This window comes from Amycolatopsis sp. NPDC051106 (genome assembly GCF_040682775.1).
In the GTDB taxonomy this organism is placed as follows: Bacteria; Actinomycetota; Actinomycetes; order Mycobacteriales; family Pseudonocardiaceae; genus Amycolatopsis.
The window spans coordinates 42,273-94,797 of the sequence record NZ_JBFBBQ010000030.1; the positions used below are offsets into that span (position 1 = coordinate 42,273).

Sequence of the window (52,525 nt, forward strand, 5' to 3'; positions counted from 1 at the left end):
CCTGCGAACCAGCAGGCGGCTGCGCGGCAGGGGCCTGCGAAGCGGCAGGTTGCTGCGGAGCCGGGGGCTGATGCGGGGCCGACGCCTGCGAACCAGCAGGCGGCTGCGCGGCAGGGGCCTGCGAAGCGGCAGGTTGCTGCGGAGCCGGGGGCTGATGCGGGGCCGACGCCTGCGAACCAGCGGGCGGCTGCGCGGCAGGGGCCTGCGAAGCGGCAGGTTGCTGCGGAGCCGGGGGCTGCTGCGCGGCAGGCGGCTGCTGTGAGGCCGGTGCCTGCGAACTGGCAGGCGGCTGCGCGACTGGTGATTCCTGCTGCGCGGCAGGGTCCTGCGAATCGGGAGGTTGCTGCAGGCCCAACGGCTGCGAAGCGGCAGTGGACTGCTGCGGGGCCGGTTGCTGGGAGCTGGAGGGCGGTTGCTGTTGGCCTGCTGACTCGGACTGCCCAGCAGCCGACTGCATCTGAGCCGGTGCCGGCTGCTGCTCAACCGGCGCCTGCTGCGCGGCAGGTTGCGGCTGGGCCGATGCCTGCGAACCACCAGATGGCTGCCCGGCGGGCGACTGCAGCTGGGCCGACGACGGCTGCGCGGCCGGCGGTTCTGGCTGGTCCGGCGCCTGCGAATCAGCAGGTTGCTGCTGGCCCAGTGGCTGCGCACCGGCAGGGGATTGCTGGGCCGACAACGGCGATTCCGCTGGCTGCGGCGGAGCCGTAGCCAGCGGGTGCGGCAAGGTCGGCGGCTGTTGCTGGCTCTGCGGCACCGCAGGCGACTGCCCGGCGGTAGCCGGCGGCTGCGGCTCAGCGGGCGGTTGCGGCTCACCGGCGGCAGTCGGCTCCTGGGCTGAAGGTGACTGCGATGCGGCCGTCGACGAAGACGGGGAGGCCGACTGTTCCGGCTGCGAGACAGCAGACGGTTGCGGCTGCACGCCAGCCGCCTCCGGATCCGGCGGTTCCGTAGTGGGCACCGCTGCAGCTTCCGACTCCGCGCTATCACGCAGCTCAACCTCAGCTGGGGAAGGCGCACCTGCTTCGGGCTCGACTACCTCCTCCGGCGCGGGCTCAGCCGGTGAAGGCACAGCCGCTTCGGGCTGGGCCACTTCCCGGGGCTCGTGGCCGACCACAACAGGTTCAGTCGCTTCCAGCTGCACCGCATCTCGAGGCTCGTGGTCGACCGCCGCAGGTTCAACCGCTTCCGGCTGCACCTCATCTCGAGACTCGTGGTCGACCGCCGCTTCCCGCGACTCGTGGTCGACCACGGTGGGTTCAGCCTCTTCCGTCTCAACGGCATCTCGAGACTCGTGCTCGGCCACCGCAGGTCCAGCCACTTCCGCCTCAACGGCACCCCGAGACTCCTGCTCAGCCACCGCAGGTTCAGCCGCTTCGGGCTGAACCACTTCCCGCGGCTCGGGGTCGGCCACCACCGGCTCAACCGCTTCAGGCCGAACCTCACTCAGGGCCTCGACTTCGGCCGGCGCCGATTCGGCTACCTCCGACTGAACCAGACCTCGCGACTCGGCTTCGGCAGGCGCAGGCGAATTCGCATCCCGGGGTCCGGCGGCCTCCGGCTGGACCGCTTCCCACGACTTCGACTCCACCGCCGCCGCAGGCTGGGCGGTACCATCCGGCACCGTCGCCGAGGCTCCATCCCGCAACTCCGGCGCCTCGGCCCCATCAGTCTCGACCGGTTCCGGCGAAGACCCCGCCGCCTCGACCACGTTCCCACGCTCCGGCTCAGCCGGCCGCGGTGCAGACTCCAAAGCCTCCGCCTCAGGCGCCGGCTGGTGGGCCACCGCAGGTTCCTCAACCGGCCGAGGCGCGGATTCAGCGAACGGCGCCCGCTCAGGCGCCCCTGGGTCCGGACGCAACTCCGACCGGCCCACCTGCGCGGAAATCCCCGGCGAGGCATCAAACGTCGGCGGACCAACCGCCGGCTCAGGTCGTTGCCAACCGGCCTCGACCGCCGCATGCGCGCCCCGGGCCTCGACAGCCGGAGCCTCCGGAGTCTCCGGAGCCGCGTGACGAGCCTTCCCCGATAGGTCAGACCACTCGCGGTCCTCCTGGGGACGTCCCTGACCCCACGCCGAACTCGACCCCGACCGACCGGCCGGCGGCACGTGCTGCTCAGGCGCCCCCGGCGGGGGCGGCTGGGGCACCGTCCGCCACACCGGGGCCGGGCCGATGTTCATCGGGGCCGGCGCCTGGCCGGGCGGGCGCGCTCCCGGAGGCGGGGGCGACGGCCTGGCCGCCGGCTTGGGGATCGGGTCCAGGGACGACACCAGGACCGACGTGTTCTCCGGGTCCTCGACCTTCCGGCCACTGCGCTCGCGGTAGACCATCTCGCCGTCGGCGTCCATCTCGACCAGGTAACCCGCCTCCGCGAGCTGCTCCTCGTCGAGGTCCGCCAGCCTCTCGTAACGCGAAGGCACCACTCGATAAATCGGCCACGCCAGCGAAGCGTGCTCGGCGTGGAACTGGGCCAGCAACGCCGCCATCTGGTGCTGCCACGGCAGCGACATCCCCTCGGCCAGCGACCGGGGCAGCACCACGTACCCCGCGTCGACGCCCGGGTAGCCCTGGCTCAGCTGGTCGGACAGGGGCGTGCTGGACGCGGGGCGAGCCGACTGCCGGGGCGGCTGGGGCGCGCCGAACAGCGCCGCCGGGTCCTGGGGCTCGCCCGGGCCGGGCTTGCCTCGCTTGCCGAATTTGCGTCCCACGTGCTCATCCTCTGCCAGTACGCGGCCACCTGCTCGTGGAAGCGCCGCGACGTCGGGTGAATCGGCCGATTCGTGTCAAGGCCCTCGAGACCCATGCTAAACGCCGGGGCGGACCGCCTGCGGCACCACTTCGGCCTCGTCGAACGAGAACGGCCGCGTGTGCACCGGGACGCCGGTCTGCTGCGCCTCGACGATCTTGCCGTCGCCCAGGTACATCATCACGTGGTGGATCGTGTCCGGGTTCGACGGGTCGTTGGCGAGGAACAGCAGGTCACCGGGCTGTGCGTCGCGCACCGGCAGCAGCGCGCCCGCGTGGTACTGGTCGCGCGAAACGCGCGGCAGGATGATCCCGGCCGACTCGTACGCCCGCAGCATCAGGCCCGAACAGTCGTACGAATTCGGGCCCGTGGCGCCCCACACGTACGGCTTGCCCTGTTCGCCCAGCGCGAAGCTGATCGCCTTCCCGGCGGCCTGGCTCGGCGGCAGCAGCTGGCCCATCCCGGTGCCGCAGGCGACGACGTCGACGACCTGGCCGACGTTCTCCACCAGCGTCGCCGCCATCGGCTCCCACTTGTGGTACCGGTCCGGGAAGCCCGAGCGTTCGACGGCCTGCGCGGCGTCGCCCGGGCGCTTGTTCTCCCAGTCCGGCACCGCCAGCAGCACGTCGTAGAACTTGTTGACCGCGTAGGTCGGGTTGGTGACCTCGGAGATCGAGCCCCAGCCCATCGACGGGCGCATCTGGAAGATGCCCTGCGAGTCGCGGTCACCGTAGGTGAGGTTGTGCAGCCCGGACTCGGTCATCCCGGCCTGGATGGCGACCTGCCACGCGCGCGGCGCCAGCGACCGCTGCTTGCCGATCGTGATGATCAGCGCGACGGTGCCCTTCTGCTCGTCGTCCAGCTTCGACGCGTCGACCGTGCCGCGATCGCCCTCGCCGGGCTGGGTCGGCCCGACCGAGGCGTCGCAGCTCATCAGCGACACGCCCCGGGCCTGCGCTTGCTGGTTGTCGATGACGACCTTGGCGGCGACGGCGGTGACGACCAGGGCGCCGATCGCGACGAACACGACCAGCCCCAGCCACAACCCCAGCCGCCGCACGGTCAGCTCGCCTGGTCGTAGTCGGCGACGCGCCAGCCGGCGTTGGTGCTCACGACCGTGATGGCCAGCTTGGGCCCGTCGGTCGGGATCGTCAGCTGCACCGAACTGGTGTACGACGTGCCGACGACCGGCTCACCGGTGACCTTCGTCGCCGGGATGTTCGCCGGGTCGACCGACGCCATCACCGGCAGGTACTCCTCGGTGGTGAAGGGTTTCAGCTTGGCCAGCCACTGGTCGGAGGTGATCCCGGCCGGGTGGTCGACCCAGGCGGCGGCCCACTCCTTGGCGACGCGGACGGCGTCCCCGTTCGGCGCCGCCGTCGTCGGGGTGGCCAGCGGCGCGGACAGCCGCGTCGGCAGGTTCGACGTCGGCACCGGCGCCGCGACCCCCGGCGCGGTCGCGGTGACGGACGTGGTCGTGCCGGTGGTGGGCGAGGCTTTCGCCTGCGGCTTGCCGACCGCCTTGGGCAGCACGATGCCGAGCGCGGTGACGAGGATCGCCAGGAAGACCAGCGTCCCCATCAGGTGGCGGGGCGAGCGCAGCGGCCAGCCCCACAGGCGGCGGTAGACCGCGGCGCGGCCGCGGTTGGTGCGGATCGGCATCGGTCACCGCCCCATGACTTGGTCGGTGTCACGCGGTTCTTCACGCACTTCGATGCCCCGCGAAGGCCGGTACAGCACGAAGACCGGCTTGCCGGCGACGACTTCGGGGTCGACGCGGCGCGGCTGCGCCCGCACTCCCGGCGTCCGTGGCACGTCCTGCGGCGTGTAGTCGTTGAAGCCGGACTCGGGGGTGCGCAGGTCGGACGGCACGACGACGGGCTCCGGCTCGTCGGTCCAGCGGCGGTCGGCGACCGGGGAGGTGTCGACGCGCCGGCTTTCCTCGCGCCGGAGCGTCGGCCGGCCGCCCGCGCCGACCACGACGTAGTCGCCGGGGTCGCCGTTGGCCGGGTTGTACTGGCCGTACACCGGGGAACCGGGGCGTCCGCCGGCGGGCAACGCCCCTGCCGGGCCGCCGTTGATGGCCCCCGGCCAGGCGCCGGACCAGGCGGCGGCCGGGCGGCCCGCGCCCGAGGTGTTGTCGAGCCGCTGGGCGTTGGCGAAGATCGTGGCCTCCGGCCGGAACCGGCCACCACCGGCGGTGGCGCCGAGCGGGCCGCGCTGCTCGCCGTCGACGACGTCGTCGGTGTCGCGCACGTTCTGCCAGAACTCGTCCTGCGGCGTCGGGCCGTTGCGGTTGCGCTTGAAGCGGGAGAAGATCCCGCCCCCGGGCGACGGCACGGCGGCGCCGACCATGCTGACCGACATCTCGACCATCTGCCACAGGCGCCGGACCGGCCGCCCGACCATGAACAGCAGCACGGTGATGAGCCCGGCGAGGACCATCTGCGTGAGCATGTTCAGCGAGTTGCCGGCGTCGAAGATGGCCTGCAGCAGCAGCGCGTGCACCCCGGCGAGCACCGAGAGCACGACGAGGTTGAAGGCCACCCCGCCGGCCACCTTGAGCACGCGGCGCAGGATCTCCGGGTGCAGCAGGGCGACGAGCCCGATCAGCGGCGCGGTGAGCGCGAAGAGGCGGATCAGGACCTGGGCGAGGAGGACCGACGCCTTGGCCAGGAGCTGGAAGAGGGAGTAGACGAGGGCCTGGCCGAGGGAGAGGAAGCCGGCGCCGGTGCGGCCGCCGGCTTCGCCGGTGAAGTAGCCGGTCGCGGGGCCGAGCTTGGTGGAGATGTCCTTGTAGGCGTTCTTCTTGCCGTCGATGACGCCTTGGTTGCCGTCGTCGCCGTTCACCAGCTGGTTGCGGGTGAACGCCTGGGCGTCGAGCAGCGGCTTGCCGAACTGCTCGGCCTGCGGTGCCGTGGGCGTGCCGAACTCCCCGCGCAGCCAGTTGTTGTAAACGATCTGCGTGTGGAGCTGGGTGGGCAGGATGTCGCGGACGATCCGGTCGCCGCTCTCGTCGACGAAGCCCGCCTGGATGTTCGTGGTGGTCTGGACGATCGCTTTGTCGATCGGGTCGAAGTAGCGCAGCATCGCCAGTGACGACGCGGCCAGCCAGATCCCGGCCAGCGCGTAGAGCGCCCGTTTGCTGACCGCGGCCAGGTCACCCCGCCAGATGTTGCGGAACATCATGATCGACAGGATCAGCGCGACCAAGCCGAACAGCTGGGCGTAGATGTTGTTGTAGACCTTTTCGGCGCCCGACTTCACCGCCGCGTAGATCGGGTTCAGCAGGCCACCTTCGAGCACCGTGTAATGCAGCGAGTTGGTGGCACCGACGATGTTCTTGCCCAGGTTGAACAGCTGGTTGCCGCCCCAGCTGTCCAAAGTGGACCCCGCCGGGGTGAGGTTGATCCCCGAGCAGTCGGTCTCGAACGTGTTCCAGACCATGCCCGCGTAGCCGTAGTCGATGTAGGCGCTGTTCGGTTCGCCGTGGCCCTCCGGCGGATCGATCGCGCCGACCATGCCCGCGCCCGGACGCTCCGGGTTCGGCGCCTCTCCGCAGGCCGCCGCGCTCGCCGCGGGAGCCGTGGCGATCGCCTGCAGGCCGAGCACCAGCATGACGGCGAACATCGTCGCCTTGCGGCTCGGGACGCGGCGCGCCTTCGGGCCTTCCTTGATCCGGCGCTTGAGCGCGTGCCAGGCGGCGGCCAGCGTCAGCAGCACCGCCAACGTCAGCAGGGTGTTCATACGGCACCCTCCGCGGTAGCCCGCGTGAGTGCGACCGTCCGCGGGGAACGGCAGGCCCGCCCCTCGCAGCCGGGGGCGGTGCGGCTACTTCGGGTCCGGGCGGCGCTCATGCGGCGTCCCGGCCGGTGCCGCCCTTTCCACCCGTGCGGGCGTGCTGCTGGCCGCCGTGGCCGTTTTGGCCGTTCGGGGAGACGCCGCCCTCCACTTCGCCCGTTTCGGTCGCCAATGGGTCCGGGGCTCCGAGGAGGTTCTCGTCGGCCAGGCCGACCTCCAGCTCCGCCGCCAGCTCGAAGTCCTGCTCCAGCTCGATGTCGTCCTCCGGTGGGGACGCCACGAACGGCTTCTTCTCCTCCGTGACCGGCAGCGCCAGCTCGTTGCCCGGGCGACGCGAAGGTGCCGCGTCCTTCGAACCCGGCGTCGTGTCCATGACCGCCCTCAGGTGGTCCAGGTGCGGGCCGGAGAAGTCGACGCGGATGCGCTCGACCCCGCCCGCGCCGTCGCCGAAGATGAACTGGCGGGGCTCGACGTCGCGCTCGACGCCTCGCTGCTGGGAACCCGGACGACGCCCCAGGGCCGCCACCACCTGCTCGTACCCGACCCCGACCGGCACCTTCAACAGCCGCAGCGCGTCGGCCTGGGCGTCGTCGTCGTCGAGGCGGCCCACGAACACCGAGTCCAGCAGGGCCACGAAACCCTGGATCTTCAGGAAGTCCGCCGGGATCTGGGACGACAGCAGCACCCGGACGTTCCACTTGCGCGAGTCACGCGCGAAGCGGTTCATCAGCACGCGCCCGGTCGGGACCTCGGACAGGAAGAACGCCTCGTCGATCCAGACGCCCTTGCGCATCTCCTTCGGCTTCTCGTACACCGACCGCTGGGTCAGCCACGCCGCCAGGTTCAGCATCTCGACGCCGAGGGATTCCGCGTCCGTCCAGTACTCGCGGGGGACGCCGTCCTTCGGCAGCGTCAGGCCCGCCATCGTCAGCACCGTCAGGCGGTCGTCGCGCGTCTCCGAGTACGGGTCCGCGTCGGACTCCGGGATGAGCAGCGCCATCCGCTCGCGCATCTCGTCGAGGAAGTCCGCGACGACGCCGGCGTGCTCGTGGTGCTCGCTCGAATCCCGGCGCAGGGCATCGATCACCTGGCCCGGGTCGGCGTCGAACCGGCCACCGACGGTGCGGACCGCGCGCAGCAGCACGATCCGGGTCTGCGCCATGCGCGAGACCTCGTACGGCAGGACACCGGTGAGGACGTCCAGGACGAGACGACGCCGGGTCGCGCCGGCCAGGGCCTTCTCGCGGCGCCAGGACCGCTCCGGGTCGTCCTCGTCCATGAAGTGCTCGATCAGCGGCTCGGCGACCACCCGGTACGGGTTGAGGATCCCCGGCTGGGCGTTGAGCAGGTTGATCGGCCGCGCGTACGGGCGCAGCTCCGGCAGGTCGCACAGCCGCGACAGCGGGCCGGACGGGTCGAGGATCGTCCAGTTCGCGCCCGCGCGCAGCGTCTTGTAGACGATGCCGCCGCCCAGGAACGACTTACCACCACCCAGGCCGGCGACCATGGCGGTCAGGCCGGAGCCGTCGCGGATCTCCTGGGCCATCCACGGGTCCCAGGCCACCGGGCGCCGCGTGGCCGTGCACGTCTCGCCGAGCAGGATGCCGCGGCGGTCGCCGACCTCCGCCGTCGCCGTCGGCACCGACGAAGCCGCCCAGACCACCGACCCGCGGCGCATGTACGCCGCCGAGGCCAGCGGCTCGCCCGGGATGAACTCCCGGGCCAGCGCGTACTGGGCCTCGGGGTGCTCGATGGCGATCTTCGGCTTGTAGAGGTCGAGCAGCTGCTGGGCCAGGCGCAGCGCGTCGCGCTCGGTCGGGCCGGACACCGCCAGCCGCCACCACGAGCGCACGCGGGTGGCGAGCGCGGTGAAGCCCGACGTCATCTCGTCGTCGATCTCCAGCACGCGCCCGGCCTGGCGCGACAGCGACTGCGGCGGCTCCAGCTCGTGCTCGTCGGTGTAGTGCTTGACCTGCGAGCGCACCTTGTTCATCTGGCGCTGCAGCTCGCTGGCGACCTCCTCGGGCCGCCGGACGTAGATCCGCGCGGACACCTCGACCGCCGCCGGCAGCCGGTCGGCGTGCTGGATCCACGGGTCGTCGACCTCGGGGATCTGCAGGCCGTGCATCTGGCCCACCGTCAGGATCGCCAGGTGCCGCGAGACGCCGGCGTTGGAGCCGGTGCGGCCGCGGACGGTCACGGTCGGCGCGTACGGGTCGGCGTAGTAGTCGGCGGCGTCGGTGAAGCTGGCCAGGTCCTCGGGTTCCCAGGCCGCGCCCGGCACCGCGGGCATGTTCCGCGGCGCGGGCAGGCCGAGCGAGCAGGACCGGTGCATCAGCCAGGACATCTCCTCGGCGTGCACCGGACGGCCCTCCAGCCCCGCACTGCCGATGACCTGGTCGAGGTGCTCGACCTCGGAGTCGAGCGCGCTCAGCTCGGCGTCGACGGCCTCGGGCAGGATCTTGCGCAGCACCGGCGCGGCCCGTTCGACGGCGCGGTCGACCATCCGCCGGGTCTGCACCTGAACGCCGATGTAGACCTCTTTTTCGGCCATCGAGCGGCCCATGAGCTGCTGCTGCTCGCCGATCAGGTAGTCGTCGAACGACAGGGCGCCCGGGACGTCGCCGGGCCGGCCGTGGGCGTTGTAGACGTGCGCCTCGGCCCACATCCGAATCGGGTACGGCCGGTTCGTCACGCGCAGGTGCAGCCAGCGGCCCTGCAGCTCGGCGTACTGCCCGGCGATGGCCGCGACGAGGTCGCGGCGCTGCGAGTCCGAGCGGAACGACCAGCGCTGCGGCGCCAGCCGGTACCAGGCGTAGACCTCGACGCCCGTGCGAACCAGGTGCCCGTCGATGCTGCGCACCGCGATCGACGGGGTATAGGCGGGGATCGCCTGCTCACCGGTCAGGCGGCGGCCGTTGCCGCCCCCTGAGCCGTTTCGCGCCGCGCGGACCTGCTCGGGCGGCTGCCATGCGCCCGAGTGTGCGTCCCGACCCCGTTTTCCTCGGCTACCGCCGCGACCGAACAACGACTACCTCCCGGCCCGAGCCGCGTTGCCGCGGCTCCGGCGCGCTCGTGGTGTTCCCTGGATCGCACCCGGCGGCCCGCCGTGGTGCTGGTACTGCCGTTTTCGGCGGTGCTTCGGCAGCGGGCGCTCGGCCCGTACCCGGACCCGGCTGGCGCTGACCGCGCCGCCGGTGCCCGTGGTCCGTTCGCGGGGGGTGTTGAGCTCGCGCCCGGCCATCGAAACCACGGTGCCCAGCGGGCGCTCGTGGCTGATCTTGGCCGTGAGCAGCCGGGTGATCACGATGGTGGCGACGAACGCCCACGCCGTCGAGAAGAACCCGAAGCTCCACCCCGCCCAGCGTTCGACGCCGAGGACGACGAAGAACGCCGGGATACCGATGAGCCACGCGACGTAGCGGGCTCTCCAGGGAAAAGTCGCTTTCGGCGGGCCGAGCCACACGGCGTCGACCCGGTAGACCTCGTCATCGGTCCTGATGCGCACGCCGCCGCCTCAGCCGGTGAACAGGCCGGCGATCCACTGGCCCACGTTCACGCCCGCGCCGCTGACCGCGAGACCGATGATGGCGAGCGCGATGACCACGCCGGCGAGCCGCCGCATGACACCGGCGTTGTCGCCCTTGCCGCCGCCCAGCCAGAGAAGCAGGAGGGCAACGGCCAGCAGCACCAGGGGGATGACGTTGTCGAGCAGCCACTGGCGCACGTTTCCCGTGCCCAGCTCGCCGGCGGCCAGCGTGTCGAGGGTGGTCAAGGTCATCATCGCGTTACTCCCGGTGCGCGGTGGGCCCGCGCGGCTCTGGCTCAGGCGGTGCTTCGAACAACATCATGACGGCTACGAGGGGTAGTGGTCAAAGCGCGCTGCGTAGATGACGGCTGGCTTGTCAACCGGTGTGGCGGCCACGGTAAACGAAAACTCCACGCCCACCATCATCGCGGCAAGGGCCCTCGGGTTAAAGCCCGGGCACCCATACTTCTCAGTGTGCTGACGAACTCACCCCATTGCCCGGGATTTGCTCACTGTGGGTACTTGCGCCGTGGCCGTTGTGCGGCCTGAGAAAGTGTGACATGACCCGAACGGCCCCGTCGCCCGAGTCCACTCTGTGACGGTGCTTCGGCCGGTCGGCACACATGTCGATCTTGACCGGTCCGGCCGTCCGTCACACGGCGCTCAAAACCTCACACGAGTTTCACTACATAGCGTGATCTTGGACCTCAAGCGCGACGCTGAGCGAAAATACCCGCCGGGAACGCGCCGGCGGCGACCACGCGACGGGTGAGGTCCCGGCCGAGCTCTTCCAGCCGGGTCAGCTTCGCCGGCCCGAGGTGGTCCCACGGCGCCTTCGCGGCGGCCTCGGTCGCGACTTCGACGCGGTCACGCAGCGCGACACCTTCGGCGGTGAGCGCCCCGTCGCCGTCGAGGATCCCGCGGTCGCGCAGGCCCTGCTCGGCGGCTGCCCACTGCTCGTCGCTCCAGCCGCGCGTCAGCTTGGCCGCGTCGAGGGTGAACCCGGCGCCGGTGGCCACGTGGGTCACGAGGGCTTCGACGCCGCTCAGGCCGTTCAGGACGAGGGCGGCGATGTGGCCGTCGCCGCGGTGCTCGCGCAGCAGCGTGATGGCGTGCCAGAGCGCGAGGTGCGGCGGCTCGGGCCAGTCCAGCCCGGCGTGCGCGGCGTAGAGAGGACGTCCTTCGGCGGTGCACCCGGCGGTGGCCTCGCGGGCGAGCTCGGCGGCCTCGACGACCTGGTCGCTCTTGAGCTCGCCTTCGCCGAGGAGCCGGGTCAGGGCCGCGTCGACGCCCTCGAGCCGGGCCTTGAGGACCTGCTCCGGCGTCGCGAGGGTCCAGGCGCGCGGAATCACGCGGGCGACGACTTCGGGGTTGAAGTTGTAGAAGGTGGCGGCGACGACCTCGGGCCCGACCGGGCCCATCGCGGCCGAGCGGCCGGCGAAGTAGGGCATCCGCCCCGGCCGCAGCCCGATGCCGGTGAGCGCCTGGTCCACTTCGGGCGCGAAGTACGCCAGAGCGTGCAAGGAATCGAAGGCCGACTTGAACCGCTTCTCGTCACCCGCCATAGCGGCACCCTACTACCGGGTAACCACCGGCGGAACCGCCCGCCGCGCGTGATCAGGCCCGTAACTCGCGTGATCGGAGCCGTGATCCGCGTGATCGGAGCCGGAACTCGCGAGTTACGGCCTCAATCACGCGAGTTCCGGCTCCGATCACGCGAGTCCCGTGGCCGATCACGCGGCTTTCGGGCACGTGGGGCGGACGAGCCGGCATGTAAGCCGGATCCTGTTCCCGGGTCGCCTCGCGGCTCGCCGGGCGGCGGCCATCCATCTCGGCCTGCCGTCGCCGGCAGGCTCCAGCGGCCTACCCGCAGGCTCGGACGGGCCGTCCTCGAACGCCTGCGCAGAAGCCCGGGGGCTTCCTCTTGGCCTTGCTCCGGGTGGGGTTTACCCAGCCGCCCCGGTCACCCGGGACGCTGGTGGTCTCTTACACCACCGTTTCACCCTTACCCCGGCCCTCGCGAGCCGTGGCGGTCTGTTTTCTGTGGCACTTTCCCGCGGGTCACCCCGGGTTGCCGTTAGCAACCACCCTGCCCTGTGGAGTCCGGACTTTCCTCGAGCCGGGTCTCCCCGGCCCGCGACCGCCCTGCCTGCTCGTCCGCGGGAGAGATGGTAGCCGAGCGCCGGACGGCAGCGGGCTCGGCCGTCTTGACCGCGACCTCAGTACCCGGCCGCCGCCCGGCTGTGGTGGCGGGGGCGCTCCGGTTCCGGCGGCCGCTGGGGCGGCACGATCGACGGCGCCGGGCGCTGGCGGGCCAGTTCGGCCGTCCAGTGCAGCACCGCGGCCGGGCTGTCGAGGCCGATGAGCCCGACGAGCCGGCCGTCGCGCACGGAGCCCGTGATCGGCCGGGTGCCGGCCACCGGCGACTCCAGCAGCACCGTGTCCGTCCCGAGCATCGGCCGGCCGGCCACCTGGATCCGGACGCCGTGCTGCTCGGACCAGTACCGCGGCACCGGCGTGTACGCCGGGGAGCCGGCCGGCCCGGCCAGCAGGTTCTCGGCCGCCGCCCGGCTCATCTCCACCGCGTTGAGCCAGTGTTCGTCACGCCGGGGCGTCGCGTCGTAGCGGAGGTTGGGCCAGCGGGCGACGTCGCCGGCCGCGACGATCGTGTCCGAGCCCACGACGTGGCAGGTCGGCCCGCAGACGACGCCGTCGTCCAGCGGCAGCTTCGCCCCGCGCAGCCAGGACACGGCCGGGACGCTGCCGACGGCGACCACGACGCAGGCGACGTCGAGGGCGCGTCCGTCGGCGAACTCCAGCCCGACCGACGTCGTCCCCGGGTGCCACCGGCGGATGGTGGTGCCGAGCTCCAGCCGGACGCCGTGGGCGGTGTGCAGCGCCGTGAGCCAGTCGCCGATGTCGGGGCCGAGGACGTCGGCCAGCAGCGCCCGCGACCGGCCGATCAGGACGACGTCGCGGTCCATTTCGCGCAGGCTCGAAGCGACTTCGCAGCCTATGAAGCCGTCGCCGATGACGGCGACCGGACCGGAGCCGGTGGCGAGCGCGCGCTGGAGCGCCGTGGTGTCGGACAGGGTCCGGACGACGACGACCCGCGGGTGGCCGTGCGGCGCACCGGGCAGCCGGCGGGGTTCGACGCCGGTGGCGATGATCAGGCCGTCGTACCGGACCTCCTCGTCGCGGAGGTGGACGACCTGCCGGTTCGGCGACAGCGCCGTGACCGGGGTGTCGAAGTACCACTCGGCGTCGACCTCGAGGGGATCGGCGAGCAGCGTCTGGGCCCGGCTGACCGCGCCGGTCAGCAGGCTCTTGGACAGCGCCGGGCGGTGGTAGGCGATGTCGGGCTCGGCACCGAGGACGACGACTTCGCCGTCGAACCCGAGCTCGCGCAGCCGTTCGGCGGCCCGCAGGCCGGCGAGGCCGGCTCCGGCGATGACGATGCGTTCGCTCACGAAGTGGCTCCCAACAGGTGGATGGCTCGCATGGGACAGGCGCGCGCGGCCGCGCGGACGTTCGGTGCTTCCCCGGCTCCGGGCCGTTTCTCGTACTCCAGCTGCCCGTCGTGGCCGAGCTGGAAGACCCCGGGCGCCTCGGACTGGCAGACGCCGTAGGAGTGGCAGCGGTGGCTGTCGACGTCGACGCGCAGCGCGCTGACCTCGAGATCTTCGGGCTCGGGCGCGATCAGCCCGGCCCGGGCGAGCGCGGCGGCGGGCAGCACCCGCAGGGCGGAGAGGAGCACCGGCGGCACGAGCAGCGTGATCCCGGCGAGCCAGACGACCGATAGGTGCCCGCTCGAGACGGCGCCGAGCCAGGCGTGCACGGCGAGCAGCCCGATGGCGAGGTAGCCGAACTGGTGGAAGCGCAGCCACCGGCCTTCGCGCGCACCGCGGCGCAGGCCCGCCGTGATCGACACGGCGATGACGAGTTCGAGGCCCGCGATGCCGAGCGCGTGGCGCGGGGTGCCGTCGTAGAACGGGAGCAGCAGGTCGGCGGCGCCGAACGGGTCGTCCTCGAGGAAGAGGAACGTCAGGCCGTGCACGGTGCCGGTGGCGAGGGTGAACGCGGCGAGCAGGACGTGGCCGGCGCGCAGCGCGTCCTGGCCGCTGAACCGGCGGACCCAGCCGGTGGCGGCCAGGACGCCCCAGCACAGCGTCAGGCACATGCAGAGGTAGGTGAGGCGGCCGGACAGCGCGGCGGCCTCGGCGATCCCGGTGTCGTGCGGGGACACCGGGAGCAGCGCGGCGGACGGGGACATGGGCGGGTTTACCTCCGGGTGCGCGGCGAGGTCCTGCCGGGGGTTCCGAGCAGGCGGAGCAGGCCGAACGTGGCGACGGCGGCGAACGCCACGAAAACGGCGCCGAGGGCGAGGTCCCCGGCACCGAGGGTGTCGTCGGTGCCGTCTTCGGTGGCGGAGACGAGCAGCGACGTGGTTTCGGCGAGCCCGGTGCTCTCGAGGAGCGTCAGGTGGCCGAGCGCGGTGTCGACGGCGGTCTGGGCGAACGCGCGGACGTCGTCGTCGCGGGTGCCGGCGCGGACGTCGGAGGCGAGCCCGAAGAGGGAGCCGTACTCGGCGCGCAGGCGGTTGACGTAGGTGCGGTCGAACGCGTCCCCGGAGTCCTTCGAGAGCTCGGCGGCCCAGCCGCGTTCCTGCTCGGTGGGCCCGGCGGGGAGCGTGATGGCGAGCCGGTCGGCGACCGCGCGCAGGGCGACGTCGAGGCGGGCCTGGTCGTCGGCGATGCGGACGGCGACCGCGCGCACGCGCTGGTTGGTCGCGCGGTCGGCGGCGAGCCGGCCGGCCGGGATGGCCCACAGCGTGTGCTGCTTCAGGCGCGCCAGCAGGGTCCGGTCGGCCTGCTGCAGTTCGCCGGCGGAGGCGGGCAGGGCACAGCCGAGCACGAGCGCGGTCGTGGCGGCGAACAAGGCCACGAATCGGAGCGGCATCCCCGTTTTCCCTTCGCGAAGGAGGTCTTATCCGGAGTTACGGAAGAACGGCGTTCACCGGTTCTCTCCGTCACCTTTTAGAGACTGTGACGTACATCACAAGACACAATTTGAACCCGCCAGTTCGTACCCCGACGCTAATGGGGTACGGAAACTAATGCAGATGGCCTATCAAGTGTTTTTGCGCTACGCTCCGAAGGCCCCACAGTCCGCCAGTCAGGTGAGGTTGCGAGCTTTATGGAAGCACTGGGCAGAGAAAGTCGCGGCCACGTCGGCTCCAGCTCGTCCGCCACGGCGGTGCAACCGCGCCCCGACACGGCGGACGACCTCGTCCCGCTGCTGTACAAAGACTTCCGCGCCACCCTGTTTTCGCAGGTACTGGCCCTGACGAACCACGACCGGCAGTGGACCGAAGACGTCGTGCAGGAGACCATGATCCGCGCGTGGCAGCACTCCGGCACGCTCGAACGCGAGCCCGGAATGCTGCGCGGATGGCTGCTCACCGTGGCGCGCCGGATCGTCATCGACGGCTGGCGGAATCGCCGGGTCCGCCCGCAGGAGGTCGCTCTGGAGATCCCGGAAAACGCCGAGTCCACCGAGCGCGCGGACAGTTCGTTAGCCGCACTAACGATCAGCCGGGCATTGTCGGAACTGGATGAGAAATATCAGGCCGTCATCACCGTCACTTACCTCGCCGGAAACACCGTCCGGCAGGCCGCGACAATTCTGGGAATTCCCGAGGGAACCGTCAAATCGCGGTTGTACACGGCGATGCGGCAATTGCGGAAGGCACTCGGCGAAATGGCGGTGCGATGAGGCGGGAGCACCGCGATGCCGCGGCCTACGAGCTCGGCGTCCTCGACGACGCGGAAGAGTTCGAAACGCACCTGGCCGGCTGTCCCCGGTGTCAGGAGCTGCTCACGGACTTCCGGCCGGTGTCGGCGGCCCTGGCGGAGGCGGCCCGGCTGGGCTACCTACCGGGCGGCGGTGATCCGCCGGCCTCCGGCGACCCGGCGGCCCCCGGATCCTTCCCGCGGTCGGGCGCGGCCGGCCCGGGTTACCCGCCGCCCAGCGGCGGCGCGGCCCGGCGCCGGAAGCCGTGCGTGTTCACCGGCCGGGGAGGTCCGGCCGCCGGGGCGCTCCTGCTGCTCGTGGTGGGCATGGCCGTGACGATCGGCTGCGCGGCCCGGCCGGCCACCGCGAGGACCTGGTTCGCATCCGCTGCGTCCATCGTCTCCCCTGCTCAGGTGGTGACCGGTACCGGCCATGACCTGCGGGATCTCCCGTGATCAGCCGGTTTCCAGTAGTCTGCCCCAACCCAACATGAAAGTCTTTACGGTGGATACCGAAGTAAATCCCGAGCAGCCCGTCAGCGGGCCTTCGGTACCGAAGCGCCCCGCCCCGCGGCTCCCCGGCCGCGAGCCCGAGCTCAGCCGCCTGACCAGCCTGTTCCCCCTCGCGCTGGGCGGCACGGCCGCGAGCGCGGTGCTGGTCGGCGAGTTCGGCATGGGCAAGAGCTCCACGCTCCACACCGCCGCCGCGCTCGCCGCGGACGCCGGCTTCACCGTCGCGATCGCCACCGGGTCGCGGCTGGAGAGCCACCTGCCCGGCGGGCTCGCCCGCCAGCTGGCCGACGCGCTCTACGAGCCGGGTGTCCCGCGCCCGGGCTTCGCCGAGCAGTGCGGCCCGGCCGGCGAGAGCGAAGCGCTCGAGCACTTCTTCGGCCTCGTCCGCGACGCGACCGAGCGCGGCCCGCTGTTCCTCGGCATCGACAACGTGCACCTCGCCGACGCCTGGTCGATGCGGTGCCTCGCCTACATCCGGCACCGCGTGCTCGACCTGCCGGTGTTGATCATACTCACCTCCCTGATCGGCCACCCGCCGCACCGCGAGGTGGCGCTGCTGGAGATGGCCGGCTGCACGCCGGCGACGATCACCCTCAACGGCCTCGGCGACGCGGCCGCGGCGGAGATCCTCGGGCTCGCCCCGGGCGAGCTCGCCACCGCCTGCCGCGAAGCGACCGGCGGCAACCCGTACCTGCTGAACGCGCTGCGGCCGCGGCTGCTGCCCGGCGCGGACCCGCACGAGCTGGGGTCGTCGCTGATCGGGCAGGTGCTCCACACGCGGATGCACGAGTTCCCGGACGCGCCGGCGATCCTGCACGCCGCTGCGATCCTCGGCGAGGACGCCGGGTTCGACCTGCTGGCCCAGCTCGCCGGCGTCGACGAGCTCGACGCGCTGCAGGCGATCGACACGATGGTCCGGCTGCACGTGCTGAACAACAGCAACGCCCCGACGCTGACCTACCCGTTCGTCCGCAACTCCCTGCTGCGGGACATGCCGAAGACCACGCGGGCGGTCAACCACGCGCGGGCGGCGAAGCTGCTGTCCGAGACCGGCGCGGCGGCCGAGCGCGTCGCCGCGCACCTGCTCGAAGCGACGTCGATCCGGATCCCGTGGGGCGTGGACGTCCTGCGGCTGAGCGCGCGCGACGCGGTGTTCTCCGGGCGTCCCGAACTGGGGGCACGGTACCTGCGACGGGCGCTGGAAGAGCGGCTGACGTCGGGGCGCCGGGTGGCCGTGCTGCTGCAGCTGGCCCACGCGGAGTTCCAGCTCGACCCGCCCGCGGCGGCGCAGCGGGTGCGCGAGGCCGTCGACACCATCGGCAACCGCGACACGGCCGCGTTCATCGCGTCGGCGATGCTGCTGTCGCTGTGCGGCGGCCAGGACGCGCGGCTCGCGATCAGCGCGGCCGGCCAGATCGCCGCGCGGCTCGACGCCGGCGGCCCGGACGCCGTGTGGCCCCTGCTGTGCATGACGTACCTGGCCGAGGCCGGCAGCCGGCTCGGCCCGCCGCCGGAGTTCCGCGACTTCGAGGAGCAGTGGGCGCCGCTGACCGAACCCGCGGCGCAGCGCAGCCGGTCGGCGCTGCTGGCCCTGGACGCGGTCCGCAGCGGCGAGTCGGCGCAGGAGGCCGTCGGGCACTTCGCGGCCGCCATGACGGGCGACGACGGCGACCTCTTCGAGCAGCACTACTTCTTCACGCTGGCCACGGCGGTGCTCGCGGACGAGCCGGCGCACGTCGACCGGCTGTGCCGCGTCCTCGACGTCGAGCGCGAGCCGTGGGACGTGCACGTGCCGCACGGCGCGCTGCCGACGCTGGTCCGCGGGATCGCGCTGCAGGCCAGCGGCGACCTGCAGCGGGCGAGCGTCCACTTCGAGTCGCTGCTGCGCCGCTTCGACGAGCGCGGCGGGACGACGACGTGCCCGGTCGGCGTGCTGTGCACGGCCAAGCTCGTCGAGTGCTGGGTGGACCTGGGCCGGTTCGAGGCGGCGACGTCGCTGCTGGACCGGATGGACTTCGTCGCGAGCCAGGGCCTGTTCACCCACACCTACCTGCTGTACGCGCGCGGCCGCCTGCGCGTCGCGACCGGGTACACGCGCTTCGGGTTCGAGGACCTGCTCAGCTGCGGGCGCCGGCTCGCGCACCACGGCATGCGGTTCCCGGGTTTCGTGCCGTGGCGCGCGCACGCGGCGCGGGCGGCGCTGGCGCTGGGCCAGGCCGAAGACGCGGCCCGCCTGGCCGAAGAGGACATGACCGCCTCGACGCGCTGGGGCGCGGCGCGGCCGCTGGGCACGGCGCTGACGACGCTCGGGCTCGTCCGCGAGGACGACGAAGCCGAGCGGGCGCTGAACAAGGCGATCACGACGCTCAAGTCGTCGCCGGCCCGCTTGCAGCTGGCGACGGCGCTGACCGAGCTCGGCACGCTGCACGCGCGGCACGGCCAGTCCGAAAAAGCCATCGAGACGCTGCGGCAGGCGGTGGAGCTGAGCGAGCACTGCGGTGCGCGTCCGCTGGCCCGGCGCGCGGCGGAGGAACTGCGTTCGGCGCGGCGCGCGCTGACACCGGCCAAGGACAACGAGCACGGCTTGACGCGGCAGGAAAACCGGGTCGCCGTCATGGCCGCGCAGGGGCTGACGAACCGGGAGATCGCGACCGCGCTGCACCTCACGCGGCGGACCGTGGAGCTGCACCTGTCCGGCGCGTACCGCAAGCTCGGCATCCCCGGCCGCGCGGAACTCGGTGGCGCGCTGGCGAAATCCCACCGCGGCGGGTGAGTTCCCACCGCGTGGACGCGCGTTGACCGGCTCCGGCGTCGTTGCTCTACTCGGGCCATGTCCCTCGAAGAGCCGTTGAAATTCGCCTACTGGGTCCCGAACGTGAGTGGTGGCCTCGTCACGTCCGACATCGAACAGCGGACGGACTGGGGCTACGAGTACAACCGGGATCTGGCCGTCCTCGCCGAGAACAGCGGGTTCGAGTACGCGCTTTCGCAAGTGCGGTACACGGCCAGCTACGGCGCCTCGTACCAGCACGAGTCCACCGGGTTCAGCCTGGCGCTGCTGCTCGCGACGCAGCGGCTCAAGGTGATCGCGGCCGTCCACCCCGGACTGTGGCACCCCGGCGTGCTGGCGAAGTTCATCGCCAGCGCCGACGTCATTTCGGGTGGCCGCGCGGCGGTCAACGTGGTGAGCGGGTGGTTCAAGGGCGAGTTCACCGGCCTCGGCGAGCCGTGGCTGGAGCACGACGAGCGCTACCGGCGGTCCGAGGAGTTCATCCGCGTGCTGCGCGAGCTGTGGACGAACGACCACGCCGAGTTCCGCGGCGACTTCTACCGGATCCACGACTTCGACATCAAGCCGAAGCCGGTGGCGGCCCCGCACCCGGAGATCTTCCAGGGCGGCAACTCGACGGCGGCGCGCAAGCTCGCGGGCAGCGTCTCGGACTGGTACTTCAGCAACGGCAAGGACTTCGACGGCTTCAGCGAGCAGGTTTCGGAGGTTCGCGGTTACGCTGCCGAGAATTCGCGCACTGTCCGATTCGGACTGAACGGGTTCGTCATCGCTCGCGAGACCGAGAGCGAGGCGCGCGCGGTCTTGCAGGAGATCGTCGCGAAGGCGAACGTCGAGGCGGTGGAGGGCTTCCGGTCGGCCGTGAAGCAGGCCGGGAAGTCCACTTCGGACTCGAAGGGCATGTGGGCCGACTCGGAGTTCGAGGATCTGGTGCAGTACAACGACGGCTTCCGCACGAAGCTGATCGGCACGCCGGAGCAGATCGCCGACCGGGCGATCGAGTACAAGAAGCGCGGGGCTTCGCTGTTGCTGCTCGGGTTCCTGCACTACCTGGAGGACGTCGAGCACTTCGGCAAGCACGTGCTGCCGGTGATCCGGGCGAAGGAGCAGGACCTGGCGCGGGGCGCGGCCACCCCGGAGCCGCTCGGCGTCTGACCCCGGCCCGCGGGGGCGCCCCCGTTTTCCACGCTACCCGAGGGCACCGACAAAACCGGCCCACGCTCGAGCGGCCCGCCGCCGGGCTCGCGGAATTGTCGGTGCCTTCCGGTAGCGTCGAAAACGGGGGCGCCCCCGGCGGGCCCGCGCCGGGCGTCGATTAGCGTGGGAGCGTGAACTTCTGGGCCGGAGCGGGAAGCCTGGCGCTCCTCGCCGCCGTGCTGGTCTTCGCGATCGTGCGGCCGCGGGGCTGGCCCGAAGCGGTGGCCGCGGTGCCGGCGGCGGGCGTCGCGCTCCTGCTCGGGCTCGTGCGGCCGGAAGCGGCCGGGGCCCGGGCCGTCGAGATCCTGCCGACTTTGGGCTTCCTGGCCGCGATCCTCCTCGTGTCCTTTTTGGCCAGTGTCGACGGTGTGTTCACCTGGCTCGGCAACCGGCTCGCGGAGGCCTGCCACGGCCGGCCGCGGCGGCTGCTGGTGCTCACCTTCGCCGCGGCAGCCGGGGTGACCGCGGTCCTCAGCCTGGACGCCACGGTCGTCCTGCTCACCCCGGTGGTCCTGGCCACGGCGACGAGCCTGCGCCTCCCGGCCCGGCCGCACGTCTACGCGTGCGCGCACCTGGCGAACTCGGCGTCGACGCTGCTGCCGGTGTCGAACCTGACGAACCTCCTGGCGTTCGGCGCGTCGGGGCTGACGTTCGCCGGGTTCACGGCGGCGATGGCGTTGCCGTGGCTGGTCACGGTGGCCATCGAGCTGGTGGTGTTCCTGCGGTTCTTCGCCGCCGACCTGCGGCCGCGCTCGACGGCGGAGCCGGCCCGGCACCTGGAGACGCCGACGTTCTCGCTGGCCGTCTTGGGTCTGACGCTCGCCGGCTTCGCGCTGGGGCCGCTCGGCCACGTCGAGCCGGTGTGGATCGCGGCGCTGGCCGCCCTGGTCCTCGGCACCCGGGCGCTGGCGCAGGGCAAGATCCGGCCGTGGCAGCTGGTGACGGAGGCGGCGCCGCAGCTGTGCCTGTTCGTGCTGGGCCTGGCGGTGGTGGTCGAGGCGGTCTCGGAGCACCTGCTCGGCGGCTTGCTGCGCGACGTCCTGCCGTCCTCGACGAGCTTGGCCGACCTGCTCGTGGCGGCGGGGGTGGCGGCCCTGCTGGCCAACCTGGTGAACAACCTCCCGGCGACGCTGATCCTGCTGTCGGTCCTGGGCCCGCACCCGGCGCCGGGGGTGTTGCTGGCGGTGCTGCTGGGGGTCAACATCGGCCCGAACGCGAGCTACCTGGGATCACTGGCGACGCTGCTGTGGCGCCGCACGCTGCCGGAGCACCCGTCGGCGAAGACGTTCCACGCGCTGGGGGCGATCACGACGCCGCTGTGCCTGGTGGCGGCGACCGGGGCGTTGTGGCTCAGCCTGGGCCTGGTGACGTAACCCGTAACCGGCGTGATCAGAGCCGGAACTCGCGTGATGGGAGCCGGAACTCGCGAGTTCCGGCTCCCATCACGCGGGTTACGGGTCGAATCACGCGAGTTGCGGGACTCAGCCCGGCATCGTGATCGTCTGGCCCGGCTTCATCGTCGCGCCGCAGTCGTCCAGCGGGCCGCCGAAGCGGTCCGCCGCCACCGCCGGGATCGTCTTCGCCGCGTAGTCCTGCGCCGCCTTCAGCTTCGCCGGGTCCGTCACCGCGTCGCGCCGGACCCAGTCGCCGTTGCGCAAGCCCTCGATCGGGGAGCTGTAGATCAGCACGTAGTCGCGGTCCAGCCGCGGGTCCAGCGCGATGCCGTTGCCGGCCGCCCACGGGCCCCACGAGTGGATGAACGTCGGCTTCACCGTGTCGAACACGTAGTCGCGCAGGCCGGCCAGGTCGTTGTCGTGGACCAGGTCGGCGATCGGCTTGTTGACCAGGCCCGCCATGTCGACCAGCTCGAGCCGGCTCGTCATGGACGAACCGCCGAGGTCCGGCAGCAGCAGGGACGCCTTCTGGATGCCCAGGATGTCCGCGTAGGTGTTGAACCCGCGGCCGAAGCGGTCGGCCACCAGGCACGCCGTGATGTTCGGGTTCTTCGCGAACTTGTCCGCGGCCTGCGCGAACCCGATCGCCGACGGGACGAACGCCCCCACCAGCACCACGACGATCCCGATCCGCAGCAGGGCCCGGCGGTGCTTGAGCAGCTCGCCCGCCGACAACGTGCCCGCGATGATCGCCAGCGGCCAGATCGGGCTGGCGAACCGGTGCTGGTACATCCAGTCGGCCACCATCACGCCGTACGCGACGATCCCCAGCGCCAGCGGCACCAGCAGCGCGATCAGCGGACGCCGCCACGGCGCCTTGACCAGCGCGAACGCGATCACCAAGGCCAGCAGGACCACGCCCGCCCAGCCCGCGTAGCCGGCCAGCTCGAACGGCCGCTTCACGGCGTCGAAACCGGGCAGGCCCTGCTGCTTGGCCACCGACGGGTTGGCCAGCAGCCGCCCGAACTCCGAGTACCGCCAGACGACGTACGCGCCGAACGGCACGGCGAACGCCGCCACCGACAGCAGCGCCAGGCGGAAGCTCTTCCAGAACAGGCCGCCGCGCAGCAGGAACAGCGCCGCGAGCGGGTACGCGCCCGCGTAGATGAGCCCTTCCGGCCGGGTCAGCGCGGCGAACGCGACCAGGACGCCCGCCCACAGCGCGACCTTCGGCGTCAGCAGCTTGTCGCGCTTGACCGAGACGAACAGCGTCACCGCCAGCGTGACGACCGCGAACGCGAACAGCGAGTTCTCCAGGCCGGACACGACCCAGATGACGAACGACGGGACCGTGGCCAGGGTCAGGCCCGCGACCAGCGTGACCAGCCAGGCGAAGCGCGTGAAGACCTGCTTCGCGGCGATGTAGCACGCGGTCAGGATGCCGCCGGTGAACAGCAGGCCCAGCAGCTTCGGGAACAGCACGTAGTCGGGCAGGCCGAACAGCAGGCCGTGGTCGAAGAGGCCGACGAGCTTGCCGACGCCGAGCAGCACCATCCACGTCGGGTCGGAGAAGCCCTCGACCGGCGGGGCGCCCGGCTGCAGCACCGGGCCGAGGCCGTCGGCGAAGCTGCGGGCGTAGGAGAAGGTGATGGCGGCGTCGTCGACGATCCAGTGGCCGTACCGCGTGGCGTGGGCGGCCACCGCCGCGACGCCGGCGAGCACGGCCAGCACCGGCGCCAGCCGCGCGCCCCAGCCCCGCGTGGTCGTCGCGGGTGCCGGGTCCTCGGGGACGTCGCTCGGGGAGGTCTCGGTGAGTGCGCTAGCCGTCATGTCCTCGTCACTGTTCCGCCCGCAGGCTTCTGCCGGTGGGATGCGCGCGAGCCGGCGCCCCATGAAGTGGACCCAGCGGATCCGCCACCGCGGCGACGCGGTCGGGACACTGTAGCCAATACCCCATGCGGGGTCCGCCACGCGTCGGCATTGAGCGTGATCCACCCCACATTGCCGCCGGTCAGGCCAGGTGCGAGGTGTCGTTGACCAACCGGACCGAAGCGTTGCCGTCGGGGTAGAACTCGACGATCGACAGCGAAGCCAGGTCCAGGTGCAGCCGGAACAGCAGCTGCGGGCCCGCGTCGAGGCCCATCCGGAGCAGCGTCTTGATCGGCGTCACGTGGCTGACCAGCACCAACGTCCGGCCACCGTGCTCGGCGATGAGCTCGTCGCGAGCCTTGCGGACGCGCCGGTGCACGACGTCGAAGCTCTCCCCGCCGGGCGGCGGGACCGAGCTGTCGCCCAGCCACGAACCGTGCAGTTCGGGGTCGCGCTCGGCCGCTTCGGCGAACGTCAGGCCCTCCCAGTCACCGAAGTCGGTCTCGATGAGGCCGGGGTGGGTCTCGACGCGGCCGCCGAGCGCGTCGGCGACGGCCTGCGCGGTCTGCTTGGTGCGGGTGAGCGGCGAGGAGATGATCGGGACGGATTCGCCGTCGACGACCAGGCCCTCGGTCGCGGCCAGCCGCTTGGCCGCCGCCGCGGCCTGCGATCGGCCCAGTTCGGTCAGCGGGACGTCACCGCGGCCGGAGTAGCGGCGCAGCGCCGACATCTCCGTCTGGCCGTGGCGCAGCAGGAGCAGCCGGGTCGGGGTGCCTTTCGCGCCGGTCCAGGCCACGGCCGCGCGGTCCGGCCTGCGGGTCGGCAGCTTCGGCGCGGGCTTGCCGGCGGCGGGCTTTCCTGTGGCCGCATCCATGGCCTCGTTCGCGAGCCGGTCGGCGTGCGAGTTCTCCGCGCGCGGGATCCACTGGTACTTGACGCGGGAGAAGCCGGCGGCCAGCTCCTTGGCCCGCTCGGCGAGCGGCTGCATGTCCGGGTGCTTGATCTTCCAGCGGCCGGACATCTGCTCCACGACGAGCTTCGAGTCCATCCGGACGTCCACAGTGGACGCTCCGAGCTCGGCCGCGGCGGTGAGCCCGGCGATCAGGCCGTTGTACTCGGCGACGTTGTTCGTGACGACGCCGAGGCTTTCCTTGCGCTCGGCCAAGACCTCGTCGGTGGCGGCGTCCTTGACGACCGCGCCGTAGCCGGCCGGGCCCGGGTTGCCCCGGGAGCCCCCGTCCGCCTCGACGACCACGTGCGACGTCACAGACCCGACTCCATGGTCCGGACCAGGATCGCCCCGCAGTTCTCGCACTGGATGACGTCGTTCTCCGGCGCGGCCTTGATCTCGGCGATCGTGTTGCGGTCCATCTCCAGCTGGCACGCGCCGCACCGGCGGGACCGCAGCAGCGCGGCGCCGATGCCCTTGTGCTCGCGGACGCGCTCGTACAGCTTGAGCAGCGGCTCCGGGAAGCGCGGCAGCAGCTTCGCGCGGTCTTCGTCGCGGCGCGCGCGGGTGGTGTCGAGGTCCTTGAACACCTCGTCGCGGCGGGCGATCGCGGCGGCGACCTCGGCCTCGGCCTTGTCGACCTCGGCGCCGGTGCGCTGCGCGTCCAGGCCGAGGGCCTCGCGCTGCTCCATCAGCTCCAGCAGGTCGTCCTCCAGCGCGCTCTGCCGGCGCTGCAGGGTCTGCAGCTCGTGCTCGATGTCGGTCATCTGCTTCGAGTTGACCGACCCGGACGCGAGGAGCTTGCGGTCGCGGTCCTCGCGGGCGCGCACCGACTCGATCTCCTTCTCCTGCCGGGCGATCTCCCGGTCGAGGTCGGACGAAGCGGTCTCCACGGACACGAGCGCGTCGCGGCGCTCGCGGGCGGTCTTCTCCCCCGCGTCGATCTCGGCCAGTTCGGGCAGGGTGCGACGGCGGTGCGCGGTGCGCGAGAGCTCGGCGTCCACCTTGGCGAGCTCGAGCAACTGGCGCTGCACGGCGGGTTCGGCCTTCACGGTGCTCCTCTAAATCGATGTGCGCTCGGCGCGGACGTTCCACGGGTCGGTGCACCGCGTGGAGACGCAGATGTCGACGTTACCCGCAAACGCCTGCGCCACGACCGCCGAGGCTTGCCCGCACCACGGCCATTCGCTGGCCCAGTGGGTCAGGCCGACCAGCGCGGGCACGGTGCCCGGGTGCGCGAGGTGCTCGCCGGCGGGGTGATGCCGCAGGTCGGCGGTGACGAAGGCGTCGACGCCGGCCGCGGTGGCCTGCATCAGGTAGGAGTCCCCGGCTCCGCCGGACACGGCGACGGTGCGGATCGGGCGGTCGGTGTCCCCCGCGCCGAGCACGCCGGGCACGGTCGCCGGCAGGGCGTCGGCGACGCGCTGGACGAACGTTCCGAACGGCTCGGCTTCGGGCAGCTCGCCGAGGCGACCGATGCCGGTGACGCCGTCCTCGTTGGGCGCCAGCGGGCCGGTGACGCGCAGCCCGATCGCCGCCGCGAGGGCGTCGGAGACGCCGGGGTCGGCGGAGTCGGCGTTGGTGTGCGCGCAGTAGAGGGCGGTGCCGGTGCGGATCATCCGGTGCACCAGCGAGCCCTTGGCGGTGTCGGCGGGGACGCCGTGCACGCCGCGCAGCAGCAGCGGGTGGTGCGCGACGATCAGCTGCGCGCCGAGGTCGGCGGCCTCGTCGACGGTCTCCTCGACCGGGTCGACGCAGAACAGCACGCTCGTGACTTGCTCGGCGGGGTCGCCGCAGACGAGGCCGACGGCGTCCCACGACTCGGCGAGCGCGGGCGGGTAGGCCTGCTCCAGGACGGTGATGATTTCGGAAAGCGCGGGCACCCGGGGATCTTCGCATGTACGGTCGCGGGCCATGCGAGTACTGGCGGTGCTCTTCGCGGTGGTGTCCGGCCTTTTCCTGGCTTCGATCCCGGCCTCGGCTTCGAGCTCGTCGCTGTGGCAGCTGACGGATCTGGCGGCCCGGCGCGTCGCGATCGCGGACCAGGTGGCGGCGGCGAAGTACGGCACGCCGTCCCCGATCGACGACCCGGTGCGCGAGCAGCAGATCTACGACTCGGTGGCGGCGCGGGCGCCGGAGCTGGGCCTCGACCCGGCGGACGCGGTGCGGTTCTTCCGCGCCCAGATCGAGGCGAACAAGCTGGTCCAGCGCGGGTTGTACGCGCGCTGGGACGCGCACCCGTCGCAGGCGCCGGCGACGAAGCCGGACCTCGGCGAGATCCGCCCGGTGATCGACCGGCTGAACACGGGCCTGCTGACCGAGCTGAGCTCCTCGCTCAGTGTGCGGAAAGCCCGCTCGTGCCCGACGCGCCAACGGGTGGCGGCGGGCCTGGCGGACGTCGTGCACCGCTTCGACGTCCTGCACGCGCGGGCCTTGGGTCAGGCCACGTCAGCGACGTGCATCACTCGTTAGGGGGCGCTCCGGCGGCGGGTCCACCGCCGCCGCCGCGAGCGCCGGGTTGAGCGTCAGTTGCAGTTGCCGCAGCAGCCGCAGCCCTGTCCGGTGCACTTCGAGCAGCACCCGTGCATGATCGCTCTCCTTCCGGTTCGCGTCCTCGCGGAAACGACGCTAAGTGGCCGCGCGGGGCAGCGGGTACCGCCGAGTGAGCGGGTGACCGGGTGAACCGGCCGGTTACGCTCGGGACGTGTCGCACCTCGTCTTCGTCTGCTCCGGCAACATCTGCCGCTCCCCGATGGCCGAACTCGTCTTCCGCGCGCGGCTCGAGGACGCGGGCCTCGGCGACGCCGTCCGCGTCTCCAGCGCCGGCACCGGTCCCTGGCACGCCGGGGAACCCGCGGACAAGCGGGCCCGCGCGACGCTCAAGGCGCACGGCTACCCCACCGCGCACGTCGCCTCCGAGGTTTCGGACGAAGACCTCGATGCCGACCTGCTGCTCGCCGCCGACGAGGGGCACGCGGAGTTCCTGCGCGCCCGCGTCGGCGATCCCGCGAAGGTGCGGCTGCTGCGGTCGTTCGACCCGTCGGCCCCCGAGGGCGCCGAGGTCCCGGACCCCTACTACGGCGGTGACGACGGCTTCGAAGACGTCCTCGGCATGATCGAACGCTCGGTGCCCGGTTTGCTGGATTGGGTGCGTTCGCGCGGGTAGAAGTCACAGCCGGTGGAGGTCGGCGGGCGGCCGGGGCGGGGCACGGCCTACCGTGGTGGGGTGCGGTTGCGGTTCCTGCTCAAGCCCGGGTGGCTGGCGCTGACGGTGGTGGTGTTCACCTTCGCCATCTGCTGCTTCACGCTGCTTTCACCGTGGCAGTTCAGCCGCAACACCGAACGCGAGCAGCAGAACTCCGCGCTGGAGGCGTCGTTCACCGCACCGCCCCTGCCGCTGGCGCAGCTGCTGCCGCCGGCGAGCGAGCCCGACCAGCACACCGAGTGGCACCTCGTCTCGATCACCGGCCAGTACCTCGCGGACAAGGAGGTCGTCGCGCGGCTGCGGACGGTCCAGGGTGAGGGCGCCTTCGAGGTGCTGACGCCGATGCGGACCACCGACGGCACGGTCGTCCTGATCGACCGCGGGTACGTCCGGCTCGACAGCAAGTCCGGCGTGCTGCCGTACGCGCCGCCGCCGGCCGGGACGGTTTCCGTGACGGCCCGGGCGCGCGTGGACGAGACCGACCCGAAGAACCGGGACGCCTTCGCCGACGCGTCGACCGGCGGGCAGCTGCAGAGCTACGTGGTCGACTCGCGGGTGGTCGCGCGGGCCGGGAAGCTCGACATCCGGCCGGGGTACTTCCAGCTCGACACCGGCCAGCCCGGCGTGCTGGGCGCGCTGCCGCTGCCGCAGACCGACTCGGGACCGTTCCTGTCCTACGCGCTGCAATGGATCGCGTTCGGCGCGATGGCGCTGCTGGGCTGGCTGTACTTCACCGTGCGTGAGCTGAAGCCGGGCGGTGCGCTGGTCACTTCGTCGGAGCCTTCTTCGACTCGCCGGAAGTCCGTCGCGGAAATCCTTGCCGAGGACGAACTCGCCGAAAGTGGCCATCAGAAATAGCTCGTTATTGGCCCTTCTTCCGGGCCACTTGTTGCCTGAGACTCGAGTCATGCTGATCCACCCGTGGGACGCCGCCGACGACGCCGAGTGGCGCGAGTGGCTCTCCGACCACGACTTCGGCCAGCTGATCGCCGGCGGCGCGGGCCGCGACCTGCCGGTGGTGACCCCGGCGCACTTCGCGTTCGACGGCGACCGCACGGTGGTGACCCACCTGGCCCGGCCGAACCCGATCTGGCCGTTGCTGGAGGAGCACCCGCGAGCGCTGCTGACGGTGGTCGACGACTACACGTACATCCGCGCGGACTGGAACACGGCGGCGGACCCGGCGTTCGGGGTACCGACGTCGTACTACGCGACGGTGCAGCTCGAGGGTGATGTGCGGTTAGTCGACGACCCGGCTTTGAAGGCGGCGTTGCTGGAGAAGCAGTTGCGCCACTTCGAGACGGATGGTGCGCGGGCGGCGGTGAGTGCTTCGCCGGACTCGCCGGACCGGCGGCTGCTGCCGGGGATCCGCGGGATCGAGTTCACGATCACGGGGGTCCGGGCGAAGTTCAAGTTCGGGGGGAACAAGATGGCGGAGGATCGGGCGCGGATCGGGGCTCGGTTGGCGGACCGCGGTGGACGGTTGGACGCGGAAGCCTTGGCGCAGCTGCGCCGCCGCAGTTGACGGGGAACCGACGGCCCCGCCCGTCCCTGGGGGGCGTCCCCTGTCCAGTCTATCGGCGGCAGGCGGCAAACCCGCCGAAAAGCCCGCCTGGTGGCGAAGTTGTCCACATCCGCCGACCCCTGTGGACAGTCAGCGGGACCGGCGCCGGAACCCCGCCACCACAGCCAGAACCACCGACGTCACCGCGGCCAGCCACCCCACGACCCGGGACAGTTCCACCGCCCGCGTCACGTGCCCGGCGTCCGGATTCCGCCCCACTCCGAGCACCGGCAGCTCCGCCACCCCGTGCGGGTACACCGTCCGCCCGCCGACGCGGACCTCCAGCGCCCCCGCGAACGCCGCCTCCACGCGGCCCGCGTTCGGGCTCGGGTGGGCGATCGTGTCGCGGCGCCAGGCCCGCCACGCCCCTCCCGCCGAGCCGCCGACCACCGGGGCCGCCAGCACCGTCAGGCCCGCCGCCACGCGGGTCGGGACCAGGTGGACCAGCTCGTCGAGCCGGTCGATCGCCCAATGTCCTTGGCGCCCTGCGCGCGCCCGGCGGAGCAAGCTCACCGCACGGGCGCCGAGCAGGCCTGGGACCCCCGCCACCGCGCCCCAGACCAGGGGCGCCACCACCGCGTCGGACGTGTTCTCCGCCAGGGTCTCCACCGAGGCCCGCGACAGCCCCACCAGCTCCAGGCCGTCGGCCACCCGCGGGTCCAGTTCGGACAGCGTCGCGCGCGCCGGGTCGAAGCGGGATTCCTCGAGGTCGCGGGCCAGCTCCGTGCCCTGCACGGCCAGGCCGGCCGCGCCGAGCACCGCCCACGTCGTCACCGCCGTCGCCGATGCCTGCACCAGCGGGCGGCCGCGGCCGGCGCGCTCGAGCAGCAGACCGGCGGCCACCGCGGCCCCGGCGACCGCGGCACCCCGGCCGGGCGCGAGACGCCGGAACGCCGTCACCGAGGGCCGGCGGCGCGGGTCGCCGAGGGCGCCGTCGGCCGCCACGCCCAACACCAGTCCGATCGCGCGCGCCGCGCTCACCCGTGCCCCCCGGCAGAAGAAAGTCCAGTTCCCGAGCAGGCTACTCGCCCCCGGAACCCACCCCGCCGCATCCCCGGACGAGCCGAAGCCCTACTCGACCAGCGCCGCGATCTCCTCGCGCGCCTGGACGACGATGTCACGCATCGCCCGCTCCGCCCGGTCCGCGTCCCCGGCCGCGACCGCCGCGGCCACCTCCAGGTGCAGCGCCACGGCCTCGGGCTGCGGCTCCGGCGGCATCAGCCCGTGCCCGGTCCGCCCGGTGAGCACCTCCGCGACGACCTCGGACAGCTGCGCGAACATCGGGTTCCCGGATGCGCCGAGCAGCAGGTCGTGGAAGGCGATGTCGAACTCGAGGAACGTCGTGAGGTCGCGGGCCCGGGCCGTCCGCGCCAGCCGCTCCCCCAGCGCGCCGAGCCGGCCGCGCTCCTCCGGCGTCGCGCGCAGGGCCGCGTACCGGGCCGCGCACGGCTCGATCGCCGAGCGCAGCTCGTTCAGCGTCGCGAGCGCCGCCGGGCGCGCGGGGCCGTCGAGCTGCCAGCGGATCAGCCGCGGGTCGTAGTGGTTCCACTCCGCCGGCTCCCGGACCGTCACCCCGACCCGGCGCTTGCTGCTGGTCAGCCGCATCGTCTCGAGCACGCGGACGACTTCGCGCGCCACCGTCCGCGAAGCGCCGAAGCGTTCTTGGAGCTCTTCGGAGCGCAGAACGGTGCCGGGTGTCAGCGCTCCGTTCGCGATCGACGCGCCGAGGGCGTCCAATACCTGCTCATGCCTCACCCGGCCAACCTAACCACCTGATTCGATTAAGTAGTACTTCATCTTGAATAAGTAGTACTTTTGAGTTTGACTCACCTGGGCACAACGAAGTGGGAGGTGCGGATGACCGTCATCGTGGTGATGGGGGTGTCAGGCTCCGGCAAGACGACGATCGGCACGGCGCTCGCGCGGGCGCTGGACGTCGAGTACGCCGAAGCGGACACGTTCCATCCGCAGGCCAACATCGACAAGATGACCGCGGGGCACCCGCTGAACGACGAGGACCGCGCCCCCTGGCTCGAAGCCATCGCCGGCTGGATCCGCGAGCACCAGGCGTCCGGCGGCGTCGTGACGTCGTCCGCGCTCAAGCGCCGGTACCGCGACGTACTGCGGACCGGCGGGAACGTCTGGTTCGCGCACCTGCACGGCGACCGCGAGATCCTCGCCGAACGCATGCAGTCCCGCTCAGGTCACTTCATGCCGGTGTCGCTGCTGGACTCCCAGCTCGCCGACCTGGAACCCCTCGAGCCGGACGAGCCCGGCGCGATCTTCGACATCCGCGACACGCCCGCGGAAATCACCGAAGCCGCACTGACCGCCTTCCGGGAGCACGCATGACCACCGTTCTCGCGGCCGCCTGGACCGGCCACGACACCCGTCTCATCGCCGCGACCCTCGTCGCGATCGCCGTCATCGTCGTGCTGATCACGAAGGTGAAGCTGCACCCGTTCCTGTCGCTCGTGCTCGGTTCGCTCGTGCTCGGCCTGACCGCCGGGATGCCGGTCGACAAGCTGCTGAAGAGCTTCAGCGGGGGTGTCGGCAGCACGGTCGCGTCCGTCGGCATCCTCATCGCCCTCGGCGCGATGCTGGGCAAGCTGCTGGCCGACTCCGGTGGCGCCGACCAGATCGTCGACACCGTGCTCGGCAAGGCCCGCGGTGCCGCGCTGCCGTGGGCGATGGCGCTGGTCGCGGCGCTGATCGGGCTGCCGATGTTCTTCGAAATCGGGCTCGTCATGCTCATCCCGGTCGTGCTGCTGGCGGCCAAGCGCACGGGAAAGCCGTTGATGCTGCTGGGGATTCCGGCCGTCGCCGGGCTTTCGGTGCTGCACGGCCTGGTCCCGCCGCACCCCGGCCCGCTCGCCGCGGCGGGCGCGCTGAACGCGAACGTCGGGATCACGCTGGCGTTCGGGCTGCTCGTCGGCATCCCGACGCTGGTCATCGCGGGCCCGCTGTTCGGCAAGGTGGCCGCCCGGCTGGTGCCGGACGCGCAGCCGCCCGAGCGCCTGATCCCGGAGCGCGCGGACCCGGACAAGCCGCGGCCGAGCTTCGCCGCGACGCTCACGACGGTCCTGCTGCCGGTCGTGCTCATGCTGGCGAAAGCGCTCTCGGACATCTTGCTGGCCAAGGAAAGCGAGGCGCGCAAGATCCTGGACTTCGTCGGCGACCCGCTGATCGCGCTGCTCGTGGCGGTGCTGGTGGGCATGGTCCTGCTCGGCCGGCCGGCGGGTCTCGACCGCTCGCGGCTGTCCACTGTGGTCGGTGACTCGCTGGGCCCGATCGCGGGGATCATCCTGATCGTCGGCGCGGGCGGCGGGTTCAAGCAGACCCTGGTCGACGCCGGCGTCGGCGACGTCATCACCGGCCTGGCCAAGGACGCGAACCTCTCCCCGTTGCTGCTGGGCTGGCTGGTGGCGGTGGCGATCCGCCTGGCGACGGGCTCCGCCACGGTCGCGACGGTCTCGGCGGCGGGCATCGTGGCACCGCTGGCCGCGGACATGGACCCGTCGCACAGTGCACTGCTGGTGCTCGCGATCGGCGCCGGTTCGCTCTTCTTCTCGCACGTCAACGACGCCGGGTTCTGGCTGGTCAAGGAGTACTTCGGACTGTCGGTCGGCCAGACGCTGAAGAGCTGGTCGGTGATGGAGACGCTGATTTCGGTGGTGGCGATCGCCCTGATCCTCCCCCTCTCCCTGGTCGTCTGAGGCGCGCACTTTCGTGAAAGTGACCCGGAGGCTGCCTCCGGGTCACTTTCACGTGAAAGTGCTGACCGTTGACATGTGACCTTTTGGTCACCTATGTTGAGTGGGTGCAAGACGACCTGGTGTTCAAGGCGCTGGCGGATCCGACCCGCCGGTTCCTGCTCGACCTGCTCTTCGAGCGCGACGGCCGCACGCTCACCGAGCTGGAGACCCAGGTCGACATGACCCGCTTCGGCGTCATGAAGCACCTGAAGCTCCTGGAAGAGGCCGGGCTCGTCGTCGCACGGAAGGAAGGCCGCGAGAAGCGGCACTTCCTGAACCCCGTGCCCATCCGGCAGATCCACGACCGGTGGATCGACAAGTACACCGAACGCCACGTCACCGCCCTGCTCGACCTCAAGAACGAACTGGAAGGCGAAGAACCATGACGACCACCGTGCAGGTCCACCGCGTCTACATCAAGGCCACCCCGGAACGCATCTGGGAAGCCATCACCAAGCCCGAGTGGACGCGGAAGTACGGCTACACCGGCCTCGCCGACTTCGACCTCAAGGTCGGCGGCAAGCACCGCACCCGCCCGACGCAGGAGTTCATCGACGCCGGGTTCACCGGTGACCTCGTCGACGGCGAGGTCCTGGAAGTCGATCCGCCGCGCAAGCTCGTCATCACCTGGAAGCTGCTCATGGGGCCCGAGGAGATGTCCGCCGAGCCGTACACGACGCTCACCTACGACATCGAGGCGACGAAGACCGCCGGCACCAGACTCACCGTCACCCACGACGTCACCGGCGCGCCGCTCACCGGCGAAATGGTCAGCGGCGTGCACGAGGACGTCAACGCCGGCCCGGGCGAGAACGCGGGCGGCGGCTGGGACTGGATCCTCTCCGACCTCAAGTCCCTGCTGGAGACGGGCGAAATCCTGGTCCCCGCGCCGTGACTCGGGTCTGGTGGCCTGCCTCGCGCCGCTTCGAGGCAGGCCACCAGGTCTATGCGCGCTGGGTCGCTGCCTTCAGCGACGCCTTCGCGGCGTCCGACGCGCCCAGCGTGTCCAGTCCGAACAAAGCCGCGCCCACCACGGGGTTCACGTCGACGACGCGGACCACCGCGCGCGGCGCGACCTTGAGGCACCGGCGTTCGATCTCCGCGATCACCGGCGCGCCGATCCCGGTCAGCACCCCGCCGCCGAGGACGATCTCCGGCGCTTCCTCCGTCAGCTCCAGGTTCCGCAGGATCACCGCCGCGAACACGCTGACCTCTTCGACGAACCGGGTGACGATGTCCGACGCGACCTCGTCGCCGGCCGCCGCGACCTCGAACAGCAGCGGGCAGAGCCCGTGGATCGAGGCGGCGGGAATTTCTTCGAAGTGCAGCCCCTGCACGACGTCCAGCAGCGTCGGCTTGCCGAAGTAGGCGGCCACCGCCGGCATCAACGCGGTCCGCGGGCCGCGACCGTCCTCGGCGCGCACGGCCCACCACAGGGCTTCCTCGCCGAGGCGGTAGCCACCGCCCCAGTCGCCGGAGATCTTGCCCAGTGCGGGAAAGCGGTGGACGCGGCCGTCCGGGCCGACGCCGGCGCCGTTGATCCCGGCGCCGCACACCACGGCGACGCCCACCCCCGCGCTGCCCGCCCGAAGCAGCGCGAGGGTGTCGTTGCCGACGGTCAGGGTGTCACTCCACCCGCGCGCCGCCAGTGCCGCGTGCAGCGCCTCTTCCTCGCGCGGGAAGTCCAGCCCGGCGAGGTACGCGGAAGTGTGGACCGCGAGCGGCCGTTCGCCGAACCCCGGAAACGCTTCCAGGACCAGGCCTTCCAGAGCCGTGACGCAGGCGGCGACGCCGATGTTCTGCGGCGACGCACCAGGGCCACGCGACTTCCCCAGCACGACGCCGTCTTCCGAGACCACCAGGACCTCGGTCTTGCTGTTGCCGCCGTCGATCGCGATGATGGCAGGCTTCATCCGCGCGCCCAGGGCAGGTACTCGCGGTTGATCTGCACCAGCGAATCGGCGAGGGTGTCGGCCTTGGTGTACTGGCCGACCAGCGGGTGCGCCAGCAGGGCATCGGCCACGCGGTCCCGGCCACCCTTGACCGCAGCTTCCAGCGCCAGGAACTCGTACGCGGTCGTCGCCGCGATGAGCCCGGAGAACTGCGGTTCGACCGGCGGCTGCGCGATCGGCACAGCGCCCGAGAAGTCCACAGTGGATCGCGACTCGATGACGGCGTCGTCCGGCAGGAACGGGAAGGTGCCGTCGTTGCGGACGTTCACGACGTGCTCCTCGGCCGGGCCACCCGCGGTCAGCGCGTGCACCAGCTGCACAGCGGCTTCCGAGTAGTACGCGCCGCCGCGCTTTTCGAGGGACTCCGGCTTCGTGTTCTGTTCCGGGTCGAGGTAGATCTTCAGGAGCTCTTCCTCGACGTCGGACACGACGTCCGCGCGCGGCCGCTCGGTGCGTTGCTTGGTGACCTGCTCGTCGTGCGCGTAGAAGTACTTCAGGTAGTACGACGGCACGACGTTCATGCGCCGCAGCCACTTCTCCGGCACGCTGACCTCGTTGGACAGGTAGTCCAGGTGCTGCTCCAGCAGCTCGGGCAGCCGGTCGACGCCGTCGACGAGCGCGCCGCGCTCCCAGCTCAGGTGGTTCAGTCCGGTGTGGACGAGCTTGACGTCGTCCGCGCCGACGCCCAGCAGCTTTCCGAACTGGCGCTGCAGGTTGATGGCGACGTTGCACAGCCCGACCGCGCGGTGGCCCTCGTTGAGCAGGGCGCGGGTCACGATGCCGACCGGGTTGGTGAAGTTCACGATCCACGTGTCGTCCCCGGCGATCTTGCGGACGCGCTCGGCGATGTCGAGCACCACCGGCACCGTGCGCAGCGCCTTCGCGAGCCCACCGGCGCCGGTCGTCTCCTGCCCGACGCAGCCGCAGGCGTGCGGGAACGTCTCGTCGGAGCGCCGTGCCCGCTGCCCGCCGACGCGCAGCTGGATCAACACGGCCGAAGCGCCGTCCACGCCCTCCTCCAGGGACTGCGTGGTCCGCACCTGCGCGGGGTGCCCGGCGTGCGAGAGCAGCCGCCGGCTGAACCCGCCGACGGCCTCGACGCGGTAGGCGTCCGGGTCGACCAGCACAATCTCGCCGACGTCCAAAGTGGACCGGCGACCGGCGATCCCGTCGATCAGCTCCGGCGTGTAGGTGGACCCGCCACCGACGACTGCCAGCTTCATCCCTTGACTCCCGTGAATGTGATGCCCTTGACGAACGACTTCTGCGCGAACACGAACAGCACGATGACCGGCGCCATGATCAGCGCGGTCGCCGCCATCGTCATGTTCCACTCGACGTGGTGCATGCCGCGGAAGGACGCGATCGCCAGCGACAACGGCCAGTGGTCCTGGTTCTCGCCGGTGTAGAGCAGCGGCCCGAAGTAGTCGTTCCAGGTGAACAGGAAGCAGAACATCGCGGTGGCCGCGATCCCCGGCTTGGCCATCGGGATCAGCACCCGGACCATCGCCTGGAACTCGTTGCAGCCGTCGATCTTCGCCGCCTCGAGGTAGTCCTTCGGAATGGTGAGGAAGAACTGCCGGAGCAGGAAGATCGAGAACGCGTCGAAGAAGAAGTACGGCACGATCAGCGGAACCAGCGTTCCGGTGAGGCCCATCCGGACCCACAGGTCGTACAGCGGCACGATGGTGACCTGCGGCGGCAGCAGCATCGCCGCCACGGTCAGCATGAAGAACAGGTTCTGCCCGCGCCACCGCAGCTTCGCCAGCGCGTACGCCGCCGGGATCGCCGAAAGCAGCGCGCCCGCCGTCGCCAGGGCCGAATACAGCAGGCTGTTGCCGAAGTACTCCAGCAGCGGCGCCTTCTTGAACACCGTCACGAAGTTCTCGAAGTGCCATTCGGACGGCCACAGGCTCGCCGTCATGGCCTGGTCGCTCTTCATCACCGCGGTGAGGAACACGAACAGCAGCGGCAGCATGAAGATCACGCCGAGCGCGATCCCGATCGCGTGCGTCGCGATGTAGGACAGCCGCTTGTCCCAGTTGCGCTTGAACCGCACCCTCGGCGGCACGCCCGCCGGTTTCTGCGGCGCTTCGGCCAGCGCGGTCATGCCCCCTCCTCCTGGTGCTGGGACTTCCTCAGCTGCCGCACGAGAATCCACGTGAAGGCCGCGCTGACGATGAACAGCAGCACGGCCATCGCGGCCGCGTAGCCCATGTTGAAGTAGCGGAAACCCTGCACGTACAGCCAGATCGGGTACGTCAGCGTCGAGTTCTGGGGTGCCCCGATGAGTTTCGAGTTGCCGGCGACGTCGGCCGTGCCCGCCGAGGCGGACGCCGCGACGATCGCCTGCGTGAAGAACTGCAACGCGTAGATGATCGAGTTGACCACGCCGAACAGCAGCACCGGCGAGATCGACGGCAGCGTGACGTGCCAGAACCGGCGGACCGGGCCGGCACCGTCGAGCTCGGCGGCTTCGTACTGCTCGGTCGGGACGTCGAGCAACGCGGCCAGGATGATGATCATCAGCTCGCCGGAGCCCCACAGCGCGAGCAGCGTCAGCGCGGGCTTCGACATCGCCGGACTGTTGAACCAGAGCCCGCCGTCGATGCCAATGAGCCGCAGGAACCGGTTCACCGGACCGAATTCGGGGTTGAACACGAAGACGAACGCCAGCGTCGCCGCCGCGGGCGGGGCCAGCGTCGGCAGGTAGCAGAGCGTCCGGACCAGGCCGACGCCCGACTTGAGCCGAGAGATCACCGACGCGATGCCGAGCGAGAACAGCACCCGGCACGTCGTGAGGATGACCACCAGCCACAGCGTGTTGTACGCCGCGGTGGCGACGAGCGGCTCGGTGGTGAACATCCGGACGTAGTTGTCGAACCCGATGAACTGCGGCGGGTTGATCAGATCGTACTTGGTGAAGGAGTAGTAGACCGTGGCGATCAGCGGGTAGCCGAAGAAGACCAGGAACCCGATGAGCGCCGGGGCCATGAAGAAGAAGACGGTCCGGCGGCGCTTGGCCCGGCGGGCCCCCGCCCGCGCCTTGGCAGGCGCGGACGGGGAAGCCTTTTCCGCGAGCGTGCGGGGCGAGGCACTCTTCACCGCCGAGACCCCGTCAGACAGAGTCATCCGCCCGCGCCCTTTTGCTTCAGTTCGTCGTTGATCTGCGCATCCACCTTCTTCAGGCCTTCGGTCAGATCGGGGATCGAGCCGGCCTGCCACTTCTCGGCGAAGTCGTTGACCGCCTTGAGGTGCGCGTCACCGATCGGCGTGGTCTGGTTCGACACGAGCTTGCCGCTGTCGTACATGTCGAGGAACGTCTTGAACTGCGGCTGCAGGTCGAGGCGCGGCGACGTCAGCGAGGCCTTCGTGCTGGGCACGTTCTTCAGGCCGTTGGCCATGTCCACCAGGGTGTCGGTGTCCAGGGTGACCTGCTTGATCAGCTCCCACGCGGCACCGGGGTTCTTGGCGCCCTTGGGGATGGCGATGATCGTGCCGGTGGTGAAGGCACTGCCGTACTTGTCCGCCATGGTGGTGAGCACCGGGGCGGGCGCGGTGGCGTAGTTCAGGGTCGGCGCCTGGTCCTTGATGAACGCGGTGCGGAACTCACCGTCGTAGATCATCGCCAGCTTGCCCTTCTGGAAGCCGTTGTCGGCGGAGTACTCGTCACCGAGACCGGCCTTGAACTTCTCGACCTTGTCGTGGCCACCGAGTGCGTCGATCAGCTTCTGCTGGAACTCGAACATCGCCTTCCAGCCGGGGTTGGTGGCGAGGTCCGACTTGCCGTCCGGGCCGAGGAACGGCGCACCGAAGTTGGGCGCCCAGTACTGGGCCTGGTTGGCGTAGAACGGCATCGACGGCAGGAAGCCGGCGACCTTGATCGAGCCGTCCGCGTTGTACTCGGTCAGCTTCTTGGCGTCCTCGAGCAACTCGTCCGTGGTCTTCGGCGGCGAGGTGACGCCCTTCGCCGCGAACATGTCCTTGTTGTAGTAGAAGCCGTAAACGTCGGCGAGCATCGGCATCGCGCACCGCTTGCCCTGGTACTCGGTGTAGTTGCGGACCGCTTCGGGGATCTGGTTGAGGTCGATCTTGTCGCGGTCGATGTAGGGCTTCAGGTCCTGGAAGCTGCCGTTGGAGCACCAGGCGCCGAGGTTGTCGGTGTAGAAGGAGATCGCGACGTCGGGCGGGTTGCCGCCGCGGATCGACTGGGTGAGCTTGTCGTCGTCCTGGTTGCCCTCGTGCTTGATTTCGATGTTCGGGAACTTCGCCTTGAGCTTGTTCAGGCCCGCGGTGACCACGCCGTACTCGCGGTCGGTGAACTTGGAGTACACGGTGATCGTGAGCTTGTCGTCCTTGCCGGGCGCGGCGGCCACGTCACCACCGCTCGGGGCGGCGGCGCCGGAGCACGCGCTCGTCAGCAGGACGGACGCCGCGGCGACGGCCACTAACAGGGCGCCTCGGCGGGTCCGGGTGGTAGGGGGCATGGCCCTCCTCCTCATCGGTTGGGCTACTCGGTTGGGGACGGGGCGGAACGGGTGTTCGGGAGGGCCTCCGGGGTCTTGCCGAGTGGCTCTCCGACCGCGGGCCTGCGCGACCCGAGGAGTGTGGGGGTGACGACGCCGAAGACGTCCTCACGGGCGGTGGCCAGCGCGGACTGCAGCGCGCCGGCGCGGACGGCGTTGCCCTGCACCGAAGCGCAGCCGACGGGCGTGCGCGGCAGGACCAGTTCGTGCAGCTTTTCCTGCACCAGCGCGGCGAAGTCCTCGCCGCCGGCGCGGCTGGTGTCGCCGCAGAGGAGCACGAGCTGCGGGTCGGCGACCGCGACGAGGTTGGCGATGCCGCCGGCGACGCGCCTCGCGAGATCGTCGAGGAAGGGGTGGCTCGTGCCGGCCTGGGTGACGGCGTCCCAGGCGGTTTCGGCGGTGATGCCGTGCGCGGCGGCGAGGCGGCAGACGGCGGGCGAGTCGACCAGGTTGCCGAACCGGGCGCCGGCCTCGGGCCAGACGTCGCCGGTGTCGACGGTGGCCGGGTCGGGCACGCGCATCCAATCGATTTCGCCGCCCCCGCCGGTGGCGCCGCGCAGCAGCCGGCGGCCGATCACGACCGCGCCGCCGACGCCTTCGGACAGCCACACCATGACGAAGTCGTCGACGTCCTGAGCCTGCCCGACGCTCATTTCTTCGACGGCGACGAGGTTGACGTCGTTCTCGATGAGGACGTCGACGCCGAGGTCGTCGCTGAGTTTCTGCGGGACGTCGAAGCCGAGCCAGCCGGGGATGTGCGGGGCGGAGGAGAGCAGGCCGGTCCGCGGGTCGAACGCCCCCTGCGCGCCGATCACGACGTGGGCGAGCTGGTCCCGGGTGATCCCGGCTTCCCCGGCGACGTGGCTGAGGGCCTCGCCGAAGGTCCCGACGACGTCGGCGCCCGCGTGGACGGGCAGCGGGGTCCGGTACTCGGCGAGCACGATCCCGGCGACGTCGGCGACGACGAAGTCGGCGACGTGCGGCGTGAGGTCCACGGCGGCGACGAAGGCGAGGGCGCCGTTGGCCGCCCAGAGCTGGGCGCGGGGACCCCGTCCGCCGCCGCGCACCCCGGCCTTGACGACGAGGGTGTCCTGCTCGAGCCGGGTGATGAGCTGCGCGGTGGCGGGCTTGGACAGCCCGATGGCGAGCTCGAGCTCGGCGCGCGTGAGCGGGCCCTCCCGCAGGAGGACCTCGATGGCGGCGCGATCGTTGATCTCGCGCAGCATCCGCGGGCTACCGGCTCGCACTCGTCGTCTCCCGACTTAATTAGGATACTTTACAGACGGTTTCGCAGGACTGTAGTGAGCCGAAGCACAGCCGTCAACGGCCTCCGGAAACGGCCAGGTAACGCTTGGGGGCGCGCTGGGCCACGTGGCGGAAACACCGGTGGACGGGTTTTCCGCTTGCGGCGGCGAGGACGCTGGAGGCATGACCTCGACCGTTCCGCCGTGGGACGTGCTCGGCTGCCCGGTGCCGATCGCGCGGTTCGTCGCGCGGACGGACCTCGCCGTCGTCGCGCTTCAGCACGTCGTCGCCTACCCGGGCGGCTGTGCTCTGCACCTGCACCTGAGCGTCCGGCGGGGGTCGCTGGACCAGACCACTTGGGACGGCATCGGCGAAAGTCACGCCGGCGGGTTCCGCGGCCCGTCCGACGACAGCCTGCAGTTCCGCGTCAGCCAGGGTTCCCTGACCGAGATCGGCGGCGGCGCGAGCTACGACGACCGCCACTACCGGGGCGACCGGCAACTCTGGCTTTCACCGCTGCCGGCCGGCCCCTTCGAGTTCTCCGTGGAGTGGCGGCGGGCCGGCCTCGACCGCACCGCCGCCCTCCTCGACGGATTGGCCATCGCGGACGCGGCTCAGCGAGCCACACCCTATTGGCCGTAGCCCGCTACGTCGCCTGAGTCGATTCTTTGATCACGTAGGTGATCGACGAACTGCGTGAGTCTCTCCTTCGCGCCGTTCGGGTTCATCCTGTCGTTCAACGCCTACCGACCACTGTTCGAACTGCTGCGCCAGCCATTCCTTCGTCTCGTCCGAGACGAAGTCACGAACGTCCTTGATGAGCGGGTCGACGGCGTGGTCCTCTACTTCTTCGTGTGCCTCAGGCGCCGGGCAGATGAACACCGCGAGCATGCGAAGGTTCCGCAGAAGCTCGTCGCTGGTGATCACACCGAGTACCGGGACGTGGGCGATCGCTGCGGTCTTGAGAGCTCCCCACGCCTTGTCCACGATCATGCCGACCACCGCCTCGGTAAGCTGTGCCCGCCCGTCCTTCTTGCTTGAGTAGACGACCGTGTCAATGATGGTCTTCTTGGCCCTTTCGGGAATCTCGTCGAGCAGGCTGTTGAACTCCTCGATGACTTTGACAAAGCCGATGATCAGGTCACACCAGCCGTGGTCGGCAAGTTGCAGGCGAATCCGGCTGACCTCTTCGGATCTGTCGTCGAGTTCGACGAGGACGTCCTGCCAGATGTCCTCGGTCATCGCTCTCGCGAGCGCGTCCACCTGCTCCACTGGGGCGGGGTGGCCCGGGTACTCCTCCAGCACGTCGCCGGTCTGCTGAGGTTCTTCGGAGGACGAAATCGGCTGCCCGGATTCAGCACCCGGCAACTCGGCCCGTTCGGCTTCGTCACGTTCCCCCGGCATCCGCTCGGGTTTCCGTCGCGGAAGAGGTAATTTTGGTATCCGTGCGACATTCCGGGCGAGCCAGTCGGACAAGTTCAAGCGCAGCGAATCCATGCTCGCCTCGCGCGCCCGCGCGTTACGCCTCACTCCAGTCTTCGCAACCGTCCAACTGCGCCACTTCTTCCTGATCGCAGCGCGCTTGATCGAGCGAGCTTGTTCCGGCTGGCGAGCGAGGCCAACCCACTCTTTCCATCCGTGCTGTGACCGCCGCAGTTGCCACATTTGCAGACATGGCCTGTCGCTTTTTCGCAATTCTTCGGATGCTTCCTGGTCGACGCCATCAGCCGCCCCTTGTCCGACAATCCGCCCCGCTCGATCTTCCGAGCTCCGCGGGAAGCGACGTACCGCCACCCTGGTAGTCGCCGGATTGCCCTCCGTGACGCGATTTGGCCTCACAAGACCCTGGCGTCACTCTTAACGCAAGGGCCTCGGTTGCCATTGGCGTTCGGGTGAGAAGTGCCACGAAGGCGACGTTTCACGGCACCTCTCACTCCTCGACGTCCGCTCAGGCCCGGAGCAGCCGAGCCGCTACTTCAGGTGCCGGGCGAAGAACCGGCTGCCGTCGTCCCCCTCGAACGCCGGGACGCCGGTGTGCCCGCCCATGTTGGCGTGCAGCGTCTTTTCCTTGGAGCCCAGGGCGTCGAACACGTCCAGGGCCAGCTGCCGGTCGTTTCCTTCGTCGTCCCACTGCAGCAGGACCAGCAGCGGGATGGTGACCTGCCGGGCCTCGTCGAGCATGCTGCGCGGCACGAAACTGCCGGCGAACAGCACGGCGGCCGCGATGCGCGGCTCGACCACCGCGAGCCGGACGGCGATGGCGAGCACCCCGCCCGAGAAGCCGACCGGACCTTCGATCCCGGGCTGCGCGAGGAGGGCGTCCAAGGTCGCCTGCCATTCCGGGACCCCCTGGTCGACGAGCGGGAGGACGAGCCGCTCGACGATCTCGTCGCCGACCGGCTCACCGGCCTGGATCGCCCGGCGCAGGTCGGCGCGGGCCTCGTCGACGGTGGGGAGCCGGGGCCGGTCACCGCCGCCGGGAAGCTCAATGGTGGCCGCGGCGTAGCCCTCGGCCGCGGCGGCCCGGGCGCGGGCGGCCAGCCGGGGGTACATCTTGCCCAGTCCACCGGGATGGCCCATCAGGATCAGCGGTGCCGGTGCGGACGTGGCAGGCGTCCACAGGATGCCGGGGATGTCGCCGAGGGTGAACTCGCGCTCGAGGACGTCGTCGTCGAGGCGCTGTTCGGTCGTGAATCGCATGGTCGTGCCTTTCGGGAGTGCGCTTGAACGGCGCTCCCGGACGACCTATCGCCCAGCCGTGACCCCGGAGGGGAGCACCCACGTCGTAACGTTCACGGGTACCACCTCCTCGTTCGCTCGCACGGCCGCCGCGAGGTTAGCAGCAGCGGCCGGGCGAGCGCCAACGAGTTTCACTCCTCCGCGTCCGCCCAGGCTTTGAGCATCACGCGGGCGATGGACGAGTTGCCCGGCAGGATGATCTCCGCCGCACCGCCGGCGATCGGCGTCGGCTTCGAACCCTCGCCCCGCACCGCGCTGTTCGCGAACGCCGCCCGCACTTCGTCGCGCGACACCCACAGCGCCTCTTCGATCTCGCCGTCCGCGGGGACCAGCGGCAACGACCGGTCCGCCCGGGCCGTGAAGCCCAGCATGATCGACCGCGGGAACGGCCACGGCTGGCTCCCGAGGTAGCGGACGTCCGACACGACCGCCCCCACCTCCTCGCGGATCTCGCGCAGGACGCACGCCTCCAGCGACTCCCCCGCCTCCACGAACCCGGCCAGCACCGAATACCGCCCGGCCGGCCAGATCGGCTGGCGCGCCAGCAGCACGTGCGAGCCGTTGACGCCCTCCTGCGAGTGGACCAGGCAGATCACCGCCGGATCGGTACGCGGGTACTCTTCGCGGCCGTCGTTCGTGCACTTGCTCGCCCAGCCGAACTGGATCAGCTCCGTCGGGTGGCCGCAGCGCGTGCAGAACTTCGCCTGGCGACGCCAGTTCCGCAGTGCCTGCGCCGTCGTGAACAGGCCCGCCGACGTGTCGTCCAGCAGGTCTCCGTAGCCGCGCAGCTCGACCCAGACCTCGCCGTCGGCGCTGGGGACCTCCTCGACGAAGCCCCAGCTGCCCGCCATCTTCACCGTGCCGGCGTCACCCGACGGGCCGCCCGGCAGCGACCAGTAGTCGGTGTCCTGCCACTCGCCGAGGAACACCGCGTCGGCGGGCGGCTCCGAGCCGAAGTCGATCGCCTTCCGGAACGCCAGCACGGACGAACCCTCGACGACCGGGGTGCGCCCGGTGTCGTCCAGCAGGACGACCCGGGCGTCCGCCCAGCGCGACACCAGCCGCGAAGGGTTGGTGCGCAAGCGCTCCTGACGGTCCACAGTGGACCGTGACAAAGTAGGCAGGTCACCCAGGGTGAACGGGACGGACATCAGGCCGGCTCACCCACGACGACGTCACCGAGCGCGAGGAGCTTGCGTTCCAGCACGGCCGCGTCCCCGACCACCACACCCGTGAACCGCTGGGGGGTGAAGTACTTCAGCGCCGCTTCGGCCACCTCTTCGGCGGTCACCGCCGCGACCCGCGCCGGGTGCTCGATGAGCCACTCCAGGCCCAGGCCGGTCGAGGCCAGCGCCAGCACCTGGCCGGCCAGCCCGGACTGCGACGACGTCGACGTCAGCAGGGAGCCGATCGCGTACTGCCGCACCGACTCCAGCTCGTCACCGGCCGGCGGGACCTGGCCGAGGCGGCCCAGCTCGTAGCGGGTCTCCAGCAGCGCCGGCGCGGTCGCCTCGGTGGCGGTGTCCGCGTCGACGTTGACCACCGCGGTGCCGTCGGTGAACTCGAACCCGGAGTGCGCGGAGTAGGTGTACCCCTTGTTCTCGCGGATGTTCTCCACCAGCCGCGACGAGAAGTACCCGCCGTAGGCCAGGTTCGCCAGCTGCAGCGCCGCGTAGCCCGGGTCGGTGCGCGGCACGGTCTGCGCCGAAAGCCGGATCTGCGACTGCACGGCCCCGGCGCGCGGCACCAGCCGCACGCTCGGGCCGGTCAGCTCCGGCAGCGGCGGCAGCCGCACGGCGGACCGGTCGGACGCCCAGCCACCGAGCACCTTCTCGAGCTCGCCGATGACAGCCTGCGGGTCGATGTCACCGATGAGCACCAGCACGGCCCCGCGCGGCAGCACCGACGCCTGGTGCAGCGCCCGGACCTGCTCGGGCGTCACGACCGCGACGTCTTCGGCCTTCGGGACCTCGCGCGTGGCGGGGTGGTCGCCGTAGCGGTGCTTCTGCAGCGCCTCCCGCGCGATCGTGCGCGGCTGCGTGCGCGACACGGCGATCCGCTCGACCAGCCGTTCCTTCTCGCGCGCGATCTCGTCGTCGGCGTAGGTCGCTCCGGTGAGGACGTCGCCGAGGACGTCGAGGAACGTCGGCAGCTTCTCGGCGAGCGCGGATCCGGTCAGCACCAGGCGTTCCGGGTCGACGCCGGCGCCGATGTCGCCGCCGATCAGCGCCAGCTCGGCGTCGATCTCGATGCGGTTGCGGCGCGCGGTGCCGGTCAGGATCGTCTCGGCGAGCACCTCGGACGTGGCCGGGTGCAGCGCGTCGTCGCCCGCGAACGGGATCCACAGCCGTGCCTCGACCATCGGCACGGTCGCCTTGCGCACGGCCAGCACGCGCAGGCCGTTCGAGAGCTCGGTGTCCACATGGGACAGGTCGCCGGCGGCGCGCTGCTCGCCCAGCGGGGGCAGCGGGCGCGGGCCCCGCGTGGTGCGGCCGATCTCCTCGGCCGTGCGGTGCGTTGCAGAAGTCACTGCTCGTTGTTCCCTTCCGAAGCGGGCTTGACCACCAGCACGGCGCGCGCGTCCGGGCGCAGCGCCTTCGCCGCGGCCGACACGGCTTCCGAGGTGACGGCGGACATCCGGTCCGCGAGCCGGTACACCAGCGACGCGTCACCGTAGAGCAGTTCGAACGAGCCGAGCGCGAGCGTCCGGGACACCAGCCGGTCGTGCTCGGAGTGCAGGCTCGCCGCCCAGCGGGCGGTGACCTTCCGCAGCTCCTGCTCGTCCGGCGGGTTCTCGGCGATCTTCTCGAGCTCGTCGTCCAGCGCCGCCAGCACGCGCTCGCGCGGCACCTCGTGCGGGTGGATCAGGGTGATGGTGAACGTGTCCGGGTCGCGGGCCTCGAACGGGCCGAACAGCCCGGCGCCGGCGCCGATGTCGACGACCAGGGGCTCCTTGTGCACCAGCCGCTGCTGCAGGCGGGAACCGTCGCCGTCGGTCAGGACGCCGGCGAGCACGAGGTAGGCCAGGTAGCCGTCGATGTCGTTGATCGGGTCCGGCATCCGGTAGCCGATGCCGAGCGCGGGCAGCGGCGCGTGCGGGTCTTCGACCTCGCCGCGCAGCTCGGTGGTCGGCAGCGGCTCGGCGAAGGACGGCCGCTGCGGCGCGGGCCGGTGCGGGACGTCGCCGAAGTGGTCCTCGATCAGCTTCTTGGCGTTGCCCACCTCGAAGTCGCCGGCCACCGTCAGCACGGCGTTCGCCGGCGAGTAGTAGGTGTCGAAGAACGCCGCGCAGTCGTCGACCGTGGCGCTCTCGAGGTCTTCGAAGCCGCCGTAACCGTTGTGCGCGTTCGGGAACGTCGAGTACAGGACCGGCGGCAGGGTGATCCACGGGAACCCGCCGTAGGGCCGGTTCAGCACATTGAGGCGGATCTCTTCCTTGACGACGTCGATCTGGTTCGCGAGGTTCTCCGCCGTCAGCTTCGGCGCGCGCATCCGGTCGGCTTCGAGGAAGAGCGCGCGCTCCAGCGCGGCGCTCGGCAGCACCTCGAAGTAGTCGGTGTAGTCGGGGTGCGTCGACCCGTTGAAGGTGCCGCCGCTGGACTGCACGTGCCGGAAGTGGGCGAGTTTCTCCAAGCTTTCGCTGCCCTGGAACATCAGGTGCTCGAAGAGGTGCGCGAACCCGGTGCGCCCCTCCGGCTCGGAGCGGAAGCCCACGTCGTAGTGGACACTGACGCCGACCACCGGCGCGGTCGCGTCGGGTGCCAGTACCACGCGCAGACCGTTGTCGAGGGTGTATCGGACGAGCTCGGGATCGGCCATGGCCCCACCCTACGACGGCTCGGCGCCTCCTGGCTTCCCGGCTGGCGGGTGAGAACCGGTGTCCGCGGCCACCACGGCGAGCCGGCGCCCGCGGCGGGCACCGGCGAACGTGCCCGCGAGCGCCGTCGCGAAGGATCCGGCCTGGTCAGGGCGGATCTCGCCGTCGTGCCAGTACACCGGTGGCGGGTGTTCGAGGCCCTCGAAAGCGGCCACCCACGGACCCTGTTCGCCCAGAGCCAACGCGTACGGCAGGCCGCGGGAGAACACCAGTTCGCGCTGGGGCTTGTCGAAGTCCTTCGCCCGCGTCGCGGCGAGCTGCCCGGCGACACCGCGGAGCCTGAGCGCGACCTCGGCACCTGCGCGACGGCGCGCGGGCAGCGCGGCCGAGACGGCGACGGCGGCGGCCCCGGCCAGCGCGAGGATGACGCCGAGCTGGGCGTACCCGGCGGTCAGCGCGAGCAGGATCGTGAGGAACACGCCGTAGAAGACGACGCGGGTCCCGGCGCGCCGGAGCCGGCCCGTCGCGAACCAGCCGCGCCGGACGACGTCGGCGTCCAGCTCGGCTCGTGGGACTTCGACGTGACGCTGCCGCAGTTCGGCGAGGGTCACCGATTCCGCCGGAAGGACGGCCTCGAAGACGGCACGTTCGAAGGACGTCAGGTGCTCGTCGGGCGGGTTGCGGCGGGTCAGCGTCGGGCCGTCGCTCACCCAGACGTAGTTGCGGACGGCCAGGTCGAGCACGGTCGCGGCCAGGTCGGCGGGCCCGGCGCGGCCGTGCAGCAGCAAGCCGATGTGCCCGGGCAGCACGCCCTCCGGGGACGCGAACTCGCCGTTCTTCGCGATCAGCCCGGCCTTGGGCGGGTCGCCGGCGGCACGGCGGCGGGCGAAAGCGACGAACGTGGCCGCGGTCAGCAGGAGCGCGGCGAAGCCCACCCAGGCCCAGGCGACCGGCGTCGTGAGGACGAACGCGCCCGCGATCGTCTTGGCCGGTACGAGGACTTCGTTCGCCGGGACGGTGCCCGCGGGCAGCTCGACGGTCGTCGTCATCCGCTCGCCCGCCGCGAGGTTCTGCTGGCTGAACCGGGTCAGCCCGGCGTGGTCGATCTGCGCGGCGCCGCACGGGAAGTCGGAGTCCGGCGGCCCGGCGAGGCAGTCGACGGCGGTGGGGATGTCGGGCGCCGCGAAGGAGGCGCGGATGAACTTCAGGTCGGTGCTCCAGCCTCCCGCCAGCTCCCAGGTGACCCGGTTCCCGGCGACCGCACCGTCCACTGTGTACCGGACGATCGACGTGCCGGCGGTGAGGTGGACGGTGAACGCGTCCGCGTCCACCTGGGCGTTCCCGCTGCCTTCGAGGACGACGTCGCGGACGCCGTAGACGCGGTCGCGGTGGTGCGGCGCGGCGGCCCGCAGCGGGACGCGGCGGTCCATCGTGACGCCGTCGGGCACGGAGATCGCTTCGGCGACCGAGAGCGAGCCGTCGCGCTCGACCTTGAGCTGGATCTCGGCGCTCTGCGGCACGGTCGGCAGCGGCGGCTCGTCCCCCGGCCCAGCGACTAGGAAGAGGGCGAGGACCGCTCCGGCGAGCACGGTCAGCGGGACGCGCGGGCGGACGCGGTGAGCAGCCCGTCGAGCGCCGTCAAGAACGACGGGAAGTGCGTCCCGAAGCGGCGCAGGTCCTGATCGGACTCCATGCCGCCGTACCAGTAGAGCCCGGCCGAACCGTCGGAGGCGGGGTTGAGCGCGGCGAAGGCGCCGAGCCAGCGTTCGGTGTCGCCCAGGACGACCGCGTACGGCAGCGAGCGCGAGAACACCATCTCGCGGTCGGCCGGCGGGATGTCCTCGGCTTTCGCGGTGTGGAGGTAGTCGAGCAGGCCGCGGACCTGGCCGACGAGCACCCGGCCGCGCGCGGTGCGCGAGGGCAGCAGCGCGGCCGCCGCGGCGACAGCCAGCCCGGCCAGCGCGACCGCGACGCCGAGCAGCGCTTCGCCGAGGGTGAAGGTGAGGACCGCGGTGGCGGCCGCGCCGAGCGCGAAGATGCCGGCGCCGAGCCAGGTCAGCCGGCCGCGGGCGGTGTCAGGGCGGCGGGAGAACCAGCGCTTGGTGACGACGTCGGCGTACATCGCGTCGCTGATCTTGCGCAGGTCGAGCCGGCCGCGGGCGCGCAGCTGCGACACGAGGACGGCGTCGATGCCGGCCGGCAGCAGCGTTTCGTAGACCGCGCGTTCGAAGTCGTGCAGGTGCTCGTCCGGCGGGTTGCGGCGGGCGATTTGCCAATCTTGTCCCGGTACTTCCGCCAGCCAGAGGTAGTTGCGGACGGCGAGGTCGACGACGGTGGCGCTGATGTCGACGACGTCGACGGTCTCGTCGACGACCGTGCCGACCTGGCCGGGCAGGACGCCGTCGGGGCTCGCGAAGAAGACGCGGTCGCCGTCGCGCAGGAGGACCTCGACCGGACCGGTGGCGGTGGTGAGCGCGCCGGCGTCTTCCTTGCGGCGGCGCTGGACGTGGATCCCGCCGGCGATGAGGAAGACGAGCAGCAGGGCGAAGACGATGCCGGTCAGCGGGGTGAAGGCGAAGGCGGTGGCGAAGAGGCCGACGTCGGCGAACTTCGCGTTGGCCGGGACGGTGTTCGCGGGGAGGCCGACGAGGAGGTCGACGCGGTCGCCGGGCCGGACGTCGTTCTGTTCGAGGCGGACGACACCGGTGTGGTCGAGTTCGGCGAGCGTGCAGCGCTGGCTGGAGCCGATCGGGCCGGCGAAGCAGTCCACAGGGGACAGCCGGGGCGACGGCGCGAGGAAGGAGGCGGTGAGCTTTTCCAGCGGGGTGTCGAAGCCGCTGGCGACTTGCCAGCGGGCTTGCTGGCGGCCGCTTTGGTCGGCGATGGCGCCGTCGACGGTGTAGGTAACGGTGGAGACGCCGCCGGTGAAGGTGAGGACCAGCTGGTCGCCGGTGAGCTGGCTGGTGGCGGCGCCCTCGGTCTTGATGTCCCTGGCTTCGAAGACGCGATCCTGGTCGTCGCCGGCCGAGACTTTCAGGGGGACGCGCGAGGTGAGCTGCTTACCGCCGGGGACGGTGACCTTCTCGGTGACCTGGAGCGAGCCGTCGCGGAGGACTTTGAGGGCGACGTCGGCGGTGGGGCCTTCGGGCGGCTGGACGTCTTGGCCGTTCAGCTGCTGGGGCTTCTTGGCCTGCTCGGAGGGTGCGTTCGGCAGGACGGGCCCGGCGGAGGGCCCTTGTGCGGCGGCGGGCCCGGCGGTCAGCACGGCGATCGCGGCGACCGCGGCGACCGCGGCCGCTGTCCCCCATTTGCTCAACACAGCACCACACCCTAGAGCACCCGCTCTATGCTGACGCCCGGAACGGCGAGATCTCCGCAGGTACGTCGCTTCCGACGGGGAAATCGCACGGGGGGTTCCGCTTTCATGACGCAAGGCCCGCAGGGTCCTGGTCCACACGACCCGCGGCGGCCGGTGCCGCCACCGGGGCGGGGACCGTTGCCGCCGCCGGGAGTTCGGCCGCTGCCGCAGGGTCGCCCGGGGCGAGGTCCGGGTGGGCAGGCGCCGCACGGCGCGCCCGGCGGGCCGGGGCAAAGCGGCGCGCCGCAAACGGGATCGCCCCAAGCCCCCGGCGCTGGTCCGCAGCAAGGCCCTGGGCCCGGCGGCACGCCGGGTCCAGGCCAAGGCGGGCAGGCGCCGCCCGGCGGGCCGGGGCAAAGCGGTGCTCCGCACGGCCGGCCGAGCCAAGCGCCCGGCGGTGCTCCCCAGCAAGGCCCCGGCGGGCAGCCGGGGCAGCGTCCTGGCGGGCAGCCGCCGCAGTTCCCCGGCCAGCCGCCCCGGGGTCCACAAGGTACTCAGGGCTTTCCCGTCCACGGCCCGCCGTCCGGTGCTTACCCGCGCCCGGGCGGCTTCCCGGCGGGCGCGCCGCTTCCGCCGCCGGCCGTGGCCGCTCCGCCCGTCTTCGCCCCCGCCTACGCCGGCCCGCCTCCCGGCGCTCCCTTCGGGCCCCGGTTCGCGCCCGGCTACCGGCCCTACGTCGCGAAGAAGTCGAACACCGGGGTCATCGTCGCCGTCGCGATCATCGGGATCGTCGCGGTCGTCGGGGGGCTCGTCGCGGCCGTCGCGCTGATCGGGGGCAACACCCGGCACGTCGCCGACGCCGGGTACTCCAGCACCTACCCCTCGGACACCTACGAAACCACCTCCGCCGACGAGACCACCGCGACCACGTCGTCCACCGAACGGACGACCACCAGCGAAACGACCGAGCGCACGACCCGCACGTCCGAAACCCCACGCGGTCCCCGTTCGGTCGTCGCCACCGGCAACAACCCGTTGTTCGCCAGCGCCGACTACGGACTGCAGAACGTCCCCTGCTCGCTGAGCCGCTGGGCGACCGACCAGAACAGCGCGACCCGGTTCTTCCAGTCCGGGATCGCCTGCCTCGACGCGATGTGGTCACGCATGCTCGGCGCCGTGGACCTGCCGTTCCGGTCGCCGAACCTGTCGGTGCCGCGGTCGCTGTCGGAGTCGTCGACGCCGTGCGGCAGCGGGGGCACGACGACCGGCGTCACGCCGTTCTACTGCGCCTCGAACGACACGATCTACATGCCGATGGACCGCATCGAGATCGACTCGTGGGGCAACCACCCCGGGCCGTACCTGTCGATCCTGGCCCACGAGTACGGCCACCACGTGCAGAACCTGGCCGGCATCACCGAGGCGTACGGCGGCCAGCGCTACGACGCGGGCGCCGACTCGGCGGCCGGCCTGGAACTGTCCCGGCGGATGGAGCTCGAGGCGCAGTGCTTCTCGGGCATGTTCCTCGGCTCGGCGTCGGTCTCCGGCGGATCGGTCGACAAGAACATCTACAACGAGGCCTGGAACGCCCAGGACCGCGGCGACGACTACGCCCGCAACGGCAAGCGCGACCACGGCAGCGCCAGGCACAACATCTCCTGGTGGCAGCACGGCGCGACCAAGAACCGCAACCAGCAGTGCAACACGTGGCTCGCGGCCTCGGGAGACGTCTCCTAGCGCCCCAATGTGGCGTTCGGTGCGTCCCACGCACCCAATGTGGCGTTCGGTGCGTCCCACGCACCCAACGCCACATTGGGGCGCTTGAAACCCGGGTCAGCCCGGCGGGG

Annotated in this window: 45 protein-coding genes and 1 other RNA gene; 15 read left to right on the forward strand and 31 right to left on the reverse strand. The window is 71.4% G+C overall.

The window, feature by feature from the left end:
- Positions 1-2,803: 2,803 nt before the first annotated feature.
- The 11 genes from AB0M83_RS22805 to AB0M83_RS22855 all read right to left on the reverse strand — a co-directional run bounded on the left by AB0M83_RS22805 (position 2,804) and on the right by AB0M83_RS22855 (position 15,034).
- A complete protein-coding gene (locus AB0M83_RS22805) occupies positions 2,804-3,805 on the reverse strand; it encodes a C40 family peptidase (protein ID WP_364520064.1) in 1,002 nt (333 codons plus the stop codon).
- Between the two features lie 2 nt (positions 3,806-3,807).
- Positions 3,808-4,407 carry a hypothetical protein gene (locus AB0M83_RS22810; RefSeq protein WP_364520066.1) on the reverse strand — a complete coding sequence of 200 codons (600 nt, stop codon included), beginning with the start codon at positions 4,405-4,407 and terminating at the stop codon, positions 3,808-3,810.
- Positions 4,408-4,410: 3 nt separating this feature from the next.
- Complete coding sequence (locus AB0M83_RS22815) at positions 4,411-6,492, reverse strand: magnesium transporter (RefSeq protein WP_364520068.1); 2,082 nt, start codon at positions 6,490-6,492, stop codon at positions 4,411-4,413.
- Between the two features lie 106 nt (positions 6,493-6,598).
- A complete protein-coding gene (locus tag AB0M83_RS22820) occupies positions 6,599-9,574 on the reverse strand; it encodes an ATP-binding protein (RefSeq protein WP_364520070.1) in 2,976 nt (991 codons plus the stop codon).
- Between the two features lie 3 nt (positions 9,575-9,577).
- A complete protein-coding gene (locus tag AB0M83_RS22825) occupies positions 9,578-10,054 on the reverse strand; it encodes a hypothetical protein (protein ID WP_364520072.1) in 477 nt (158 codons plus the stop codon).
- A gap of 9 nt (positions 10,055-10,063) precedes the next feature.
- Positions 10,064-10,330, reverse strand: a complete 267-nt coding sequence (locus AB0M83_RS22830) for a hypothetical protein (RefSeq protein ID WP_004562703.1) — start codon at positions 10,328-10,330, stop codon at positions 10,064-10,066.
- A gap of 452 nt (positions 10,331-10,782) precedes the next feature.
- Positions 10,783-11,640, reverse strand: a complete 858-nt coding sequence (locus AB0M83_RS22835; protein ID WP_364520074.1) for a hypothetical protein — start codon at positions 11,638-11,640, stop codon at positions 10,783-10,785.
- A gap of 193 nt (positions 11,641-11,833) precedes the next feature.
- Positions 11,834-12,231, reverse strand: an RNA gene (gene rnpB, locus AB0M83_RS22840) — RNase P RNA component class A.
- A 63-nt stretch (positions 12,232-12,294) separates the two neighbouring features.
- Positions 12,295-13,545, reverse strand: a complete 1,251-nt coding sequence (locus tag AB0M83_RS22845) for an FAD-dependent oxidoreductase (protein ID WP_364520076.1) — start codon at positions 13,543-13,545, stop codon at positions 12,295-12,297.
- Positions 13,542-14,348 carry a ferredoxin gene (locus AB0M83_RS22850; protein ID WP_364520077.1) on the reverse strand — a complete coding sequence of 269 codons (807 nt, stop codon included), beginning with the start codon at positions 14,346-14,348 and terminating at the stop codon, positions 13,542-13,544. Before AB0M83_RS22850 ends, AB0M83_RS22845 begins: the two co-directional genes overlap by 4 nt.
- Before the next feature lie 8 nt (positions 14,349-14,356).
- Positions 14,357-15,034 (reverse strand): DUF4142 domain-containing protein, encoded by a 678-nt coding sequence (locus AB0M83_RS22855; RefSeq protein WP_364520078.1) that lies wholly within the window; start codon positions 15,032-15,034, stop codon positions 14,357-14,359.
- A 237-nt stretch (positions 15,035-15,271) separates the two neighbouring features.
- Between AB0M83_RS22855 and AB0M83_RS22860 the strand changes: the two genes are divergently transcribed.
- From AB0M83_RS22860 to AB0M83_RS22880, 5 genes are all read left to right on the forward strand, one after another.
- Positions 15,272-15,850, forward strand: a complete 579-nt coding sequence (locus tag AB0M83_RS22860; protein ID WP_364520079.1) for a sigma-70 family RNA polymerase sigma factor — start codon at positions 15,272-15,274, stop codon at positions 15,848-15,850.
- Positions 15,847-16,323: a hypothetical protein gene (locus AB0M83_RS22865; protein WP_364520080.1), complete on the forward strand. Its 477-nt coding sequence runs from the start codon at positions 15,847-15,849 to the stop codon at positions 16,321-16,323. Before AB0M83_RS22860 ends, AB0M83_RS22865 begins: the two co-directional genes overlap by 4 nt.
- 49 nt (positions 16,324-16,372) lie before the next feature.
- Complete coding sequence (locus AB0M83_RS22870) at positions 16,373-19,153, forward strand: AAA family ATPase (protein ID WP_364520082.1); 2,781 nt, start codon at positions 16,373-16,375, stop codon at positions 19,151-19,153.
- 57 nt (positions 19,154-19,210) lie between these two features.
- Positions 19,211-20,323 carry a dimethylsulfone monooxygenase SfnG gene (gene sfnG / locus AB0M83_RS22875; protein WP_364520084.1) on the forward strand — a complete coding sequence of 371 codons (1,113 nt, stop codon included), beginning with the start codon at positions 19,211-19,213 and terminating at the stop codon, positions 20,321-20,323.
- Between the two features lie 173 nt (positions 20,324-20,496).
- Entirely contained in the window at positions 20,497-21,738 is a 1,242-nt protein-coding gene (locus tag AB0M83_RS22880) for an SLC13 family permease (RefSeq protein WP_364520086.1), read from the forward strand.
- A gap of 108 nt (positions 21,739-21,846) precedes the next feature.
- Here the strand turns inward: AB0M83_RS22880 and AB0M83_RS22885 are convergent, their stop codons facing one another.
- The 4 genes from AB0M83_RS22885 to AB0M83_RS22900 all read right to left on the reverse strand — a co-directional run bounded on the left by AB0M83_RS22885 (position 21,847) and on the right by AB0M83_RS22900 (position 26,460).
- Positions 21,847-23,589 (reverse strand): hypothetical protein, encoded by a 1,743-nt coding sequence (locus AB0M83_RS22885; protein WP_364520088.1) that lies wholly within the window; start codon positions 23,587-23,589, stop codon positions 21,847-21,849.
- Between the two features lie 181 nt (positions 23,590-23,770).
- Entirely contained in the window at positions 23,771-24,895 is a 1,125-nt protein-coding gene (locus AB0M83_RS22890; protein ID WP_364520090.1) for a bifunctional RNase H/acid phosphatase, read from the reverse strand.
- Positions 24,892-25,629 carry a C4-type zinc ribbon domain-containing protein gene (locus AB0M83_RS22895; protein ID WP_364520092.1) on the reverse strand — a complete coding sequence of 246 codons (738 nt, stop codon included), beginning with the start codon at positions 25,627-25,629 and terminating at the stop codon, positions 24,892-24,894. The genes AB0M83_RS22890 and AB0M83_RS22895 overlap by 4 nt, the downstream gene beginning before the upstream one ends.
- Before the next feature lie 9 nt (positions 25,630-25,638).
- Positions 25,639-26,460, reverse strand: coding sequence for a Nif3-like dinuclear metal center hexameric protein (locus AB0M83_RS22900; protein ID WP_364520094.1), 822 nt, complete (start codon positions 26,458-26,460; stop codon positions 25,639-25,641).
- 31 nt (positions 26,461-26,491) lie between these two features.
- On the opposite strand from AB0M83_RS22900, the gene AB0M83_RS22905 reads away from it, so the two are divergent.
- Positions 26,492-27,049: a chorismate mutase gene (locus AB0M83_RS22905; protein ID WP_364520096.1), complete on the forward strand. Its 558-nt coding sequence runs from the start codon at positions 26,492-26,494 to the stop codon at positions 27,047-27,049.
- Here AB0M83_RS22905 and AB0M83_RS22910 read toward each other — a convergent pair.
- Entirely contained in the window at positions 27,026-27,157 is a 132-nt protein-coding gene (locus tag AB0M83_RS22910; protein WP_364520098.1) for a hypothetical protein, read from the reverse strand. The two genes, AB0M83_RS22905 and AB0M83_RS22910, sit on opposite strands and share 24 nt — an antisense overlap.
- A 124-nt stretch (positions 27,158-27,281) precedes the next feature.
- On the opposite strand from AB0M83_RS22910, the gene AB0M83_RS22915 reads away from it, so the two are divergent.
- Genes AB0M83_RS22915 through AB0M83_RS22925 form a run of 3 tightly spaced genes read left to right on the forward strand, consistent with a single transcriptional unit; the run spans position 27,282 to position 29,307 of the window.
- Positions 27,282-27,743, forward strand: a complete 462-nt coding sequence (locus AB0M83_RS22915; RefSeq protein ID WP_364520100.1) for a low molecular weight protein-tyrosine-phosphatase — start codon at positions 27,282-27,284, stop codon at positions 27,741-27,743.
- 60 nt (positions 27,744-27,803) lie between these two features.
- A complete protein-coding gene (locus tag AB0M83_RS22920) occupies positions 27,804-28,640 on the forward strand; it encodes an SURF1 family cytochrome oxidase biogenesis protein (protein ID WP_364520102.1) in 837 nt (278 codons plus the stop codon).
- A gap of 49 nt (positions 28,641-28,689) precedes the next feature.
- Positions 28,690-29,307, forward strand: coding sequence for an FMN-binding negative transcriptional regulator (locus AB0M83_RS22925; protein ID WP_364520104.1), 618 nt, complete (start codon positions 28,690-28,692; stop codon positions 29,305-29,307).
- A gap of 129 nt (positions 29,308-29,436) precedes the next feature.
- Here the strand turns inward: AB0M83_RS22925 and AB0M83_RS22930 are convergent, their stop codons facing one another.
- Positions 29,437-30,327, reverse strand: a complete 891-nt coding sequence (locus AB0M83_RS22930) for a cobalamin biosynthesis protein (protein WP_364520106.1) — start codon at positions 30,325-30,327, stop codon at positions 29,437-29,439.
- A 90-nt stretch (positions 30,328-30,417) separates the two neighbouring features.
- Positions 30,418-31,101 (reverse strand): FCD domain-containing protein, encoded by a 684-nt coding sequence (locus AB0M83_RS22935; protein WP_364520108.1) that lies wholly within the window; start codon positions 31,099-31,101, stop codon positions 30,418-30,420.
- A gap of 102 nt (positions 31,102-31,203) precedes the next feature.
- Here AB0M83_RS22935 and AB0M83_RS22940 point away from each other — a divergent pair, with 102 nt between their 5' ends.
- The 4 genes from AB0M83_RS22940 (at position 31,204) to AB0M83_RS22955 (ending at position 33,996) form a co-directional block, all read left to right on the forward strand.
- Positions 31,204-31,698 (forward strand): gluconokinase, encoded by a 495-nt coding sequence (locus AB0M83_RS22940; RefSeq protein ID WP_364520110.1) that lies wholly within the window; start codon positions 31,204-31,206, stop codon positions 31,696-31,698.
- Positions 31,695-33,062, forward strand: coding sequence for a gluconate:H+ symporter (locus AB0M83_RS22945; protein WP_364520112.1), 1,368 nt, complete (start codon positions 31,695-31,697; stop codon positions 33,060-33,062). Before AB0M83_RS22940 ends, AB0M83_RS22945 begins: the two co-directional genes overlap by 4 nt.
- 83 nt (positions 33,063-33,145) lie before the next feature.
- The gene (locus AB0M83_RS22950) at positions 33,146-33,487 is read left to right on the forward strand and encodes a metalloregulator ArsR/SmtB family transcription factor (protein WP_364520114.1); all 342 of its coding nucleotides are present in this window, start codon (positions 33,146-33,148) and stop codon (positions 33,485-33,487) included.
- Positions 33,484-33,996: an SRPBCC domain-containing protein gene (locus tag AB0M83_RS22955; RefSeq protein WP_364520116.1), complete on the forward strand. Its 513-nt coding sequence runs from the start codon at positions 33,484-33,486 to the stop codon at positions 33,994-33,996. The genes AB0M83_RS22950 and AB0M83_RS22955 overlap by 4 nt, the downstream gene beginning before the upstream one ends.
- A gap of 49 nt (positions 33,997-34,045) precedes the next feature.
- Here the strand turns inward: AB0M83_RS22955 and AB0M83_RS22960 are convergent, their stop codons facing one another.
- From AB0M83_RS22960 to AB0M83_RS22985, 6 genes are read right to left on the reverse strand one after another with little or no spacing between them, the layout of a single operon-like run.
- Complete coding sequence (locus tag AB0M83_RS22960; RefSeq protein ID WP_364520118.1) at positions 34,046-35,014, reverse strand: BadF/BadG/BcrA/BcrD ATPase family protein; 969 nt, start codon at positions 35,012-35,014, stop codon at positions 34,046-34,048.
- Positions 35,011-36,276, reverse strand: a complete 1,266-nt coding sequence (locus AB0M83_RS22965) for a 6-phospho-beta-glucosidase (RefSeq protein ID WP_364520120.1) — start codon at positions 36,274-36,276, stop codon at positions 35,011-35,013. The genes AB0M83_RS22960 and AB0M83_RS22965 overlap by 4 nt, the downstream gene beginning before the upstream one ends.
- Positions 36,273-37,163: a carbohydrate ABC transporter permease gene (locus AB0M83_RS22970; protein WP_364520122.1), complete on the reverse strand. Its 891-nt coding sequence runs from the start codon at positions 37,161-37,163 to the stop codon at positions 36,273-36,275. Before AB0M83_RS22970 ends, AB0M83_RS22965 begins: the two co-directional genes overlap by 4 nt.
- A complete protein-coding gene (locus AB0M83_RS22975; RefSeq protein ID WP_364520124.1) occupies positions 37,160-38,185 on the reverse strand; it encodes a sugar ABC transporter permease in 1,026 nt (341 codons plus the stop codon). The genes AB0M83_RS22970 and AB0M83_RS22975 overlap by 4 nt, the downstream gene beginning before the upstream one ends.
- Positions 38,182-39,540 (reverse strand): extracellular solute-binding protein, encoded by a 1,359-nt coding sequence (locus AB0M83_RS22980; protein ID WP_364520126.1) that lies wholly within the window; start codon positions 39,538-39,540, stop codon positions 38,182-38,184. Before AB0M83_RS22980 ends, AB0M83_RS22975 begins: the two co-directional genes overlap by 4 nt.
- Positions 39,541-39,563: 23 nt before the next feature.
- Positions 39,564-40,805, reverse strand: coding sequence for an ROK family transcriptional regulator (locus AB0M83_RS22985; protein ID WP_364520148.1), 1,242 nt, complete (start codon positions 40,803-40,805; stop codon positions 39,564-39,566).
- 202 nt (positions 40,806-41,007) lie between these two features.
- Between AB0M83_RS22985 and AB0M83_RS22990 the strand changes: the two genes are divergently transcribed.
- A complete protein-coding gene (locus tag AB0M83_RS22990; RefSeq protein ID WP_364520128.1) occupies positions 41,008-41,466 on the forward strand; it encodes a hypothetical protein in 459 nt (152 codons plus the stop codon).
- A gap of 30 nt (positions 41,467-41,496) precedes the next feature.
- Here the strand turns inward: AB0M83_RS22990 and AB0M83_RS22995 are convergent, their stop codons facing one another.
- The 7 genes from AB0M83_RS22995 to AB0M83_RS23025 form a co-directional block, all read right to left on the reverse strand.
- A complete protein-coding gene (locus AB0M83_RS22995) occupies positions 41,497-42,321 on the reverse strand; it encodes a hypothetical protein (RefSeq protein WP_364520130.1) in 825 nt (274 codons plus the stop codon).
- A gap of 474 nt (positions 42,322-42,795) precedes the next feature.
- A complete protein-coding gene (locus AB0M83_RS23000; RefSeq protein WP_364520132.1) occupies positions 42,796-43,524 on the reverse strand; it encodes an alpha/beta hydrolase in 729 nt (242 codons plus the stop codon).
- A gap of 170 nt (positions 43,525-43,694) precedes the next feature.
- Entirely contained in the window at positions 43,695-44,714 is a 1,020-nt protein-coding gene (gene nudC, locus AB0M83_RS23005; protein WP_364520134.1) for an NAD(+) diphosphatase, read from the reverse strand.
- Positions 44,714-46,093 (reverse strand): pitrilysin family protein, encoded by a 1,380-nt coding sequence (locus AB0M83_RS23010; RefSeq protein ID WP_364520136.1) that lies wholly within the window; start codon positions 46,091-46,093, stop codon positions 44,714-44,716. The genes nudC and AB0M83_RS23010 overlap by 1 nt, the downstream gene beginning before the upstream one ends.
- Positions 46,090-47,382 carry a pitrilysin family protein gene (locus tag AB0M83_RS23015; protein ID WP_364520138.1) on the reverse strand — a complete coding sequence of 431 codons (1,293 nt, stop codon included), beginning with the start codon at positions 47,380-47,382 and terminating at the stop codon, positions 46,090-46,092. The genes AB0M83_RS23010 and AB0M83_RS23015 overlap by 4 nt, the downstream gene beginning before the upstream one ends.
- 9 nt (positions 47,383-47,391) lie before the next feature.
- A complete protein-coding gene (locus AB0M83_RS23020) occupies positions 47,392-48,900 on the reverse strand; it encodes a DUF2207 domain-containing protein (RefSeq protein WP_364520140.1) in 1,509 nt (502 codons plus the stop codon).
- A 71-nt stretch (positions 48,901-48,971) separates the two neighbouring features.
- A complete protein-coding gene (locus tag AB0M83_RS23025; RefSeq protein WP_364520142.1) occupies positions 48,972-50,699 on the reverse strand; it encodes a DUF2207 domain-containing protein in 1,728 nt (575 codons plus the stop codon).
- Positions 50,700-51,320: 621 nt separating this feature from the next.
- Between AB0M83_RS23025 and AB0M83_RS23030 the strand changes: the two genes are divergently transcribed.
- A complete protein-coding gene (locus AB0M83_RS23030) occupies positions 51,321-52,415 on the forward strand; it encodes a neutral zinc metallopeptidase (protein WP_364520144.1) in 1,095 nt (364 codons plus the stop codon).
- The last annotated feature ends 110 nt before the right edge of the window (positions 52,416-52,525 follow it).

Bases quoted from the DNA above. Each gene is read 5' to 3' on its own strand.
- AB0M83_RS23015 (WP_364520138.1), bottom strand. From the start codon at position 47,382: ATGGCCGATCCCGAGCTCGTCCGATACACCCTCGACAACGGTCTGCGC.
- AB0M83_RS22855 (WP_364520078.1), bottom strand. From the start codon at position 15,034: ATGCCGCTCCGATTCGTGGCCTTGTTCGCCGCCACGACCGCGCTCGTG.
- AB0M83_RS22995 (WP_364520130.1), bottom strand. From the start codon at position 42,321: ATGGATTCGCTGCGCTTGAACTTGTCCGACTGGCTCGCCCGGAATGTC.
- AB0M83_RS22925 (WP_364520104.1), top strand. From the start codon at position 28,690: ATGCTGATCCACCCGTGGGACGCCGCCGACGACGCCGAGTGGCGCGAG.
- AB0M83_RS22955 (WP_364520116.1), top strand. From the start codon at position 33,484: ATGACGACCACCGTGCAGGTCCACCGCGTCTACATCAAGGCCACCCCG.
- AB0M83_RS22970 (WP_364520122.1), bottom strand. From the start codon at position 37,163: ATGACCGCGCTGGCCGAAGCGCCGCAGAAACCGGCGGGCGTGCCGCCG.
- AB0M83_RS22835 (WP_364520074.1), bottom strand. From the start codon at position 11,640: ATGGCGGGTGACGAGAAGCGGTTCAAGTCGGCCTTCGATTCCTTGCAC.
- AB0M83_RS22975 (WP_364520124.1), bottom strand. From the start codon at position 38,185: ATGACTCTGTCTGACGGGGTCTCGGCGGTGAAGAGTGCCTCGCCCCGC.
- AB0M83_RS22980 (WP_364520126.1), bottom strand. From the start codon at position 39,540: ATGCCCCCTACCACCCGGACCCGCCGAGGCGCCCTGTTAGTGGCCGTC.
- AB0M83_RS22960 (WP_364520118.1), bottom strand. From the start codon at position 35,014: ATGAAGCCTGCCATCATCGCGATCGACGGCGGCAACAGCAAGACCGAG.
- AB0M83_RS22990 (WP_364520128.1), top strand. From the start codon at position 41,008: ATGACCTCGACCGTTCCGCCGTGGGACGTGCTCGGCTGCCCGGTGCCG.
- AB0M83_RS22830 (WP_004562703.1), bottom strand. From the start codon at position 10,330: ATGATGACCTTGACCACCCTCGACACGCTGGCCGCCGGCGAGCTGGGC.
- AB0M83_RS22865 (WP_364520080.1), top strand. From the start codon at position 15,847: ATGAGGCGGGAGCACCGCGATGCCGCGGCCTACGAGCTCGGCGTCCTC.
- AB0M83_RS22885 (WP_364520088.1), bottom strand. From the start codon at position 23,589: ATGACGGCTAGCGCACTCACCGAGACCTCCCCGAGCGACGTCCCCGAG.
- AB0M83_RS22940 (WP_364520110.1), top strand. From the start codon at position 31,204: ATGACCGTCATCGTGGTGATGGGGGTGTCAGGCTCCGGCAAGACGACG.
- AB0M83_RS22810 (WP_364520066.1), bottom strand. From the start codon at position 4,407: ATGCCGATCCGCACCAACCGCGGCCGCGCCGCGGTCTACCGCCGCCTG.
- AB0M83_RS23000 (WP_364520132.1), bottom strand. From the start codon at position 43,524: ATGCGATTCACGACCGAACAGCGCCTCGACGACGACGTCCTCGAGCGC.
- AB0M83_RS22905 (WP_364520096.1), top strand. From the start codon at position 26,492: ATGCGAGTACTGGCGGTGCTCTTCGCGGTGGTGTCCGGCCTTTTCCTG.
- AB0M83_RS22815 (WP_364520068.1), bottom strand. From the start codon at position 6,492: ATGAACACCCTGCTGACGTTGGCGGTGCTGCTGACGCTGGCCGCCGCC.
- nudC (WP_364520134.1), bottom strand. From the start codon at position 44,714: ATGTCCGTCCCGTTCACCCTGGGTGACCTGCCTACTTTGTCACGGTCC.
- sfnG (WP_364520084.1), top strand. From the start codon at position 19,211: ATGTCCCTCGAAGAGCCGTTGAAATTCGCCTACTGGGTCCCGAACGTG.
- AB0M83_RS22860 (WP_364520079.1), top strand. From the start codon at position 15,272: ATGGAAGCACTGGGCAGAGAAAGTCGCGGCCACGTCGGCTCCAGCTCG.
- AB0M83_RS22965 (WP_364520120.1), bottom strand. From the start codon at position 36,276: ATGAAGCTGGCAGTCGTCGGTGGCGGGTCCACCTACACGCCGGAGCTG.
- AB0M83_RS22945 (WP_364520112.1), top strand. From the start codon at position 31,695: ATGACCACCGTTCTCGCGGCCGCCTGGACCGGCCACGACACCCGTCTC.
- AB0M83_RS22850 (WP_364520077.1), bottom strand. From the start codon at position 14,348: ATGTCCCCGTCCGCCGCGCTGCTCCCGGTGTCCCCGCACGACACCGGG.
- AB0M83_RS22985 (WP_364520148.1), bottom strand. From the start codon at position 40,805: ATGCTGCGCGAGATCAACGATCGCGCCGCCATCGAGGTCCTCCTGCGG.